The sequence below is a fragment of the Geodermatophilus sp. SYSU D00079 genome, assembly GCF_054050635.1.
Window position 1 is genome coordinate 171,003 of the sequence record NZ_JBJGZS010000005.1, and the last position, 56,928, is coordinate 227,930.

Annotated in this window: 51 protein-coding genes (2 of these 51 running past the window's edge); 24 read left to right on the forward strand and 27 right to left on the reverse strand. The window is 74.7% G+C overall.

Annotation, left to right across the window (positions count from 1 at the left end):
* The 3 genes in view from ACI79E_RS07095 to ACI79E_RS07105 are tightly spaced (at most 25 nt apart) and all read left to right on the forward strand, a layout consistent with a single transcriptional unit that may run on beyond the window.
* Positions 1–530 carry the 3' portion of a hypothetical protein gene (locus ACI79E_RS07095; RefSeq protein ID WP_456931821.1) on the forward strand. Its footprint begins 811 nt before the window's first position, so only the last 530 of its 1,341 coding nucleotides appear in the window; its start codon lies beyond the left edge, outside the window; its stop codon occupies positions 528–530.
* A gap of 13 nt (positions 531–543) precedes the next feature.
* Positions 544–1,428, forward strand: coding sequence for an alpha/beta fold hydrolase (locus ACI79E_RS07100; protein ID WP_456931822.1), 885 nt, complete (start codon positions 544–546; stop codon positions 1,426–1,428).
* A gap of 25 nt (positions 1,429–1,453) precedes the next feature.
* Complete coding sequence (locus ACI79E_RS07105; RefSeq protein WP_456931823.1) at positions 1,454–2,344, forward strand: alpha/beta fold hydrolase; 891 nt, start codon at positions 1,454–1,456, stop codon at positions 2,342–2,344.
* Positions 2,345–2,349: 5 nt separating this feature from the next.
* On the opposite strand, the gene ACI79E_RS07110 is transcribed toward ACI79E_RS07105, so the two are convergent.
* The 7 genes from ACI79E_RS07110 to ACI79E_RS07140 all read right to left on the reverse strand — a co-directional run bounded on the left by ACI79E_RS07110 (position 2,350) and on the right by ACI79E_RS07140 (position 10,936).
* A complete protein-coding gene (locus ACI79E_RS07110) occupies positions 2,350–2,760 on the reverse strand; it encodes a universal stress protein (protein ID WP_456931824.1) in 411 nt (136 codons plus the stop codon).
* Positions 2,761–4,326, reverse strand: coding sequence for a tripartite tricarboxylate transporter permease (locus tag ACI79E_RS07115; RefSeq protein WP_456931825.1), 1,566 nt, complete (start codon positions 4,324–4,326; stop codon positions 2,761–2,763). It lies immediately after the preceding gene.
* The gene (locus ACI79E_RS07120; protein WP_456931826.1) at positions 4,327–4,896 is read right to left on the reverse strand and encodes a tripartite tricarboxylate transporter TctB family protein; all 570 of its coding nucleotides are present in this window, start codon (positions 4,894–4,896) and stop codon (positions 4,327–4,329) included.
* Positions 4,893–5,915: a Bug family tripartite tricarboxylate transporter substrate binding protein gene (locus tag ACI79E_RS07125; RefSeq protein WP_456931827.1), complete on the reverse strand. Its 1,023-nt coding sequence runs from the start codon at positions 5,913–5,915 to the stop codon at positions 4,893–4,895. The genes ACI79E_RS07120 and ACI79E_RS07125 overlap by 4 nt, the downstream gene beginning before the upstream one ends.
* Before the next feature lie 79 nt (positions 5,916–5,994).
* Entirely contained in the window at positions 5,995–6,285 is a 291-nt protein-coding gene (locus ACI79E_RS07130) for a hypothetical protein (RefSeq protein WP_456931828.1), read from the reverse strand.
* Between the two features lie 157 nt (positions 6,286–6,442).
* Positions 6,443–9,334, reverse strand: coding sequence for an excinuclease ABC subunit UvrA (gene uvrA, locus ACI79E_RS07135; protein ID WP_456931829.1), 2,892 nt, complete (start codon positions 9,332–9,334; stop codon positions 6,443–6,445).
* Positions 9,335–9,499: 165 nt separating this feature from the next.
* Positions 9,500–10,936 (reverse strand): amidase, encoded by a 1,437-nt coding sequence (locus ACI79E_RS07140; protein ID WP_456931830.1) that lies wholly within the window; start codon positions 10,934–10,936, stop codon positions 9,500–9,502.
* A gap of 49 nt (positions 10,937–10,985) precedes the next feature.
* Here ACI79E_RS07140 and ACI79E_RS07145 point away from each other — a divergent pair, with 49 nt between their 5' ends.
* Positions 10,986–11,654, forward strand: coding sequence for an MBL fold metallo-hydrolase (locus tag ACI79E_RS07145; RefSeq protein WP_456931831.1), 669 nt, complete (start codon positions 10,986–10,988; stop codon positions 11,652–11,654).
* A 21-nt stretch (positions 11,655–11,675) separates the two neighbouring features.
* Here the strand turns inward: ACI79E_RS07145 and ACI79E_RS07150 are convergent, their stop codons facing one another.
* The 5 genes from ACI79E_RS07150 to ACI79E_RS07170 form a co-directional block, all read right to left on the reverse strand.
* The gene (locus tag ACI79E_RS07150) at positions 11,676–12,104 is read right to left on the reverse strand and encodes an ester cyclase (RefSeq protein ID WP_456931832.1); all 429 of its coding nucleotides are present in this window, start codon (positions 12,102–12,104) and stop codon (positions 11,676–11,678) included.
* A 144-nt stretch (positions 12,105–12,248) separates the two neighbouring features.
* A complete protein-coding gene (locus ACI79E_RS07155; RefSeq protein WP_456931833.1) occupies positions 12,249–12,536 on the reverse strand; it encodes a hypothetical protein in 288 nt (95 codons plus the stop codon).
* 11 nt (positions 12,537–12,547) lie between these two features.
* Positions 12,548–13,309, reverse strand: a complete 762-nt coding sequence (locus tag ACI79E_RS07160; protein WP_456931834.1) for an SDR family NAD(P)-dependent oxidoreductase — start codon at positions 13,307–13,309, stop codon at positions 12,548–12,550.
* A 16-nt stretch (positions 13,310–13,325) separates the two neighbouring features.
* A complete protein-coding gene (locus tag ACI79E_RS07165; RefSeq protein ID WP_456931835.1) occupies positions 13,326–14,327 on the reverse strand; it encodes an acetamidase/formamidase family protein in 1,002 nt (333 codons plus the stop codon).
* A 23-nt stretch (positions 14,328–14,350) separates the two neighbouring features.
* Positions 14,351–15,580 (reverse strand): alpha-hydroxy acid oxidase, encoded by a 1,230-nt coding sequence (locus tag ACI79E_RS07170; protein ID WP_456931836.1) that lies wholly within the window; start codon positions 15,578–15,580, stop codon positions 14,351–14,353.
* A gap of 174 nt (positions 15,581–15,754) precedes the next feature.
* Here ACI79E_RS07170 and ACI79E_RS07175 point away from each other — a divergent pair, with 174 nt between their 5' ends.
* Positions 15,755–16,993 (forward strand): polyhydroxyalkanoate depolymerase, encoded by a 1,239-nt coding sequence (locus tag ACI79E_RS07175; protein WP_456931837.1) that lies wholly within the window; start codon positions 15,755–15,757, stop codon positions 16,991–16,993.
* A 65-nt stretch (positions 16,994–17,058) separates the two neighbouring features.
* Here ACI79E_RS07175 and ACI79E_RS07180 read toward each other — a convergent pair whose 3' ends face one another.
* The 5 genes from ACI79E_RS07180 to uvrB all read right to left on the reverse strand — a co-directional run bounded on the left by ACI79E_RS07180 (position 17,059) and on the right by uvrB (position 24,212).
* Positions 17,059–19,044 carry a S9 family peptidase gene (locus ACI79E_RS07180; protein ID WP_456931838.1) on the reverse strand — a complete coding sequence of 662 codons (1,986 nt, stop codon included), beginning with the start codon at positions 19,042–19,044 and terminating at the stop codon, positions 17,059–17,061.
* Positions 19,045–19,149: 105 nt separating this feature from the next.
* On the reverse strand, positions 19,150–20,250 hold the full coding sequence (locus tag ACI79E_RS07185) for a TerC family protein (RefSeq protein ID WP_456931839.1): 1,101 nt from the start codon (positions 20,248–20,250) through the stop codon (positions 19,150–19,152).
* A 91-nt stretch (positions 20,251–20,341) separates the two neighbouring features.
* The gene (locus ACI79E_RS07190) at positions 20,342–21,478 is read right to left on the reverse strand and encodes a TerC family protein (RefSeq protein ID WP_456931840.1); all 1,137 of its coding nucleotides are present in this window, start codon (positions 21,476–21,478) and stop codon (positions 20,342–20,344) included.
* Between the two features lie 244 nt (positions 21,479–21,722).
* The gene (locus tag ACI79E_RS07195; RefSeq protein ID WP_456931841.1) at positions 21,723–22,079 is read right to left on the reverse strand and encodes an MmcQ/YjbR family DNA-binding protein; all 357 of its coding nucleotides are present in this window, start codon (positions 22,077–22,079) and stop codon (positions 21,723–21,725) included.
* Positions 22,080–22,088: 9 nt separating this feature from the next.
* A complete protein-coding gene (gene uvrB, locus ACI79E_RS07200; RefSeq protein WP_456931842.1) occupies positions 22,089–24,212 on the reverse strand; it encodes an excinuclease ABC subunit UvrB in 2,124 nt (707 codons plus the stop codon).
* 438 nt (positions 24,213–24,650) lie between these two features.
* Here uvrB and glgX point away from each other — a divergent pair, with 438 nt between their 5' ends.
* The 3 genes from glgX to ACI79E_RS07215 all read left to right on the forward strand — a co-directional run bounded on the left by glgX (position 24,651) and on the right by ACI79E_RS07215 (position 30,067).
* Positions 24,651–26,762 (forward strand): glycogen debranching protein GlgX, encoded by a 2,112-nt coding sequence (gene glgX, locus ACI79E_RS07205; protein ID WP_456931843.1) that lies wholly within the window; start codon positions 24,651–24,653, stop codon positions 26,760–26,762.
* Complete coding sequence (treY, locus tag ACI79E_RS07210; RefSeq protein WP_456931844.1) at positions 26,759–29,098, forward strand: malto-oligosyltrehalose synthase; 2,340 nt, start codon at positions 26,759–26,761, stop codon at positions 29,096–29,098. Before glgX ends, treY begins: the two co-directional genes overlap by 4 nt.
* Before the next feature lie 384 nt (positions 29,099–29,482).
* Positions 29,483–30,067: a LysM peptidoglycan-binding domain-containing protein gene (locus ACI79E_RS07215; RefSeq protein WP_456931845.1), complete on the forward strand. Its 585-nt coding sequence runs from the start codon at positions 29,483–29,485 to the stop codon at positions 30,065–30,067.
* Here ACI79E_RS07215 and ACI79E_RS07220 read toward each other — a convergent pair.
* Positions 30,036–32,546, reverse strand: coding sequence for a hypothetical protein (locus ACI79E_RS07220; protein ID WP_456931846.1), 2,511 nt, complete (start codon positions 32,544–32,546; stop codon positions 30,036–30,038). The genes ACI79E_RS07215 and ACI79E_RS07220 overlap by 32 nt on opposite strands.
* Before the next feature lie 118 nt (positions 32,547–32,664).
* On the opposite strand from ACI79E_RS07220, the gene treZ reads away from it, so the two are divergent.
* Genes treZ through ACI79E_RS07235 form a run of 3 tightly spaced genes read left to right on the forward strand, consistent with a single transcriptional unit; the run spans position 32,665 to position 37,514 of the window.
* Entirely contained in the window at positions 32,665–34,419 is a 1,755-nt protein-coding gene (gene treZ, locus ACI79E_RS07225) for a malto-oligosyltrehalose trehalohydrolase (protein ID WP_456931847.1), read from the forward strand.
* Position 34,420: 1 nt separating this feature from the next.
* Positions 34,421–35,173, forward strand: coding sequence for a dihydrofolate reductase family protein (locus ACI79E_RS07230; protein WP_456931848.1), 753 nt, complete (start codon positions 34,421–34,423; stop codon positions 35,171–35,173).
* 22 nt (positions 35,174–35,195) lie between these two features.
* Positions 35,196–37,514 (forward strand): ATP-binding protein, encoded by a 2,319-nt coding sequence (locus ACI79E_RS07235; RefSeq protein ID WP_456931849.1) that lies wholly within the window; start codon positions 35,196–35,198, stop codon positions 37,512–37,514.
* On the opposite strand, the gene ACI79E_RS07240 is transcribed toward ACI79E_RS07235, so the two are convergent.
* Entirely contained in the window at positions 37,489–38,154 is a 666-nt protein-coding gene (locus ACI79E_RS07240) for a hemerythrin domain-containing protein (protein ID WP_456931850.1), read from the reverse strand. The two genes, ACI79E_RS07235 and ACI79E_RS07240, sit on opposite strands and share 26 nt — an antisense overlap.
* Positions 38,155–38,289: 135 nt before the next feature.
* On the opposite strand from ACI79E_RS07240, the gene ACI79E_RS07245 reads away from it, so the two are divergent.
* The 5 genes from ACI79E_RS07245 to ACI79E_RS07265 all read left to right on the forward strand — a co-directional run bounded on the left by ACI79E_RS07245 (position 38,290) and on the right by ACI79E_RS07265 (position 44,434).
* Positions 38,290–39,363 carry an ATP-dependent DNA ligase gene (locus tag ACI79E_RS07245; protein WP_456931851.1) on the forward strand — a complete coding sequence of 358 codons (1,074 nt, stop codon included), beginning with the start codon at positions 38,290–38,292 and terminating at the stop codon, positions 39,361–39,363.
* Positions 39,364–39,481: 118 nt separating this feature from the next.
* On the forward strand, positions 39,482–41,038 hold the full coding sequence (locus ACI79E_RS07250; RefSeq protein WP_456931852.1) for an alpha/beta hydrolase: 1,557 nt from the start codon (positions 39,482–39,484) through the stop codon (positions 41,036–41,038).
* Positions 41,039–41,093: 55 nt separating this feature from the next.
* Positions 41,094–42,161, forward strand: a complete 1,068-nt coding sequence (ligD, locus tag ACI79E_RS07255; protein WP_456931853.1) for a non-homologous end-joining DNA ligase — start codon at positions 41,094–41,096, stop codon at positions 42,159–42,161.
* Positions 42,162–42,845: 684 nt separating this feature from the next.
* Positions 42,846–43,838, forward strand: a complete 993-nt coding sequence (locus ACI79E_RS07260) for an ABC transporter substrate-binding protein (RefSeq protein ID WP_456931854.1) — start codon at positions 42,846–42,848, stop codon at positions 43,836–43,838.
* 257 nt (positions 43,839–44,095) lie between these two features.
* Entirely contained in the window at positions 44,096–44,434 is a 339-nt protein-coding gene (locus ACI79E_RS07265; protein WP_456931855.1) for a hypothetical protein, read from the forward strand.
* Between the two features lie 79 nt (positions 44,435–44,513).
* On the opposite strand, the gene ACI79E_RS07270 is transcribed toward ACI79E_RS07265, so the two are convergent.
* Complete coding sequence (locus ACI79E_RS07270; RefSeq protein WP_456931856.1) at positions 44,514–44,912, reverse strand: acyl-CoA thioesterase; 399 nt, start codon at positions 44,910–44,912, stop codon at positions 44,514–44,516.
* A gap of 478 nt (positions 44,913–45,390) precedes the next feature.
* On the opposite strand from ACI79E_RS07270, the gene ACI79E_RS07275 reads away from it, so the two are divergent.
* The gene (locus ACI79E_RS07275) at positions 45,391–46,077 is read left to right on the forward strand and encodes an NRDE family protein (RefSeq protein WP_456931857.1); all 687 of its coding nucleotides are present in this window, start codon (positions 45,391–45,393) and stop codon (positions 46,075–46,077) included.
* Between the two features lie 61 nt (positions 46,078–46,138).
* Here ACI79E_RS07275 and ACI79E_RS07280 read toward each other — a convergent pair whose 3' ends face one another.
* Entirely contained in the window at positions 46,139–46,636 is a 498-nt protein-coding gene (locus ACI79E_RS07280; protein WP_456931858.1) for a DinB family protein, read from the reverse strand.
* Positions 46,637–46,749: 113 nt separating this feature from the next.
* Between ACI79E_RS07280 and ACI79E_RS07285 the strand changes: the two genes are divergently transcribed.
* From ACI79E_RS07285 to ACI79E_RS07295, 3 genes are all read left to right on the forward strand, one after another.
* A complete protein-coding gene (locus ACI79E_RS07285) occupies positions 46,750–47,184 on the forward strand; it encodes a PucR family transcriptional regulator (RefSeq protein ID WP_456931859.1) in 435 nt (144 codons plus the stop codon).
* A gap of 224 nt (positions 47,185–47,408) precedes the next feature.
* On the forward strand, positions 47,409–48,293 hold the full coding sequence (locus ACI79E_RS07290) for a slipin family protein (protein WP_456931860.1): 885 nt from the start codon (positions 47,409–47,411) through the stop codon (positions 48,291–48,293).
* Complete coding sequence (locus ACI79E_RS07295; protein ID WP_456931861.1) at positions 48,290–49,282, forward strand: universal stress protein; 993 nt, start codon at positions 48,290–48,292, stop codon at positions 49,280–49,282. Before ACI79E_RS07290 ends, ACI79E_RS07295 begins: the two co-directional genes overlap by 4 nt.
* 48 nt (positions 49,283–49,330) lie before the next feature.
* On the opposite strand, the gene ACI79E_RS07300 is transcribed toward ACI79E_RS07295, so the two are convergent.
* The 3 genes from ACI79E_RS07300 to ACI79E_RS07310 all read right to left on the reverse strand — a co-directional run bounded on the left by ACI79E_RS07300 (position 49,331) and on the right by ACI79E_RS07310 (position 53,576).
* Positions 49,331–49,786 (reverse strand): MarR family winged helix-turn-helix transcriptional regulator, encoded by a 456-nt coding sequence (locus ACI79E_RS07300; protein ID WP_456931862.1) that lies wholly within the window; start codon positions 49,784–49,786, stop codon positions 49,331–49,333.
* Positions 49,787–50,040: 254 nt separating this feature from the next.
* Positions 50,041–51,138 carry an acetate/propionate family kinase gene (locus ACI79E_RS07305; protein WP_456931863.1) on the reverse strand — a complete coding sequence of 366 codons (1,098 nt, stop codon included), beginning with the start codon at positions 51,136–51,138 and terminating at the stop codon, positions 50,041–50,043.
* Positions 51,135–53,576: a phosphoketolase family protein gene (locus ACI79E_RS07310; protein WP_456931864.1), complete on the reverse strand. Its 2,442-nt coding sequence runs from the start codon at positions 53,574–53,576 to the stop codon at positions 51,135–51,137. The genes ACI79E_RS07305 and ACI79E_RS07310 overlap by 4 nt, the downstream gene beginning before the upstream one ends.
* Before the next feature lie 128 nt (positions 53,577–53,704).
* On the opposite strand from ACI79E_RS07310, the gene ACI79E_RS07315 reads away from it, so the two are divergent.
* Both ACI79E_RS07315 and ACI79E_RS07320 read left to right on the forward strand, forming a co-directional pair.
* Positions 53,705–53,977, forward strand: a complete 273-nt coding sequence (locus ACI79E_RS07315; protein WP_456931865.1) for a YciI family protein — start codon at positions 53,705–53,707, stop codon at positions 53,975–53,977.
* A gap of 96 nt (positions 53,978–54,073) precedes the next feature.
* Positions 54,074–54,466, forward strand: a complete 393-nt coding sequence (locus ACI79E_RS07320) for a hypothetical protein (RefSeq protein WP_456931866.1) — start codon at positions 54,074–54,076, stop codon at positions 54,464–54,466.
* Positions 54,467–54,487: 21 nt separating this feature from the next.
* Here ACI79E_RS07320 and ACI79E_RS07325 read toward each other — a convergent pair whose 3' ends face one another.
* Positions 54,488–54,787: a hypothetical protein gene (locus ACI79E_RS07325; protein ID WP_456931867.1), complete on the reverse strand. Its 300-nt coding sequence runs from the start codon at positions 54,785–54,787 to the stop codon at positions 54,488–54,490.
* Between the two features lie 247 nt (positions 54,788–55,034).
* On the opposite strand from ACI79E_RS07325, the gene ACI79E_RS07330 reads away from it, so the two are divergent.
* On the forward strand, positions 55,035–55,238 hold the full coding sequence (locus ACI79E_RS07330; protein WP_012948038.1) for a cold-shock protein: 204 nt from the start codon (positions 55,035–55,037) through the stop codon (positions 55,236–55,238).
* Between the two features lie 80 nt (positions 55,239–55,318).
* Here ACI79E_RS07330 and ACI79E_RS07335 read toward each other — a convergent pair whose 3' ends face one another.
* The gene (locus ACI79E_RS07335) at positions 55,319–55,780 is read right to left on the reverse strand and encodes a hypothetical protein (protein ID WP_456931868.1); all 462 of its coding nucleotides are present in this window, start codon (positions 55,778–55,780) and stop codon (positions 55,319–55,321) included.
* Between the two features lie 75 nt (positions 55,781–55,855).
* Positions 55,856–56,500, reverse strand: a complete 645-nt coding sequence (locus ACI79E_RS07340; protein ID WP_456931869.1) for a hypothetical protein — start codon at positions 56,498–56,500, stop codon at positions 55,856–55,858.
* 299 nt (positions 56,501–56,799) lie between these two features.
* On the opposite strand from ACI79E_RS07340, the gene ACI79E_RS07345 reads away from it, so the two are divergent.
* Positions 56,800–56,928: the 5' portion of a histidine kinase gene (locus tag ACI79E_RS07345; RefSeq protein WP_456931870.1), read on the forward strand. The gene runs 1,890 nt beyond the window's last position; only the first 129 of its 2,019 coding nucleotides appear in the window; the start codon lies at positions 56,800–56,802; its stop codon lies off the right edge, out of view.

Consider the following 56,928-nt stretch of genomic DNA (forward strand, 5'->3'; position numbering starts at 1 on the left):
ACGCGGGCGTGCTCGTGCTCCAGGCGATGGGGCTGGGCGGGTGGATGTTCGACGGGATCGACCGGTTCTCGATGCTGGGGGCCTCGGGGAACCCCGACGTCCCGGGACTGGGGTTCCGCTACGACCAGGACGAGCGCTGGGCCGTGCCCAACCCGACCGGCCTGCCCGGCGTCTTCGAGGCGTTCTGCCCGCCCCACCACGCGGACATGGCCGCGGCGGTGGAGGCCTTCGCCGAGCGCAAGTTCGGCGAGGGCGGCCCGTTCAACCCGCGCACGCCGGGCCCGTGGTCGGACAGCCCCGGCTTCCGCGGCAGCGCGCAGGTGCACGACGCGGAGTTCAAGGCGTGCGTGGCGCTGCAGGCGCAGTACGTGCTCGACACCTTCGGCAAGTTCCCCGGCACCGTGCCGACCGTGTTCGTCCTCAACTACGTCCAGGCGCACCACCTGGACCTGGAGTTCTACGACCGGTTCTTCCGGCCCGGCGCCTACCTGCGGACCCACGCCGAGCACATGCAGCGGTGGCACCCCTGAGAGGAGAACGTCGATGGGCAGGCACGTCCGCGTGGGGGACCTCGACGTCTGGACCGAGCAGGTGGGGCACGGGCCGGACGTCCTGCTGATCGGCGGCCTGGGCGACACGGTGGAGTCGTGGTCGTTCCAGCTCGACGGGCTGGCCGACCGCTACCGGCTGATCGCCTTCGACAACCGCGGCGCCGGCCGGACGGCGATGCCGGAGGAGGGCGCCACCGTGGCCGCGATGGCCGACGACGCAGCCGGCGTCCTGGCCGCGCTCGGCGTCCGGTCGGCGCACGTCGCGGGCTTCTCCGGCGGCAGCCTCATCGGCCAGGAGCTGGCGCTGCGGCACCCCGACGTGGTCCGCAGCCTGGTGCTGCAGAGCACCTGGGCGGCCATGGACCCCTACTTCCGTGCGTGGCTGCGCTTCGTCGAGTGGCTGGTCGACAACGCCACGGACGAGCGGACGTTCCTGGAGTGCTTCTTCCTGGACATCTACACGCCCCGGGCGCACAACGACGGCACCGTCGCCGCGTTCATCGACGAGGTGGTCGCCTTCCCCCACAAGCAGTCGGCCGAGGACGTGCACCGCTTCCTCGCCGACATCTGGCACTTCGACAGCACCGAGCGGCTGCCCCGCGTCGCCGCTCCGACGCTGGTGCTGGCCGGCGGCGTCGACACCACCGCCCGACCGCACCTCGGCCGGGCGGTCGCCGAGGCGATCCCCGACGCGCGGTTCGAGGTGTGGGAGACCGAGTGCCACCAGCCGTTCCAGGAGGTGCCCGACCGCTGGAACGCCCGGGTCGACGCCTTCTGGCAGGACGTCGAGGCGCGCCTCACCCCCCGACCCCGGGAGGCCCCGGACCGCGACCGGCCCGCCCGCGACCGTCCGCCGGAGACCGCCGGGCACGGGTGACGAGGTCCGCGGGGAAGGAGCCGACATGGGACACCACATCCGCTCGGGCGAGGTGGAGGTCTGGACCGAGCAGGTGGGGTCGGGCCCCGACGTCCTGCTGATCGGCGGGCTGGGCGACACCGTGGAGTCGTGGTCCCTCCAGCTGGACGGGCTGGCCGACCGCCACCGGCTGACCGCGTTCGACAACCGGGGCGCCGGGCGGACGGCGCTGCCGGACGGGCCGGTGAGCGTCGCGGACATGGCCGACGACGCCGCCGCGGTGCTGGACGCCCACGGCATCGCGTCGGCGCACGTGGCGGGCTTCTCGGGCGGGGCCAAGACCGCGCAGGAGCTGGCGCTGCGCCGGCCCGACCTCGTGCGGAGCCTGGTCCTGCAGAGCACGTGGGCGGCGATGGACACCTACCTGCGGTCGTGGGCGCACTTCATCCGCTGGCTGGTCGAGGTCGCGCCCAGCGAGCGCGCCTTCCTGGAGGCCTTCTCCCTCGTCATCTACACGCCCCGGGCGCACAACGACGGCACGGTGGCCGCGATCATCGACGAGGCCCTCGCCTTCCCCTACAAGCAGCCGCCGGAGGTGGTCCAGCGGCACCTGGACGCGTGGGCGGCCCACGACACCACCGACCGGCTGCCCCAGATCACCGCCCCCACCCTGGTGCTCGCCGGCGGGCTGGACGCCACCGCGCGGCCCGAGCTCGGCCGCGCCGTCGCCGAGGCGATCCCGGGTGCGCGGTTCGAGGTGTGGGAGACCGAGTCGCACCAGCCGTTCCAGGAGGTGCCCGACCGCTGGAACGCCCGGGTCGACGCCTTCTGGCAGGACGTCGAGGCCGGCGTCGGCGCCCCGCTCCCCCGGTCGGCCGAGCACGACGCCGGGATGTCCCCGGACCGCCCGCCGACCGGGTCCGTGCGGCCCGGCTGACCCGCTCAGCCGGCGTCGCGCGGCGGGGACTTCACCGCCAGGACGGGGCAGTCGACGTCGAGCAGGATGCGCTGGGCGGCGCTGCCCATGAGCAGCTTGCCGACCGCCGACCGGCGGCGCAGGCCGATGACCAGCAGCTCCGCGTCGGTCTCCGCGACGGCGGCGGCGAGCTCCTCGGCGACGTCCCGGCCCACCGGCTGGCGCAGTTCGAAGGGCACCCCGGACACCGTCAGGTCGGCCTGCAGCTGCCGCAGCCGGTCGCCGAACAGGTACTCCTCGTCGACCAGCGCGTCGCCGCGCGAGCTGTTGACCACGACCAGCCGCGCGCCCCGCCGGTGCGCCTCGGCGACCGCGTGCTCCAGCGCCGCCTGGCCCCGGGGGTTGGGGACGACGCCGACGACCACGACCCCGCTCACCTACCCCTCCCCTCCCTCTCGGTTGGCCGCCGCGGACTCGCGGTGGCGCAGCTCACCGGTCTCCTGCACCTCCTCCGGCGTCGCCCGGCGGCCGCGGACCACGCGCAGCACGATCGGCACGACGAGGGCCAGCAGGGACAAGAGCAGGACCACCCGGCTGAACCAGGTGTCGAGCAGGACGCCGAGGTCACCGCCGCTGATGGCCAGCGCCCGGCGGAGGTTGGTCTCGGCGATCGGCCCGAGGATCAGCCCGATGACCGCCGGCGCCACCGGCCACCCGTAGCGGCGCATGAGGAACCCGAGGCCGCCCAGGACGAGCAGCAGCACCAGGTCCAGCGGGTCGGCGTTGACCGCGTAGGACCCCAGCGAGGCGAACAGCAGGATGCCCGCGTACAGGTAGGGCCGCGGGATGCGCAGCAGCTTCACCCACACGCCGGCCAGCGGCAGGTTGAGCACCAGCAGCATCGTGTTGCCGATGAACAGGGCGGCGATGAGGGTCCAGACCAGCGTGGACTCGGTGGTCAACAGGGTCGGGCCGGGCTGGATGCCGTAGCCCTGGAAGGCGGCCAGCAGGATCGCCGCGGTGGCCGACGTCGGCAGGCCGAGGGTCAGCAGCGGCACCAGCACGCCGGCGGCGGCGGCGTTGTTGGCCGCCTCGGGGCCGGCCACGCCCTCGATGGCGCCCTTCCCGAACTCCTCGGGGTGCTTGGTCAGCCGCCGCTCGGTGGCGTAGGAGAGGAACGTCGGGATCTCCGCGCCCCCGGCCGGCAGCGCGCCGAACGGGAAGCCGAACGCGGTGCCCCGCAGCCAGGGCTTCCAGGAGCGGCGGAGGTCCTCCCCGGTCATGTAGCGGCCGCTGGCCGCCATCACCTCCACCGGACCGCGCCGCAGCCGGGAGGCGACGTACAGCGCCTCCCCCACCGCGAACAGGGCCACCGCCACCACGACGACGTCGATGCCGTCGGACAGCTGCGGGATGCCGAGGGTGAACCGCTCCTGGCCGGTGAGGACGTCGGTGCCGACCAGCCCGAGGTAGAGCCCGACGCCGAGGGACGCCAGGCCGCGCAACGGGGAGGCGCCCAGCACCGTGGACACCGCGACGAAGGCGAACACGGCCAGCGCGAAGTAGTCCGCCGCGGTGATCCCGATCGCCAGGTCGACGACCGTGGGCGCGACCAGGGCGAGCAGGAACGTGGCGATCGTCCCGGCCACGAAGGAGCCGATCGCCGCGGTGGCCAGGGCCGCCGCCCCGCGGCCGGCCTTGGCCATCCGGTTGCCCTCCAGCGCGGTCATGATCGAGCTGGCCTCGCCGGGGGTGTTGAGCAGGATCGACGTCGTCGACCCGCCGTACATGCCGCCGTAGTAGATGCCGGCGAACATGATGAACGCGCTGACCGGCTCCAGGACGTAGGTGACCGGCAGCAGCAGCGCCACCGTCATCGCCGGGCCGATGCCGGGGAGGACGCCGACCGCCGTCCCCAGCAGCACCCCGATGAAGGCGAACAGCAGGTTGACCGGGGTGAGGGCGTCGGCGAAGCCGGCGGCCAGGTCGGTGAGGGCGTCCATCTAGAACCAGCTCGTCGCCAGCTCGAGGAGCGTCCCCCCGGGCAGCGCCACGTTGAGCGCCTTGACGAAGACGATCCACACGACGACCGAGGTGATGCCCCCGGCGATCAGCGGCCGGACGATGCCGCGCGCGCCGAGGGCCCAGGCGACGGTGCCGAACATGAGGGTCACCGCGAGCGGCCAGCCGACGACGTTGATCAGCAGGGCGTGGGCGAGGAAGGCGACGGCGATGACGCCGACGGCCCGCCAGGAGGTGCCGGCCGTCGGGTCGACGTCCTCGCTCTCGTCGGCCGGGCCGCGGTCGCCGCGCCACACCCGGTAGGTGAGGCCGAGGGAGGTCGCGATGACCAGACCGCCGACCAGGTACGGGAAGAACCGCGGCCCCACGTTGCTCGCCGACCCGGGGACGGCGATGTTCCCGGCGTCCAGGACCAGGTACACGCCCAGCGCGCCGAGCAGGACGGCCATCACCAGCTCGCCGGTGCTGCGGCCGAGCTCCTCGGGCGCCGCCGCGGCCGTGTCCGCAGGGGTGGTGGCCGGCGCGGCCGGTGGGGGCTCGGGGGCGGTCACTGCACCAGGCCGATCTGCACCAGGATCTCCCGCACCCGCGCCTCCTCCGCGGCGAGGAACTCCGCGTAGTCGTCCCCGGTGAGCAGGAGGTCGTCCCACCCGTTGTTCTCCAGCGCCTCGGCCCACTCGTCGCTGTCGTGGGTGTCGACGACCAGCTGGATGAGGTCCTCCCGCGCGCCGGCGGTCATGCCGGGGCGGGCCATGACCCCGCGCCAGTTGGACACCTCGACGTCGAAGCCGGACTCGACCAGGGTCGGGACGTCCGGCACCTGGTCGCTGCGCTCGGCCGTGGACACCGCCAGGCCCTTGAGGTCCCCGGAGGCGACCTGCGGCCCGTAGTCGGCGGTGCCGGAGATGCCGGCGCTGACCTGGCCGCCGAGCAGCGCCGACAGCGACTCCCCGCCGCCGGAGTAGGGGATGTAGTTGATCTGCCCGGGGTCGATGCCGGCGGCCTGGGCGAGCAGGCCGGCGAGGATCTGGTCGGTGCCCCCGGCCGAGCCGCCGGCGATGGGCGTGTTGGCGGGGTCGGCCGCCCACACCTCGACGAAGCCCGCGATGTCGTCGAAGGGCGCGTCGGGCGGGGCGACGATGAGCTCCGTCTCGCCGATGAGCCGGGCGATGGGCGTGACGTCGGTGAGCCGGGTGGAGGAGTCGTTGGTGTCGACGGCGCCCACCATGACCAGGCCCATCATCATCAGCAGGGCGTCGTCGTCCTCACGGCTGAGCTGGCCGAGACCGATCACCCCGCCGGCGCCCTCGACGTTGAACACCTGCACGTTGCGGGCCAGCCCGCTCTGCTGGATGACCCGCTGCATCACCCGTGCCGTGGTGTCCCAGCCGCCGCCGGGGCTGGCCGGCGCCATGATCCGCAGCCGGGAGAGGTCACCGGGCTGGACCACCGTGCCGGCGCAGCCGGCCAGCGCGCCCAGGACGGGCGCGGCGACGACCCCGGCGAGGAACGACCTGCGGCTCAGCACGACGACCACCTCCGGGGCGAGGGCGACGGTGGCCTGCTGCACCAGGGACCACGCGTCGTCGAGCTGTGGGTCTGCGCCGGGGACGGCCGCGGGGGGCGGCTCGGCCGGGTGGCGCCCCAGGTCACCCCACGGGACGCGACCGGCGCGCCGGTGACACCCACGCGCCGGACGCGACGGCGGGCGCGAGGCGGCGGACCAGGCGCACCGCGCGCCCGACCAGCACCAGAGCCGACAGCACCCCGGCCCCGCCGGCCAGGAAGGCGAGGACCCCAGGCACCGCCGCACCGGTGGCGACGGGCACGGAGACGACCAGGACCGCGAGCAGGACGACGGTGGACCCGATCCCCGGGCTCCCCACCGGCGAACCGCAGTTCGACAGGTCCGGGTCGCAGTCGGGCGTGAGCGCGCTCATCGCGGGCCAGCGGTCTGGTGCAGGACAGCGCCCATGCGCGTCTCCTCCGTCGGGGACCCCACCACGCCGCGACGTCGGCGTGATGTCCGTCACAGGGACGGTACGACGACGGCCACTCCTCGCTCAAGACGTGGAGTGGCCGTCGTCGCAGGTGGCCTCAGCTGGCCTTCTTGCGCGCCCGCTTCTTCGGAGCCGACGCGGCGGCCACCGACTCGGGGTCGAGGATCCGCGCGAGGTACCGGCCGGTGTGGCTCTCGGGCACCCCGGCCACGAACTCCGGCGGCCCCTCGGCGACGACCGTGCCGCCGCGGAACCCGCCCTCCGGCCCCATGTCGATGAGCCAGTCCGCGCTCTTGATGACGTCCAGGTTGTGCTCGATGACGACCACCGAGTTGCCCTTGTCGACCAGGCCCTGGAGCACCAGCAGCAGCTTGCGGATGTCCTCGAAGTGCAGCCCGGTGGTCGGCTCGTCGAGGACGTAGATGCTGCGGCCGTTGGACCGCTTCTGCAGCTCGCTGGCCAGCTTGACCCGCTGCGCCTCACCACCGGACAGGGTGGTGGCCGGCTGGCCGAGCCGGACGTAGCCGAGCCCGACCTCGGTGAGCGTGCGCAGGTACCGGGCGATCGCCGGGATGGCGGCGAAGAAGTCCGCGGCCTCCTCGATCGGCATGTCGAGGACCTCGGCCACGGTCTTGCCCTTGTAGTGCACCTCGAGGGTCTCCCGGTTGAACCGGGCGCCCTTGCACACCTCGCAGGGGACGTAGACGTCGGGCAGGAAGTTCATCTCGATCTTCAGCGTGCCGTCGCCGGAGCACGCCTCGCAGCGGCCGCCCTTGACGTTGAAGCTGAACCGGCCCGGCAGGTAGCCGCGCACCTTCGCCTCGGAGGTGCTGGCGAACAGCTTGCGGACGTGGTCCCAGACCCCGGTGTAGGTGGCCGGGTTGGACCGGGGGGTGCGGCCGATCGGCGACTGGTCGACGTGCACCACCTTGTCCAGGTGCTCCAGACCGGTGACGGTCCGGTGCCGGCCGGGCACCATCCGCGCCCGGTTCAGCTGGTTGGCCAGCGTCGTGTACAGGATGTCGTTGACCAGGCTGGACTTGCCGGAGCCGGAGACACCGGTGACGGCGACCAGGCAGCCGAGCGGGAAGGTGACGTCGACGCCGCGCAGGTTGTGCTCGCGGGCGCCCTTGACCACCAGCTCGCGGCCCGGCGTCGGCTCCCGGCGCTTCTCCGGGACGGCGATCTCCTTGCGGCCGGACAGGTACTGCCCGGTCAGCGACCGCTCGCTGGCGAGCAGCTCGTCGACCGTGCCGCTCACGACGACCTCACCGCCGTGCTCACCGGCGCCCGGGCCGATGTCGACCACCCAGTCGGCGACCTTGATGGTGTCCTCGTCGTGCTCGACGACGATGAGCGTGTTGCCCATGTCGCGCAGCCGGATCAGCGTCTCGATGAGCCGGGTGTTGTCCCGCTGGTGCAGGCCGATGGAGGGCTCGTCGAGCACGTAGAGCACGCCGACCAGCCCGGAGCCGATCTGGGTGGCCAGCCGGATGCGCTGCGCCTCCCCACCGGCGAGGGTGGCCGCCGGCCGGTCGAGGGACAGGTAGTCCAGGCCGACGTCGACCAGGAACGACAGCCGCGCCTGGATCTCCTTGAGCACGCGGTCGGCGATCGCCCGCTCCCGCTCGCCCAGCTCCAGCGCGCCCAGCCAGTCCGAGGCCTCACCGATCGACAGCCCGGTGACCTCGGCGATGGACCGGTCGTTGAGCTTGACGGCGAGGATCTCCGGCTTCAGGCGGGTGCCGCGGCAGACGGGGCAGGGCACGTCGCGCATGTAGCCCTCGTACTTGTCCCGCATGTAGTCGCTGTCGGTGTCCTCGTGCCGCCGCTCGAGGAAGGGCAGCACGCCCTCGAACGCCGCGTAGTAGCTGCGCTCCCGGCCGTAGCGGTTCTTGTAGCGGACGTGCACCTGGTCCGGCGAGCCGTGCAGCACGGCCTTCTGCACCTTGGCCGGCAGCCGCTCCCACGGGTCGTCCATGGAGAAGCCCAGCTGCTGGGACAGGCCGGTGAGCAGCCGGGTGAAGTACTCGTTGCTCATCGACGTCGACCACGGCGCGATGGCGCCCTGCGCCAGGCTCTTCTCCGGGTCGGGCACGACGAGGTCGGGGTCGACCTCCTTGCGGGTGCCGATGCCGGTGCACTCCGGGCAGGCCCCGAACGGCGAGTTGAACGAGAACGACCGCGGCTCCAGCGCCTCGAAGGACAGGCCGTCGTCGACGCAGGCCAGGTGCTCGGAGAAGGTGCGCTCGCGCTGCGGGTCGTCCTCCGCCAGGTCGACGAAGTCGAGGACGACCAGGCCGCCGGCCAGACCGAGCGCGGTCTCCACCGAGTCGGTGAGCCGGCGCTTGGCGCTCTCCTTGACGGTGAGCCGGTCGACGATCACCTCGATCGTGTGCTTCTCCTGCTTCTTCAGCGTCGGCGGCTCGGTCAGCTGGTGGACCACGCCGTCGACGCGGACCCGGGAGAAGCCCTGGGTCTGCAGCGAGCTGAACAGGTCGACGTACTCGCCCTTGCGGGCGCGGACGACGGGGGCGAGCACCTGGAATCGGGTGCCCTCCTCCATGCCCAGGACCTGGTCGACGATCTGCTGCGGCGTCTGCCGCGAGATCGGCTTCCCGCAGTTCGGGCAGTGCGGCTGACCGGCGCGGGCGTACAGCAGCCGGAGGTAGTCGTAGACCTCGGTGATCGTGCCGACGGTCGACCGCGGGTTGCGGTTGGTCGACTTCTGGTCGATCGAGACGGCCGGGCTCAGGCCCTCGATGAAGTCGACGTCGGGCTTGTCCATCTGCCCGAGGAACTGCCGGGCGTAGGCCGACAGCGACTCGACGTACCGGCGCTGGCCCTCGGCGAAGATCGTGTCGAAGGCGAGGCTCGACTTGCCCGAGCCGGACAGGCCCGTGAACACGATGAGCGCGTCGCGGGGCAGGTCGAGGTGGACGTCCTTGAGGTTGTGCTCGCGGGCGCCGCGGACGACGAGGCGGTCCATGTGTTCCCTGTCGGTCGCTGGAGCGTGGATTGCGGGTGCGCGGCGCCGTCGGTACCCGGCGCGGATGTCCCTACGGAGACAAGCCGTCGCGCTGCGTGCCTGTTCCCCCCACCGGGCCGCGACCTGCGTGATGCCGGTCAACCGCCCGTACCGGGACGGGGCGGGTCAGCCGGGTGCCGCGACCGCGGGCTCGGTGGGGTCGAAGACCGGCGCGTACCGGCGCCACGGCTGCCGCCGTTCCAGCTCTCCGGCGAGCCAGAGTAGTCGCGTCTCGGCGCCCGGGGGGCCGGCGAGCTGGACCGCCAGGGGGTGGCCCTCGGGCCGCACGCCGGCCGGGAGCACCAGCGCGGGCAGGCCGGCCAGGTTCCACGCCGCCGTCCACGGCGCCCAGCGGGCGTTGGCCGTGACGTTGGCCAGGAAGCCGCGCTCGTGCCACGGGCGGGCCGGCAGCGGTGGACCCGTCGTGACCGGGGTGAGCAGCACGTCGAGGTCGTCGAAGAAGGCGGTCGTCCGCTCGCGGAACCGCTCGGCGGTGGCCGGCCGGACCAGCCCGGCCCGGCGGACCAGCCGGCCGATCCGCGCGTGGGTGCGGCTGCGCGGCTGGAGGTCGGCCGTCGCGATGCCGAGGTGCTCGGCGTCGTCGGCGGCCCCGGCCATCCAGCGCGCGATCGCACCGACCGCCGCGCTGGGGGGCACGGGCGGGTCGCGCCGGACCACGGTGTGCCCGGCGGCGGTGAGCGCCGCGACGGTCCGCTCCACCGCCGCCCGGGCCGGCGCGTCGGCCCGCACACCGGGCAGCGGCGACCGGGTGGAGACGGCGACGCGCAGCGGCCGGCCGGGCGCCGCCGGCGGTGCCGGCGGCTCCCCCGCCAGCACCGCGTGCGCGAGGGCGAGGTCGGCCACCGTCGTCGCCAGCGCCCCGTTGACGGCCATGCCCGACCAGTCGTCGGCGCCGATCCCGCCGGGCACCACGCCGCGCCCGGACTTGAGCGTGACCAGCCCGCAGGCCGCCGCGGGCAGGCGCAGCGACCCCATGCCGTCGTTCCCGTGGGCCAGCGGCACCGAGCCGGAGGCCACCGCCGCGGCGCTGCCGCCGGAGCTGCCGGCCGGGGAGCGCGCGGTGTCCCACGGGTTGCGGCTGACCGCGCCGGGCCCGTCGGTGGAGGCGTACAGGCACAGCTCCGGTGCCCGGGTGATGCCGACGACGACGGCGCCGGCGGCGCGCAGGCGGGCGACGACGGGGTGGTCCTCCGTCGCGCGGCGGCTCGGGCAGGCCGGCGACCCGTCGGTGCAGACCTCGCCGGCCACGGCGACGTTGTCCTTGACCGCGATCGGCACCCCCGCCAGCGGCAGCGCGCCCCGGCCGGGATCGGCGTCGACCGCGGCCGCCTCGGCCAGCGCCGCCTCCCGGCGGACCACGCGAAACGCCCCCACCCGGGCCTCGACCGCGTCGAGGTGGGTCAGGTGCGCGCGCACCACCTCCACGGCGGTCAGCTCCCCCGCCCGCACGCGCGCGGCCAGCTCGGTGGCCGGGAGGCCCACGACCGTGCCGGACCCGCCCTCGACCCGGGCCCCGACCGGCAGACCTCCGCTAGCGTCCATGCCAGGACCGTAACCGCGGCCACCGACACTTCTCGAACGGAGTCCAGGCATGAGCTCGGGGACCTACACCGGCGACGTCGAGGTGGGCGGGCCCGCCGACGTCCGGGAGCTGCCGGGGCTGACGATCAGCAAGATCGCGGTCAGCGAGATGGCCAACAACGCCTACCTGCTGCGCTGCACCGCGACCGGTGAGGCACTGCTCGTCGACGCCGCCGCGGAGCCGGAGACGCTGCGCACGTTCATCGGCGACGCCCCGCTGCGCACCGTCGTCACCACGCACGGGCACTGGGACCACCACCGCGCCCTCCCGCAGGTCGTCGAGGCCACCGGGGCGGTCACCGTCGCCCACCCGGCCGACGCCGGCGACCTGCCGGTGCCGGTGCAGCGGCCGGTCGAGCACGGCGACACGGTGACCGTCGGCGAGCAGGTGCTGGAGGTGGTGCACCTGCGCGGGCACACGCCGGGCAGCATCGCGCTGGTCTGGCGCGGCCCTGAGGGCGCGGGCACGCACGTCTTCACCGGCGACAGCCTCTTCCCCGGCGGGGTGGGCAACACGCAGAAGGACCCGGCGCGCTTCGCCAGCCTCGTCGACGACGTCGAGCAGCGGCTGTTCGGCGCCCTGCCCGACGACGCGTGGGTGTACCCGGGCCACGGCAAGGACACCACCATCGGCACCGAGCGCCCGCACCTCGGGGAGTGGCGCGCCCGCGGCTGGTGAGGCCGCGACCCGGTCGCGGCGTCAGCCGGCGGGCAGGTGACCCAGCTGGGTCAGCACGGTCAGGTTGTCCCAGGTCACCCACCACTCGGCGATCCGGCCGTCGGCGACGCGGAGGACACCGGCGAAGTCGAACCTCGCCCGCTTCCCCGACGGCGGGAACGGCCCCAGCTGCCCCGTCTGCGTCCCCTCGTAGGTGGCCCAGACGGCGGCCCAGTCGCCGTCCACCAGGACGTGGGTGAACGTCTGGGTGTTGTCGGGGAAGGCCGCGGCGTCCAGCTGGAGGAACTCCCGGAACTGGTCCCGGTCCGCGACGGGCAGCTGCGGGGTCGCCTCGCTGTGGCGGACGAAGTCGGGGGCGAGCAGCTGGTCGAGCAGGTCCAGCCGGCGGGAGTTCATCGCCTCCTCCAGCCGGCGCACCAGGGTCCGGATCTCCTCGGGGCTGCCGGCCATCGTCGCGTCCTCCCGTCGGCACCGCGGCTGGGGTGGCGGCCTGCCTGACGCGTGCGGGGACCGGCCGCCAGGCAGCGGTGCGCCGGCGGCCGGCCCACCGCCCCCGGCCCGGCGCGCCCTCACCCGACCGGTGCCACCCGGTGGCTACTCCTCGCCGTCCTCGAACAGGGCGACCAGCTCGTCGGCCGTGCAGGCGACGTGCAGCGGGACGATCGACACCGTCCACCCCGGGCGCCGCTCGTCGATGTCGAGCGCGAGGTCCCACGCCGCGCGGGCGCTGAGCGGGCCGAAGCAGGCGTCGTCCCCGTCCTCGGCGACGGCCACCTCGACCAGCCAGGTGTCGGACAGGTCGGCCGCCAGTTCGTCGAAGTCCGGGTCGGTGCCGTCCTCGGGCTCGGGGGAGTCGGCCGCGACGGGGTAGATGAGCGCCATACCGCAGCCTCTCAGAGCTGGATGCCGCGGGTGAGGGCGCCGTCGACCACCAGGTTGGTGCCGGTGGTGAAGCTCGACACCGGGCTGGACAGGAAGACCACGGCCTTCGCCATCTCCTCCGGCGTCCCCATCCGGCCGGTCGGGTTGAGCGCGAAGGAGTCGGCGAACAGCTCCGGCTGGCCCTGCTCGACGGCCTGCCAGAAGCCCCCCTCGAAGTACGTGTTGCCCGGGGAGACGACGTTGGCCCGCACCCCGCGGCCGGCCAGCTGGAAGGCCAGCCCGCTGATGTAGCCGACGATCGCGGTCTTCATCGTCCCGTACGGGCCCGAGGCGAAGTCCGACTCACGACCGGAGACGCTCGAGATCGCCACGATGGAGCCGCGCCCGCTGGCCTCCAGGTGCGGCAGCGCGGCGGTGACCAGCCGCACCGTGTGCATGAGGTCGACTTCGAAGGATGCGTACCAGTTCTCCTCCCCCGGCCCGGCCGCCAGCGCGCTGACGTTGGCCACGACGGCGTCCAGGCCGCCCAGCCGGCCGGCGGCCGCCTCCACCCAGGCGGTCAGCGCCGCGCCGTCGCGGACGTCCAGCTGCACGCCGGAGGCCCGCCCGCCGCGCTCGGCGACCGCCTTCTCGGTCGCCTCGATCTCCGCGGTCTCGCGGGCGCAGAACTCCACGACGGCGCCCTCGTCGACGAAGGTGTCGACGATGGCGCGGCCGATGCCGCGCGTCCCGCCGGTGACGAGCACGCGGGCTCCGGTGAGCTGCAGGTCCACGGGTGTCCTCCCAGGGTCAGAGCAGGGTCGCCGCGCGGCGGCGGAGGTCGTCGTGCAGCCCGCCGTAGGCCGAGGCCCGCGGCAGGAGGGACTTGCGGGCCTTCACCACGGCGCTGTAGTTCGCGTCGACGACGTTGGCGATCGGCACCTCGGAGATCTGCGACAGGAGCTGGTAGGCGTCCATCGGGTGCAGGCCGTAGAGCTCGCCGAACCAGCGCACCAGCTCCACCTGGCCGATCCGCCAGGCGTCCTCCAGCGGGCGGCTGGACCCGACGGTCATCCAGTGCGTGTCGTCCTCGATCCGCGGCCACAGCGGCGCCCCGCCCTTGACCAGCTCGACGATCAGCGTGGTGGTCATCGCGCCCTCGACGGCGGTGCCACAGGCCTCGCCCTCGCCCTGCCGGTAGTGCCCGTCGCCGATCGAGAACAACGCCCCCTCCACGTTGACGCCGAGGAAGCAGGTGGCGCCCGGGCGCATCTGCGGGGTGTCCATGTTGCCGCCGAAGCGCTCGGGCACCAGCGAGCTGCGCACCTCACCGCCGGGCGGCGCGACCCCGACGGTGCCGAGCATCGGCGCCACCGGGAGGGCGACCTGCAGGTCGGTGTGCTGCGCGGCGAAGGTGACCGTGTTCGCCGCCCGGTCCAGCTCGTAGATCCAGGTGGTGTCGGGCAGCGGCTCCTGCAGCGTCGCGGTCCGGTCGGTGCTGGTGAGCCCGCCGAAGAACGGGATCGCCGCCGACGCGCCCCAGTCACGGGCCGGCTCCATGGCCACGAAGTGCAGGGCGAGGGTGTCGCCGGGCTCGGCGCCCTCGACGAAGAACGGCCCGGTCTGCGGGTTCACGAAGCGCAGGTCGACCTTCTCGCTGGACAGGTCGGTGGTCTTCTGCAGCGCGCCGCAGAAGGCGTCGTCGGACCAGACGCGCAGCGCCGTCCCCGGGGCGACCCGGCGCAGCGGGGCGACGCCACCGAAGGTGAACGCGTACTGCTCGAACGTGGGCACGACCTCGACGACGTCCATGCCGCACCCTAGGAAGCCGCAGCTCAGTCCGGCAACGCCGCGTGCCGCAGCCGCACCCGGTCCGGCGTCAGCTCCGCCACCGACGGGACGCCGAGCAGCTGCAGGGTGCGGGCGATCTCGCCGGCCAGGATGTCGGCGGCGCGCTGCACCCCGCGCTCACCGCCGGCCATGAGCCCGTAGAGGTAGGCCCGGCCGACCAGGCACGCCCGCGCGCCGAGGGCCACCGCCGCGACGACGTCCGCCCCGTCGAGGATCCCGCCGTCAAGGTACACCTCTGCACGGTCCCCGACCGCCGCGACGACCGCGGGCAGCTCGGCCAGCGGGGTCGGCGCGCGGTCCAGCTGGCGGCCGCCGTGGTTGGAGACGACGACCGCGTCGGCGCCGGCGTCCACGACCGCCCGGGCGTCGTCCGCCGTCTGCACGCCCTTGACGACCAGCGCGCCGGACCACCGGGACCGCAGGTCCTCGACGTCGGCCAGCGTCGCGGCCGGCTCGAACACGCGGTCGGCGAGCTCGGCGACCGTGCCGCCCCACGATCGCAGCGAGGCGAACTCCAGCGGCTCGGTGGTGAGCAGGTCGACCCACCAGCGCGGGTGGACCGCGGCGTTGGCCATCGTCCGCAGGGTCAGGGCCGGCGGGATGGTGAAGCCGTTGCGCACGTCGCGCAGCCGCGGGCCGGCGACGGGCGTGTCGACGGTCAGGACCAGCGCCTCGTAGCCCGCCGCGGCCGCCCTGGCCACCAGGGCCTCGCTGGCCTCGCGGTCGCGCCAGAGGTAGAGCTGGAACCACTTGCGCGCCCCGGGGGCGGCGGCGGCCAGCGCCTCGATCGTCGTCGTCCCCATGGTCGACAGCGCGTGCGGGATGCCGACCCGCTGCGCCACCCGGCCGACGGCCGCCTCGCCCTCGGTGTGCATCAGCCGGGTGAAGCCGGTCGGGGCGAAGACCAGCGGCAGCGCCGAGGGCCGGCCGAGGACCGTCGTCGACGGGTCGACCACGGAGACGTCGCGCAGCACGCTCGGGCGGAACTCCAGCTGCTGGAACGCCTCCCGCGACCGGCGCAGGCTCGTCTCGGCGCCGGCAGCCCCGTCGGTGTAGTCGAAGACGGCGCGCGGTGCCCGCCGCCGGGCGATCTCGCGCAGGTCGCCGACCGTGGCGGCCGCGGCCAGCCGACGGGCGGTCGCGTCGCCCGGCGACCGGCGCGGCCGGACCAGCTCGCGCAGCTCGGACCAGCGGGGCACCCGGCGATCGACCACGTGGTCCTCCTCCGTCTCGGCGTCGGGCCCACCCTGCCAGGACGGCGGTGCCGGTGGGACGGGTGGGGCGTCGTCCACCGTGTCACCGCGCGCCGTACGCGAACGGCGGTTAACGTGCGGGCACAGTGACGTGCGTCACCGTCGATGCCGCACCAGAGGAACAGGACTGGCCCGATGCTCTACACCGCCTACGAGATCAACCGCCGGGCGGGCGCGCCCGTCGTGGCCGCGTCCGGGCTCACCGCCCGGGCGCTGTCCTCGCTCCCGCCCCGGCTCGGCGGCGCGGCGGGGGTGCGGCACCTGCGGGCGGCGTGCGACATCGTCGCGAAGGCGCGGCCCACGCACGACCGGCCCGAGTACGGCATCGACGCGGTGGTGTCCGGCGGGCGCCGGACGGCGGTCTCCGAGCACCCCGTGGGCTGCACGGCGTTCGCCACCCTGCTGCACTTCCGCAAGGCGGGGGTGACCGGACAGCCCCCCGTGCTCGTCGTCGGGCCGATGTCGGGGCACTTCACCACGCTGATCCGGCCGACGATCCGCACGCTGCTCGCCGACCACGACGTGTACGTGCTGGACTGGCACAACGCCCGCGACATCCCGGCCGCGGAGGGCCCGTTCGGGCTCGACGAGTACATCGAGCACGTCATGGACGCGCTGCGGCAGCTCGGGCCGGGGGCGCACGTCGTCGCCGTCTGCCAGCCCGCCGTCCCCGTGCTCGCGGCCGTCGCGCTGCTGGCCGAGGCCGACGACGAGGCCCAGCCCGCCACCCTCACCCTCATGGCCGGCCCGGTCGACACCCGCGTGAACCCCAACCGGATCAACCAGACCGCCGGCAAGCAGCCGCTGTCGGTGTACGAGCGCCGGCTGATCAGCACCGTGCCGCGGCGGTACGCCGGCGCCGGACGGCGGGTGTACCCCGGCGTCGTGCAGCTGACGGCGTTCATGTCGATGAACCCGCGGCGGCACCTGGACGCGCACCTGCGGCTCTACCGCGACCTCGTCACCGGCAACGAGGAGCGGGCGGCGTCGACCCGCGCCTTCTACGACGAGTACGGCGCGGTGATGGACGTACCCGCCGAGTTCTACCTGGAGACGGTGGGACGCATCTTCCAGGAGCACCACATGGCCACCGGCCGGTTCACCTGGCGCGGGCAGCCGGTCGACCCGGCCGCGATCCGCCGGACGGCGCTGCTGACCGTCGAGGGTGCCCGCGACGACATCTGCTCCCCCGGCCAGACCGAAGCCGCGCACGGCCTGTGCACCGGCATCCCCGCGGAGCACAAGCGGCACCACCTGCAGCCCGGGGTCGGCCACTACGGCGTCTTCAGCGGCTCGCGCTGGGAGGCCGAGGTGTACCCCGTGCTGCGCGACTTCGTCGCCGAGCACACCGTGGCGCACGCCGTCGCCGGCTGATCCGGGGGGACGGGGGGCGGCACCCACGTCCCGGGCCGCGGGACGTGGGTGCCGGCCCCACTCGGTCAGTCCAGCCGGGTGGCGCGCACCGTCAGCGGCGTGCGGCCCGCACCGTCGTCGTCCGGGAGCGGCTCGGCGTCCACCACCTCGTCGAGGCCGGGGCCCGGCTCGGGCCCGGTGGGCAGCCAGCGGGCCCACCACCGCAGCAGGTGCTCCATCCGCGCCAGGCGGTGCCGCGGCCGGCCCGACCGGCTCAGCTCGTGCCCCTCCCCGGGGAAGAGCAGCAGCTCCGAGGGCACGCCGCGTCGCTTGAGCTCGACGTAGAGCCGCTGCGCCTGCTCGACCGGGCAGCGCCAGTCCTGCTCGGCGTGCACGACGAGGGTCGGCGTGGTGATGTCCCCGGCCCGGGCCAGCGCGCTCTGTGCGGCCAGCCGCTCGGGGTCGCGCCCGAGGTGGGCGTCGACGACGTACCAGCCGATGTCCGAGGAGCCGACGAAGCTGACCGGGTCGAGGAAGGCCCGTTCGACCACCGCCGCGGCGAACCGCGCCGACCGGGTGGTCAGCACCGCGGCCAGGTACCCGCCGTAGGAGCCCCCCATGACACCGACCCGGTGCGCGTCCAGCGCGGGGTCGGCCAGGGCGGCGTCGAGGAAGGCCAGGACGTCGTCGGCGTCGACGGTGCCCCAGGCGCCGTGCAGTGCCCGGCCGTGGGCCTGCCCGTGGCCGGACGAGCCGCGCGGGTTGCACTGGACGACGGCGTAGCCGGCCGACACGAGGACCTGCGCCTCGTCGAGCAGCGACCAGCCGTACTGCCGGTAGGGCCCGCCGTGCACCAGCAGCACCACCGGGTGCGGCCCCGGGCCGGACGGCGCGGTGACCCAGCCGCGCACCGGGTACCCGTCGGGCGCCTCCGTGGCCAGCTCGCGCATCCGGTGCAGCCGCCCGGTGGCCCCCAGGGCGCGGCCGAAACCGGTCAGCAGCCGCCGCCGTCCGGGGGTGATCGCGATCAGCTCACCGGCTGAGCGGTCGTGCGCCACGGTGGCGACGACGACCCCGCCGCCGACGGCCACCCCGCGCACGGTGAAGGGGCCCTCGACCAGCGCCTCGGCCGGGCCGCCGGCCAGCGGCACCCGCAGCAGCTCCACCGCGCCGCGGCGCTGCACCCCCAGGTACGCCGCTCCCCCGGCCAGCACGGTCGCCGGCGTCTCGTCGCCGCGCTCGGTGTGCTCGGGATCCAGCACCGGCTCCAGCGCACCGCCGGCCGCGGGCACCCGGCACAGGGTGGTGCTGCGGGCGAACTCGTCGAGGCCGTCGGGGCCGAGGTCGGGGCGTGCGGTGAGCCAGATCGTGGTGCCCGCGGCGTCGTAGGCGGGCAGCGAGCAGTCACCCCGCCCGTCGGTGACCCGGCGCAGCGTCCCCCCGGCGGCCGGGACGGCGTACACGTCCCGGACCAGGTCGCGGTCGGCCCGCGGGTGCCGGGCGGACACGAACGCCAGCTCGGCGCCGTCCGGGCGCCACGCGACGTCGGTGTCGTCGTGGGGGCCGTCGGTGAGCTGCCTCGGCTGCGGCAGCGGCGTCCCGTCGTCCGCCCCGCCGGGCGGCAGATCCAGGACGAACACGTGGCTGTGCTGGTCGGCGAGGAAGCCGACGCCGTCCAGCCGGTACCTCAGCGTGGTGATCAGCCGGGGCGGCTCGGCCTCGGGGGCGACGTCGGGGTCGGTGCCGAGGCGGCCGGGCGCGGGCACGCGGGCGACGTAGGCCAGCCGGCGGGAGTCCGGCGCCCACACCGGCGCGCCCGCCCCCAGTGGGTGGTCGGTGAGCCGCCGGGGCGCCCCGCCGGCGGTCGGCAGGACGTGGACCTGCGGCCGGCCGCCGGGCTCGGCGCCGAGGTAGGCCAGCCAGCGACCGTCCGGGGAGAACGCCGGCGCGGTGTCCCGGGAGCCGCTGGTCAGCGCCCGGGCCGGTGCCGACCCGTCGGTCGGCACCGCCCAGAGCTGGCTGCGGTACGCGTCCCCGGCGAGGTCCAGCCGGGTGACGGCCACGACGGCCATGCGTCCGTCCGGGGAGACCGTGGGGACGCCGGGCGTGCGGAGGAGCTCCAGGTCGGTCGGGCGCATGGGAGGGCCGGGCCGACCCGGCGGACGGGGTCCGCCGGGTCAGCCGCGGTGGCGGTCCGCGTCGGCGTCGCGCGCCTCGGCCGTGGTGGCGCGCCGCTCGGCGTCGGCCAGCGCCTCGGGGCCGGCCGACCGCACCGACCCGGCGACCTCCGGCTCGGCGGGCGAGGGCTCGGGCGCCTGGCCGCGGGTCTTGATCAGGCTGGCGACGGTGGCGATCACCAGGACCCCGAGGATGATCGACAGCGACAGCCAGATCGGGATCGTCGGGACGGCGTCGATGTGCTCGCCGCCGTTGATGAACGGCAGCGTGTTCTCGTGCAGTGCCTCCATCACCAGCTTCACGCCGATGAAGGCCAGGATCACCGCCAGGCCCAGCGACAGGTACACCAGGCGCTTGAGCAGCCCACCGAGCAGGAAGTAGAGCTGGCGCAGCCCCATGAGCGCGAAGACGTTCGCGGTGAAGACGATGAACGGCTCACGCGTCAGGCCGAAGATGGCCGGGATGCTGTCGAGCGCGAAGATGAGGTCCGTCGTCCCCAGCGCCAGGAAGACCACGACCATCGGCGTCCAGTACTTCTTGCCGTCCTGCACGACGCGGATCTTGCTGCCGTGGAAGTCCTGGGTGATCGGCAGCACCCGGCGCATCCGCCGGATGAAGGCGTTCTCCTCGTAGTCCTCGTCCTCCCCGCGGTGCCTCACCAGGTTGATCGCGGTGTACACGAGGAACGCGCCGAAGATGTAGAAGACCCACGTGAACCGCTCGATCACCGCGGCACCCAGCAGGATGAACACCCCGCGCAGGATCAGCGCGATGATGATGCCCACCATCAGCGCTTCCTGCTGCAGCTTCCGCGGCACCTGGAAGCGGGCCATGATGATCACGAAGACGAACAGGTTGTCCACCGACAGGCTGTACTCGGTCAGCCAGCCCGCGTAGAACTCCGTCGCGAACTGGCCGTTCGTGAACGCCAGCAGCAGGACGCCGAAGATCAGCGCCAGGCCGACGTAGAAGCTCACCCACAGGCTGGCCTCCTTCATGGAGGGCTCGTGCGGGCGGCGGGCGACGATGGCGAGGTCGGCGAGCAGCAGGACGGTGAGCCCCACGAACGTCGCGACCTCGAACCAGACGGGGAGGTCCACGGGCCACGACTCTACGGGGCCCTCCGGCGGCCCGCCCCCCGCCGCCCGGGACGCGGCGCGCCCCGGGCGGCGGAGGACTGACGGGGCCCGGTCAGCCCTGCGCGGGACCTCCGGCGCGGCCTGCGGTCTCGCTCACCGGCACCGACGGCCCACCGGACGACCGGCCGTCCGGCGCGGCGAGCTCGTCGCGGTCGGCGCCGCCGTCCAGCCGCGGGCCGGCGCCGTCCGGGGATCCGGTGGAGCGGGACCGGCCCCGCGCCCGGTCGCGCCGGTCCCTGGCCAGGCTCGCGACGGTCGTGACCAGCAGCGTGAGCAGGATGACGGCCAGCGACAGCCAGGTCGGGATCTCCGGCACCGCGGTCACGTGCTCACCGCCGTTGATGAACGGCAGCTCGTTCTCGTGCAGCGCGTGGATGACCAGCTTGACCCCGATGAACGCGAGGATGACGGCCAGGCCGTAGGAGAGGTAGACCAGCCGGTCCAGCAGGCCGTCGAGCAGGAAGAACAGCTGGCGCAGCCCCAGCAGGGCGAAGGCGTTGGCGGTGAAGACCAGGTAGGTCTCCTGGGTGAGGCCGAAGATCGCCGGGATCGAGTCGACGGCGAACAGGATGTCGGCGCTGCCGATGGCGACCAGCGCGATCGCGAGCGGGGTGATGTACCGCTTGCCGCGGATCTTCGTCGTCAGCCGGTCCGAGTGGTACTCCTCGGTGGTGGGCAGCAGCCGCCGGGTGAGCCGGAGGACGCCGTTCTCCTTGAACTCCTCGTCGTGGCTGTGGCCGCCCTTGGCCTGCAGCCAGGCGGTGTAGATCAGGAACGCGCCGAACACGTAGAAGATCCAGCTGATGTTCTGGATCGCCGCGGCGCCGACGAAGATCAGCGCCGTCCGCAGGACGAGGGCGAAGGCGATGCCGAACAGCAGCACCTTCTGCTGCAGCTCCCGGGGCACGGCGAAGCTGCTCATGATCAGGACGAAGACGAAGAGGTTGTCGACCGACAGGCTCTTCTCGGTGACGAAGCCGGCGAAGTACTCGCCGCCGTACTGGGGGCCTGCGAACCACAGGACCAGCAGTCCGAAGACGATCGCGATGCCGACGTAGACCGCCGACCAGATGGCCGACTCGCGCAGAGTCGGGGCGTGGGGGGTGCGGACGTGGCCGACGAAGTCGAAGACGAGCATCCCGACGATCGCGGCGACGGTGATCGCCCACACCCAGAAGGGGACGTCCATGCGGTGGTTCCTCCGGTTGACAGACAGGTGTCAGTACCGGAGGTCTCTCCCACCGCCCGGGCTCGGGCGGCCGACGGCGCCGGAGGTCACGGGACCTCGTGTTGACGGCGCTGCCGCGCGGGGATACTCCCCTCCACGTGCGGACCCGGCGGCGGGCAGGCGTCATCGACAGCAGACACCGTGGATCCATCTCGCGCAACGAACGACGGCCCGGCGGTGTTCCCGGCCGCCGCGATTCGCCGTCTCAGCCCGGTGCCGGTGGTCGCCTGCTCCTCGGCAGCGCCGCGACGACGGCGTCGTAGGAGGCGTCGACCAACTCCCGGACCTCGTCGTCGGGCACCGGGCCGGTCCAGTCCACCGCGTTCCAGCCGTACCGGCCGATGTAGGCACTCGCCGTGATCGCACCCGGGTACCGGTCCCGCCACTCCGCGGCCTCGGCGGCATCGCGGCCGCACTTCACGCCGACCGTCCCGCCGTCCAGGCCGATGAAGGCGAACGCCTTGCCGCCGACCTTCGCGACCAGCTCCGCCTCACCCCAGGGGTGGGTCTCCTCGGCCCCCGGCTTGCCCAGGCAGTGGGCCACCAGCTCGTCGCGCTCCACGACTCTCCTTCAGGCGTGTGCCGCGTCGAACTGGCGCAGTTCCTTCTTCAGCTCGGCCAGCTCGTCGCGCAGCCGCGCCGCGACCTCGAACTGCAGCTCCCGCGCGGCGGCGAGCATCTGCTCGTTCATCTGCGTGATGAGGTCGGCGAGCTCGTTGCGCGGCAGGCCCTGGACGTCGATCGAGCCGGCCTTGCCCTTGCCGCCGGCCTTCTTCGACGACAGCCCGGGCACCGGCGCCTTGCCGCGGGACTGCTGGCGGCCCGACCCGCCGATGAGCTCCGCGGACTCGGAGTCCTCCGCCTCGCGGTAGATGCCGTCGAGGATGTCGACGATCTTCTTCCGCAGGGGCTGCGGGTCGATGCCGCGCTCGGTGTTGTAGGCGATCTGCTTCTCGCGCCGCCGGTTGGTCTCCTCGATCGCCTGCGCCATCGAGGGGGTGATCTTGTCGGCGTACATGTGCACCTGACCGGAGACGTTGCGCGCCGCCCGGCCGATCGTCTGGATCAGGGAGGTGCCCGACCGGAGGAAGCCCTCCTTGTCGGCGTCGAGGATGGCCACCAGGGACACCTCGGGCAGGTCGAGGCCCTCGCGCAGCAGGTTGATGCCGACCAGGACGTCGTACTCGCCCTGGCGCAGCTCACGCAGCAGCTCCACCCGGCGCAGCGTGTCGACCTCCGAGTGCAGGTAGCGCACCTTGATGCCGAGCTCGAGCAGGTAGTCGGTGAGGTCCTCGGCCATCTTCTTGGTCAGCGTGGTGACCAGGATGCGCTCGTCCTTCTCGGTGCGGAGGCGGATCTCGTGCACCAGGTCGTCGATCTGGCCCTTGGTCGGCTTGACCACGACCTCCGGGTCGACCAGGCCGGTCGGGCGGATGACCTGCTCGACGACGTCCCCCTGCACCCGGCCCAGCTCGTAGGGCCCGGGCGTGGCCGACAGGTAGACCGTCTGCCCGATCCGGTCGGTGAACTCCTCCCACCGCAGCGGGCGGTTGTCCATCGCCGAGGGCAGCCGGAAGCCGTGCTCGACCAGCGTGCGCTTGCGGCTCATGTCGCCCTCGTACATGCCGCCGATCTGCGGCACCGTCACGTGCGACTCGTCGATGACCAGGAGGAAGTCGTCGGGGAAGTAGTCGATGAGGCAGGCGCCGGCGCTGCCGGGGGCGCGGCCGTCGATGTGCCGCGAGTAGTTCTCGATGCCGGAGCAGAAGCCGACCTGCCGCATCATCTCGATGTCGTAGGTGGTGCGCATGCGCAGCCGCTGCGCCTCCAGCAGCTTGCCCTGCCGCTCCAGCTCGGCCAGCCGCTGCTCCAGCTCCGCCTCGATGGAGGCGATGGCGCGCTCCATGCGCTCGGGGCCGGCGACGTAGTGGGTGGCCGGGAAGACGAACAGCTCGTCGACCTCGCGCACCACCTCACCGGTCAGCGGGTGCAGGTAGTACAGCCGCTCGACCTCGTCGCCGAACATCTCGATGCGGCAGGCGAGCTCCTCGTACACCGGGAAGACCTCGATGGTGTCGCCCCGGACCCGGAAGGTGCCGCGGGTGAAGGAGAGGTCGTTGCGGGTGTACTGCTCGGTGACCAGGGTGCGCAGCAGCTCGTCGCGGTCGCGCTCCTCCCCCACCTTGATCTTCAGCGCCCGGTCGACGTACTCCTCCGGGGTGCCCAGGCCGTAGATGCAGGAGACGGTGGAGACCACGACGACGTCGCGCCGGGTGAGCAGGCTGTTGGTCGCCGAGTGCCGCAGCCGCTCGACCTCCTCGTTGATCGAGGAGTCCTTCTCGATGTAGGTGTCGGTCTGCGGGACGTAGGCCTCGGGCTGGTAGTAGTCGTAGTACGAGACGAAGTACTCGACCGCCGCGTCGGGCAGCAGCTCGCGGAACTCGTTGGCCAGCTGGGCGGCCAGGGTCTTGTTCGGCGCCATGACCAGCGTCGGGCGCTGCACCTGCTCGATGAGCCAGGCCGTCGTGGCCGACTTGCCGGTGCCGGTGGCGCCGAGGAGGACGGTGTCCTTCTCCCCCGAGTTGACCCGCTCGGCGAGCGCCTTGATCGCGGCGGGCTGGTCGCCGGAGGGCTCGAACTCGCTGACGACGCGGAAACGCCCTCGGGTGGGCCGGAGATCGGTGGTCGAGCGCACGAGGACGACGGTACGACGGGGGTGTGACAGGACGGTGCTCGTGCGACGTCGGTGCCCCCAGGGGCGCACGGGACCGGTCGACTGGCCCCCGGTGCTTGCCCCGGGGTACAGGGCCCCCTAGCGTCCCCGTTCGCAGGAGTGGTCACCGCCGAGGACCAGCGCCACCCGGGCAGCGCCCGGGCGAGGTCGGACCCCGGCGCCGCTGCCCGGCCGGACCTGCGCACGACGACCCCCGCGGGAGGCCCGCGGGGGTCGTCGTCGTCCGGGGGTGAGCGAGATCTCCGCGGGGATGCCGACCCGAGGTGTGCGCGGCGCCCGGAGGGGGCAACGGGGGCACGGGGCGCCACGTGCGCCCCGACCTCCTCACCGACGCCCCGCGGCGGGGAGGCCACCGGCCCCCGGCGTCCCGGGGGCGCCAGCGCAGGAGGACCCCGCACGATGACCCAGGTCTGGCCCGGCAGCGCCTATCCGCTCGGTGCCACGTACGACGGCACCGGCACGAACTTCGCGATCTTCAGCGAGGTCGCCGAGAAGGTCGAACTGTGCCTCTTCGACGAGGACGGCAACGAGGAGCGCATCCGGCTCCCGGAGATGGACGGCTACGTCTGGCACGCCTTCCTCCCCGGCATCCACCCCGGCCAGAAGTACGGCTTCCGGGTGCACGGCCCCTACGACCCGGCCCAGGGTCTGCGCTGCAACCCCAACAAGCTGCTGCTCGACCCGTACGCCAAGGCCGTCGACGGCCAGATCGACTGGGACCAGTCGGTCTTCGGCTACGACTTCGAGACCAAGGAGCGCAACGACGAGGACTCCGCGGCGCACATGCCGAAGTCCGTCGTCGTCAACCCGTACTTCGACTGGGGCGTGGACCGCCCGCCGAGGACGCCCTACAACAAGACGGTCATCTACGAGGCCCACGTCAAGGGCCTGACCATGACCAACCCGCGGATCCCCGAGGAGCTGCGCGGCACCTACGCCGGCATCGCCCACCCGGCGACCATCGAGCACCTCACCGACCTCGGCGTCACCGCGATCGAGCTGCTCCCGGTGCACCAGTTCGTGCAGGACGACACCCTCCAGCAGAAGGGGCTGCGCAACTACTGGGGCTACAACACGATCGGCTTCTTCGCACCGCACAACGAGTACGCCAGCGCCACCACGGCCGGGCAGCAGGTGCAGGAGTTCAAGGGCATGGTCCGGGCCCTGCACGAGGCCGGCATCGAGGTCATCCTCGACGTCGTCTACAACCACACCGCCGAGGGCAACCACCTGGGCCCGACGCTGTCGTTCCGGGGCATCGACAACCGGACGTACTACAAGCTCGTCGAGGGCGACGAGCAGTACTACATGGACTACACGGGCACCGGGAACACCCTCAACGTCCGGACGCCGCAGTCGCTGCAGCTGATCATGGACTCGCTGCGCTACTGGGTCACCGAGATGCACGTCGACGGCTTCCGCTTCGACCTCGCCTCGGCGCTGGCCCGCGAGCTGCACGCCGTCGACCGGCTGGCCACCTTCTTCGACCTGGTGCACCAGGACCCGGTCGTCAGCCGGGTGAAGCTGATCGCCGAGCCGTGGGACGTCGGCGAGGGCGGCTACCAGGTCGGCAACTTCCCGGCCCTGTGGACCGAGTGGAACGGCAAGTACCGCGACACCGTGCGCGACTTCTGGCGCGGCGAGGACGCCACCGTCGGGGAGTTCGCCAGCCGGATCACGGGCTCGGCCGACCTCTACCAGCACTCCGGACGGCGCCCGGTGGCCAGCATCAACTTCGTCACCGCGCACGACGGCTTCACCCTCAACGACCTGGTCTCCTACAACGAGAAGCACAACGAGGCCAACGGCGAGGGCAACAACGACGGCGAGAGCCACAACCGCAGCTGGAACTGCGGCGTCGAGGGCCCGACCGACGACCCGGAGGTCCTGCAGCTGCGCGCCCAGCAGCGGCGCAACTTCATCGCCACGATGATGCTCAGCCAGGGCGTGCCGATGCTGCTGCACGGCGACGAGCTGGGCCGCAGCCAGGGTGGCAACAACAACGGCTACTGCCAGGACTCCGAGCTGACCTGGATCGACTGGGGGAACGTCGACGAGGGGCTGCTGGAGTTCACCAAGGCGGTCACCAAGCTGCGCTGCGACCACCCGACCTTCCGCCGGCGTCGGTTCTTCCACGGCCGCCCGGTGCGCCGCGGGCAGGGCGAGCCGGTGGCCGACATCGACTGGCTGACCCCTGACGGCGAGCAGATGGCCGACGAGGACTGGGACGTGGGCTACGCCAAGTCGCTGGCGGTCTACCTCAACGGCCTCGGCATCCGGGAGATGGACGAGCGCGGGGAGTACGTCAAGGACGACCACTTCTACCTGGCGTTCAACGCCTCCCACGAGCCGATCGACTTCACCCTGCCCAGCGAGGACTACGCCCAGGGCTGGACGACGGTGCTCGACACCGCGGAGATGGGTGAGGTCGAGCCGGTGGAGCTCAAGCCGGGTGAGACGGTGACGGTGCAGGGGCGCTCGATCGTGGTCCTCACCGGTCCGGCGCTGTGAGCGCGCCGGACGGCGAGCGGCGGCGCGGGGTCCCCTCGGCGACCTACCGGCTGCAGGTGACCTCGGAGTTCACCCTCGACGACGCCGCGTCGGTGGCCGGCTACCTGGCCGACCTCGGGGTCAGCCACGCCTACTCCTCGCCGCTGCTGCGGTCGGCGTCGGGCAGCACGCACGGCTACGACACGGTCGACCACGAGCACGTCGACGAGTCCCGCGGCGGGCGGGAGGGGTTCGACCGGCTGGTCGCCGCCCTCCACGAGCACGGGCTCGGCCTGGTGCTGGACCTGGTGCCCAACCACATGGGCGTCGCCGACCCGGCGGAGGCGCCGTGGTGGTGGGACGTCCTGCAGCACGGCCGGGACAGCGCGCACGCGGCGGCGTTCGACATCGACTGGGACTTCGGCGGCGGCAGGGTGCGCCTGCCGGTCCTGGGCTCGGCCGACGACCTGGAGAAGCTGGAGCTGGTCGACGGGGAGCTGCGCTACTACGACAACCGCTTCCCGATCGCCCCGGGCACGGGCGGGGGCACCCCGCAGGAGGTGCACGACCGGCAGCACTACGAGCTGGTCGACTGGCGGCGCGCGGACGCCGACCTGAACTACCGGCGCTTCTTCGCCATCAACACCCTCGCCGGCCTGTGCGCGGAGGACCCGGGGGTGTTCGCCGCGACGCACCGGCTGGTGCTGGAGCTGGTCGAGGCCGGCGCGGTCGACGGGCTGCGGATCGACCACCCCGACGGCCTGGCCGACCCCAAGGGCTACCTCGACCGGCTGGCGGAGGCCTCCGGGGGGCGCTGGACCGTCGTGGAGAAGATCCTCGAGCCCGGTGAGGAGCTGCCGGAGAGCTGGGCGGCCGCCGGGACGACGGGCTACGACGCGCTCGCGGAGGTCGACGACGTGCTCGTCGACCCGGCCGGCGAGGCGGCGCTGACCGCGCTGGACACCGAGCTGGCGGGCCGCGCGGTGGACTACGCCGAGCTGGTGCACGGCTGCAAGCGGGAGGTGACCGACGGGATCCTCGGGTCGGAGGTGGCCCGGCTGGTGCGGGTCATCGGCGAGCTGCCCGGCGTCGACACCGCCACGCAGACCGAGGCGCTGGCCGAGCTGCTGGCCAGCTTCCCCGTCTACCGCACCTACCTGCCCGACGGCGCCGAGCACCTGACCGCGACGGTGGCCGCGGTGCGCGAGCGTCGTCCGGACCTGCGCGACGCGGTCGACGCCCTGCACCCGGTGCTGGCCCAGGCCGGCACGGAGGCCGCGACCCGCTTCGAGCAGACCAGCGGCCCGGTGATGGCCAAGGGCGTCGAGGACAGCGCCTACTACCGCTGGGCGCGGTTCGTGGCGCTCAACGAGGTGGGGGGCGACCCGGCCCGGTTCGGCAGCACGGTCGCCGAGTTCCACGAGGCGCAGGTCCGCCGCGCCGAGGGCCGACCGCAGTCGATGACCACGCTGTCCACGCACGACACCAAGCGCAGCGAGGACGTCCGCGCCCGGCTGGCGGTGCTGGCCGAGCAGCCGGCCGAGTGGGCGCAACTGGTGCGCCGGCTGCTGGACCGGCACCCGCTGGCCGACCGCCCCATGGCGCACCTGGTGTGGCAGAACCTGGTCGGCGCGTGGCCGCTCTCGCGGGAGCGGGCGCACGCCTACGCGGAGAAGGCGGCCCGCGAGGCGGGGACGTCGACGACGTGGACCGACCCGGACGAGCAGTTCGAGGGGCGGCTGCACGCGCTCGTGGACGCCGCGTTCGACGACGAGCGGACCGCCGCCGAGATCGAGGCGTTCGTCGCCCGCATCGCGCCGTCCGGCCGGTCCAACTCGCTGGCACAGAAGCTGCTGCAGCTGACGATGCCCGGCGTCCCGGACGTCTACCAGGGCACCGAGCTGTGGGACCTCTCCCTCGTCGACCCGGACAACCGCCGTCCGGTGGACTACGAGCTGCGCCGCCGCCTGCTGGCGTCACTGGACGCCGGGGAGGTGCCGGCGGTCGACGAGACCGGCGCGGCCAAGCTGCTGGTCGTGTCGCGCACGCTGCGCGCCCGGCGCGACCACCCGGAGTGGTTCGCGGGGTACGCGCCCGTCGAGGCCACCGGGGCCGCCGCGGAGCACGTGGTCGCCTTCGACCGGGGGGCCGGGGAGCAGGGCGGCGCGGTGACCGTCGCGACCCGGCTGCCGGTCGGGCTGGCCGCGGCGGGCGGCTGGCGGGACACCGCCCTGCAGCTGCCCAACGGCTCGTGGCGGGACCTGCTCACCGGGGGCCGGTTCGTCTCCGACGCCGCGGGGATGCCCGTGGGCGCGGTGCTCGAGCGGTTGCCCGTGGCGCTCCTGGTCCGCGACTGAGACGGAGGTCACGTCGCCGCGTGGGACGTACTCCCGCGGCGACGTGACCAGCCGTTCCGCGCTCCCCGGGGAACGGGGTCCGGCGCGGGGCCGGTGTTCCCCACGGGACGGGGGGTGCCATGCCGTGACCTGACCGTTACCTTGTTGCGGCACCCGCTCGACCGAAACCGGGTGTCGGAGCCGATCCGCCGAACCCCGTCCGTCGGCATCCGTTCCTCCTGCACCGCCAGGACGGGGGTGGGGGACCCATTCCGGCGTCCTGCGTCCTCCGGCCCCCGGGCCGGGCGCCAGGGCGTCTCGGGGTGAAGCCGTGCACGCACGGCCGGGGCACCGATCGCTCCGAACCCGACAGCTCACCTCTCAGGCGGCGGATCGGGAGTCCCCATGCGTACACGCACGTCCTCGTTCGCCCGCAAGTCCCTCCTCACCGCCGGCATCGCCGCCGCCTCGCTCGGCGTGCTGGCCGGTCCCGCCTCGGCCGCCGGTCCCAACGACTGGGACGCCGTCGCCGCCTGCGAGTCCAGCGGCAACTGGAGCATCAACACCGGCAACGGCTACTACGGCGGCCTGCAGTTCAGCCAGAGCACCTGGGCCGCCTACGGCGGGACCGAGTTCGCCCCCCGCGCCGACCTGGCCACCAAGGAGCAGCAGATCGCGGTGGCCGAGCGCACGCTCGACCGTCAGGGCCCGGGCGCCTGGCCCACCTGCGGCCGCGGCCTGGACCCGGCCGCCCCCACCGCCGGCGCGGCCCCCGCGGCGGCCCCGGCCCCGGCGCCGGCTCCCGAGCGGGCGTCCCGCGACGACCGCCCGGCCCCGGCGGCGTCCGGGCAGTACGTCGTCCGGTCCGGCGACACCCTCGCCGAGATCGCGGCGGCGCACGGCACCACCTGGCAGGCGCTGTTCGAGCTGAACCGGGCCACGGTCAGCAACCCGAACGTCATCTCCGTGGGTCAGGTGCTGGCGGTCTGACCGCCCGCTCCCCCGGAGTCGCGGGCGGCCGGTCCCGCCCGCGACTCCGGGGACGCCCGTCCCCGGCGGCCACCCAGGACCGCCGGCCGTCGGGCAGCCGGCCGCAGGCCACCTCGAGGGCCAGCGACCAGTCGGGATCGGTCCAGTAGCCGCTGTGCCCGCCGATCCCGGTGACCGCCCGGGTCTGCAGGGCGAGGTCGCCGGGCACCGGGTCCAGCAGCCGCCACTCGTTGCCGCACACCCGGCGGCCGGTGCGCGGGTCGACCCAGTCCGGTTGCCGCGTCGCCGGGTCGTCGAGACGCCGGGAGGACAGCGGCCCGCCGTCGCGCGTGTGGTCCCAGCTGGTGACCGGGCCGGCGACGGGGTCGGTGTCGCGGTACAGGTTCACCCACCGGAACACCCCCGCCATCCCGCGCAGCAGCTCCGGCGCCACGTAGTGCGGGAAGCCGCGGGCGAACTGCTGGCGCAGCTGCGAGCCGAAGGTCACCCACCGCACCCGGTCGCGGACCTCCTCGGGCAGCCACAGCAGGGCCACCAGCGAGATCAGGCTGCCCTGGCTGTGTGCGGCCACGACCACCTCGCGCACCGGCGCCGGGTTGACCGCCGGCCGTGATCCGGCCGGCCCGGCGTCCCCGTCGTCCTCCAGCGGGTCGGGCACGCCCAGGTGCCAGCAGATCCGGCGGACCAGGGCCGGCACGACCTCCGAGGAGTACGGCGGCGGCACGAACGGGTGCGCCGTCCGCGGCCAGAACGCCACCACGTCCCACACCACGTTCAGCCCGCGCCGGGCGCCCTCCGAGCGCAGCGCGCCGCGGGCCAGCAGCACCGTGCCCAGCCCGATGCCGAGCAGGGTCACCTGGCCGATGCCGATCACCACGTCGTCCCCGGTGACGACGCCGCCGGGCGGGGAGGACACCCCGGTGAGCAGGCTGACCGGGAACGCCGGGTCCTCCCCGGCCCCCCGCGCCGACCACGACGCCGCCCCGATGGCCGCGGCCAGCACCAGGCCCAGCGCCGTCCACAGCCCCAGCACCAGGGGGACGGAGTTCTTCACCCGCGCCCGCTGCATCGCCGCCCCCGCCGCGCGCACCCACGGCTGCGGCAGGTGCAGCGCCGGCGGGTCCCCGAAGGTCATCGCCGCCTGCGCCCGGGCCCGGAACGCCTGCCGCCGGCGACCGGCCCGCACCCTCGCCGCGACCGCGAGCGCGGCGAAGACCAGCGCGGTCAGCCCCCACGCGTAGGAGAACCGCTGCAGGAGCTCGGGCACGTCGACGTCGGTGCCGGTCAGCCCGTCGAGGAGCTCCTCGACGCCGAGGGTGAGGCCGGCGCTGGCGCCCACCGCCAGGTAGCTGCCGACCGCCGTCGCCAGTGCCGCGGACATGCCGCCGGCGAACCGGCGGAAGGGCCGCGGCGTGCGCCGGGCGGCGGTCCGCGTCCCGGCGGCGAGGGCGGCGACGGCCAGCACGAGCAGGGTCACCGTCGCGGTGCCGGCCAGGATCAGCAGCGCGACGGCCGGTTCGGTCCCCGGCAGCCGCCCGGCGCCGGAGACGTCGGTGAGCGCGACGGCGACCAGCGCCAGCAGCAGCGCGCCCCCGGTGAGCAGCTGGACGGCGCCCGCCGCGGCCGCCGTCCACCGCCCCGACCGGATGCGGTGGGGGGCACCGGCCCCGCCCACCGTCGCCCGCCGCTCGGGGTCCCCGGCCAGCAGCACGACCAGCGTCACCAGCCCGAGCACGGCGACCGCGTACCAGCGCCCGACCGCCGCCCAGCCGGTGCCGCCCTCGGCGGCCACCGAGAGCCCGAGCCAGGCGACGACCAGCAGCCCGGCGGCGTGGTGCAGCCGGCGCAGCGACGGGCTGTCGGGGTCGCCGTCGAAGAACGCGGCGTCCCCGAGACCGGGCAGCCCGTCGGCGCCGTGGCCGAGGTCGCGGGGGCCGGCGTGGGCGAACCGGTACCGGCGGCCGGTGTCGACCGCGCCGATCCGCGACAGGCCGGTGACGAGGGCGGCCGCCAGGAGCAGGCCGGCCACGACGACGACCCGGTCGGGCAGCGGCAGGCCCCGGGCGGTCAGCCACTGCCAGGCGAGCAGGTCGACCAGCACGAGGCAGTCGGCGAGCGCGAACAGGCCGGTGAGCACCAGGCCGACGGTGCGCAGCAGCGCCCCGCACAGCGCGTGCAGGCGACGCTGGGCCCCCGTCTCCGGCGGCGGCAGCATGAACTGGGCGGCGTTGACGATCCCGAAGGGGATGAGCAGCAGCCACAGCCCCTGGGCCCACGAGCCCGACGTCCAGCGGCCCCAGTGGAACGCCTCGAGCACGTGCCCGTCGGGGGCCGGCACCTCCCGCTGCTGGGCGTCGGCGGGGCGGAAGCAGCGGCTGCGGTCGTCCCCCGCGACCTGCACGGTGTGCGCGCTGCCCAGCATGTAGTCCGGCGGGGTCCCGCTGACCCCGTGGACCCGCAGCTCGACCCAGTCGGCCATCCGCCCTCCTCCCCCGGCCGACCGCTGCGCACGTCACGGTTGACCGTCGGGTGTGCGGGCATGATCTGCCCCGTTCCCCGGCCCCGGCCAGACCCCACCCCGCCTGGAGGCGTCCCGCATGTCCGCACCCGCCGAGTTCTCCGTCTGGGCACCGCTGCCGAAGCGGGTCCGGCTCCAGGTCGACGGCGAGGTGCACGACATGCGCCGGGACGACGGGGGCTGGTGGCGGGCCGAGGTGGCGGCCGCGCCGGAGGCGGACTACGGGTTCCTGCTCGACGAGGACGAGACCCCGCGGCCGGACCCGCGCTCGCGCCGCCAGCCGCAGGGCGTGCACGGGCTGTCCCGGCGCTTCGACCCGGCGGCGTACGGCTGGGGCGACTCCGCCTGGACCGGCCGCCCGCTGGCCGGTGGCGTGGTCTACGAGATGCACGTCGGCACGTTCACCCCCGAGGGCACCCTCGAGGCGGCGGCCCGGCGGCTGGACCACCTGGTGGAGCTCGGGGTCGACTTCGTCGAGCTGCTGCCCGTGAACGGCTTCAACGGCACCCACAACTGGGGCTACGACGGCGTCCTCTGGTACACGGTGCAGGAGGAGTACGGCGGTCCGGCGGCCTACCAGCGCTTCGTCGACGCCTGCCACGCCCGCGGCCTGGGCGTGGTCCAGGACGTCGTCTACAACCACCTGGGGCCGTCGGGGAACTACCTGCCGCTGTTCTTCCCGATCTTCTCCGAGGGCGGTGCGAACACGTGGGGCAACTCGGTCAACCTGTCGGGGCCGGACTCCGACGAGGTGCGCCGCTACATCATCGACAACGCCCTGATGTGGCTGCGGGACATGCACGTCGACGGGCTGCGGCTGGACGCCGTCCACGCGCTGGTCGACGAGCGGGCCACCCACGTGCTCGAGGAGCTGGCCCAGGAGGTGGACCGGCTGTCGGTCGCCGAGGGCCGGCCGCTGACGCTGATCGCCGAGAGCGACCTCAACGACCCCCGCATGGTCACCCCGCGGGTGGCCGGCGGCACGGGGCTGACCGCGCAGTGGAGCGACGACTTCCACCACGCCCTGCACTCCACGCTCACCGGCGAGGGCCAGGGCTACTACGCCGACTTCGCCGCGGCCGGCGTGGCCGGCCTGGCCAAGACGCTGACCGGGGCGTTCTTCCACGACGGCGCGTGGTCGAGCTTCCGCCGCCGGCACCACGGGCGGCCGGTGGACCGCAACGTGCTGCCCGGCTGGAAGTTCCTGGCCTACCTGCAGGACCACGACCAGATCGGCAACCGCGCCGTGGGCGACCGGATCTCCGCCTCGCTCTCCCCCGACCTGCTCGCCGTCGGCGCGACCATCGTGCTCACCAGCCCCTTCACCCCGATGCTGTTCATGGGTGAGGAGTGGGGCGCCACCACCCCCTGGCAGTTCTTCACCAGCCACCCCGAGCCGGAGCTGGGCCGGGCCACCGCCGAGGGGCGCATCGGCGAGTTCGCCGAGCACGGCTGGGACGCCGAGGTCGTCCCCGACCCGCAGGACCCCGAGACTTTCACCCGCTCGAAGCTGGACTGGGAGGAGCTGGAGCGGGAGCCGCACTCCCGGCTGCTGGGCGTGCACCGGGCGCTGCTGGCGCTGCGCCGGGCGCACCCGGACCTCGTGGACCCCGACCTCACGCGGGTCCACGTCACGTGGGACGACGCCGAGCGCTGGCTGGTCGTGCACCGCGGCTCCCTGCGGGTCGTGGCCAACCTCTCCGGCGAGGCCCGCGAGATCGACCTCGACGTCCCGGCCGGCGAGGTGCTGTTCGCCAGCGGGGAGCTGCCGGCGCTGGACGGGCGCACGGTGACGGTGCCCCGGGAGAGCGCCGTCGTGGTCTCCACCCGCTGAGGTGCGCCGGCTGCTGCCCGGGGCGGTCGGGGACGCCGGGGCCGAGCTGACCGACGCCGACCTCGCCGAGGCCTACCGGCCGGCCCCGGGCCGGTCGCTGCGGGTGGACTTCGTGGCCTCGCTGGACGGCGCCGTCACCGTCGAGGGCCGCAGCGGCGGGCTGGGCTCTCCCGGCGACCGGCGGGTGTTCCGGCTGCTGCGCGCGCTGGCCGACGTGGTGCTCGTGGGCTCCGGCACGGCCACCGCGGAGGGGTACCGGCCGGTCGCCGCCGACCGGGCCGTCGTCGAGCTGCGGCAGTCCCTGGGCCGCCCGGCGACCGCCCCGGTCGCGGTGGTCTCCCGCCGCGCGTCGCTCGCCCCCGGTGACCGGCTGGCGGTCGACTCGACGATCCTGGTCACCACCGCCGCCTCCGACCCCGGACGGCGGGCCGCGCTGGCCGACGCCGGCGTGACGGTGCTGGTCTGCGGGGAGGACGACGTCGACCTGCCGCTCGCCCTGGACCGGCTGGCCGAGCTCGGTCACGAGCAGGTGCTGTGCGAGGGCGGGCCGGCGCTGCTCACCGCCGCCCTCGACGCGGGCGTGGTCGACGAGCTGGACCTCACGATCGCGCCGGCCCTCGTCGGCGCCGGGCAGCCGCACCTGCTCGGGGCGCCGCTGGCGGACCTCGTGCGGCTGGAGCTGCGGCAGGTGCTGGAGGAGGAGGGCGTCCTGTTCACCCGCTACGCCGTGCACCGTCCCGGCTCGACCGGCTGATCCCGCTGCTAGCTTGCCCCCGGTGGGCGACGCGACGACCGGTCCCGGGCCGTTCGCCGAGCTGCTGCGCCGCTTCCGCGACCGCGCCGCGCTCAGCCAGGAGGAGCTGGCCGCCCGCGCCGGCCTGACCGCCAAGGCCGTCGGGGCCCTGGAGCGGGGCGAGCGCCGCCGGCCCTACCCGCACACCGTCCGGGCCCTCGCCGACGCCCTGCACCTGGACGGCGGGGACCGCGCCGCGCTGGCCGCGGCGTCCCACCCGGCCGGGCAGCACGAGGCGGCGGCCCCGGCGCCGCCCGGCGTCCCGCTGCCGCCGACGGCGCTGGTCGGCCGGGACGCCGAGCGCGCCGAGGTGCTCGCGCTGCTGCGCTCCGGCGCCACGCGGCTGATCACCCTGACCGGGCCGGGCGGCGTGGGCAAGACCAGCCTGGCACTCGACGTCGCCCGGGCCCTGGCCGCCGACTTCCCCGACGGGGTCGCCGTCGTGGAGCTGGCACCGGTCCGGGAGGCACGGCTGGTGCTGCCGACGGTCGCCCGCGCGCTGGGCGCCCGACAGCTCACCCCTCCCCTCGGTGACTCGCTGGCCGCCTTCCTCGGGGCCCGGCGGCAGCTCGTCGTCCTCGACAACGTCGAGCACGTGCTCGCCGCGGCAGCCGACGTCGCCGACCTCCTGGCCCGCTGCCCGGGGTTGGTGGTGCTGGCCACCAGCCGGGCCCCCCTGCGGGTGCGGGCCGAGCACGACCGCCCGCTCGGCCCCCTGCCCGTGCCGGCCGCCGCCGACGTCGCCTCGGTCGCCGCCTCCCCCGCGGCACGGGTGTTCCTCGACCGTGCCCGCGCCGCGGGCCGGGCGGTACCGCTCACCGGCACCACGGCCGCCGACGTGGCGGCGATCTGCCGGCGGCTGGACGGGCTGCCGCTGGCCCTCGAGCTGGCCGCCGCCCACGCCCGCCTCCTGGCCCCCGCTGCGCTGCTGGCGCGCCTCGACCAGGCGGTGGGCTCCCCCCGCTCGCGGGACCTGCCCGAGCGGCAGCGCACCGTCCGCGCGACGCTGGACTGGAGCCACGACCTGCTGACCCTCGACGAGCAGGTGCTGTTCCGCCGGCTGGCGGTGTTCTCCGGTGGCTTCTCCCTGGCGGCCGCCGAGGAGGTGGCGGGGGACGGCGGCGACGTCGTCCCCACGCTCGGCGGTCTGGTGGAGCAGTCCCTGGTGGCCCTGCAGGACGACCGCTACCGGATGCTCGAGCCGGTCCGCCAGTACGCCGCCGCACGACTGCAGGAGGCCGGCGAGGCCGACGCGGTCGCCGACCGCGCGGCGGACTCGCTCTGCGCGCTCGCCTCGGACGCCGGAGCCGGTCTGCGCGGTGCGGGGCAGGCCGCGGAGCTGGACCGGCTGCAGCGGGAGCACGGGAACATCGGCGCCGCGTTCGGCCGGCTGGTCGACAGCGGCCGGTGGGGCCCGGCCGCCCGGCTCGGTGCGGACACGTGGCTGTACTGGGCGCTGCGCGGTGACGTCGTCGAGGGCCTCGGCTGGCTGGAGCGCGTGCGGGAGGGCGCCGGGGCGGAGGCACTGCCGGCGGCCGAGCGGGCGGCGCTGCAGCTGGGTCTCGCCGGCCTCCGGTACGCCGCGGGCGACATCGAGGGCATGCGGGCCCCGGCGGCCGAGGCGGTCACGGCCGCCCGCGCGGCCGCGGTGGACGACCTGCTCGCCGAGGCGCTGGTGCTGTCGGGGTCGTCGGCGGTGTTCCTCGACGAGCTCGGCCGGGCCGCCGGGGAGCTCGCCGAGGCGGCGCTGCTGGCCCGGACCGCGGACCTCCCGTGGGCGCTCGCGCACGCGACCCTGGCCGAGGCACAGCGGCTGGCGTTGGCCGGCGACCTCCCCGCCGCGACCGCCGGGCTGGCCGACGCCGAGCGGGCCGCCCGCGGGATCGGCAGCCCCTTCACCCTCGCCACGGTCCTCAACATGCGCGCCACCCTCGCCCTGGGCACCGGGGACGACGACCTGGCGCTGGCCTGCCTGACCGAGGCCGCCGACCTCGCCGCCGCCGTCGGCACCACCTGGACGCTGGCCTACACGCTCCCCGGGCTGGCGGTGCTCGCGGCGCAGCGCGGGTCCCCGGAGGTGGCGGCGGAGCTGTTCGCGGCCGGGTCGGCGACCGCCGAGGCCGCGTCGGTGGCGGTCAGCTTCCCGCCGGACCTGGAGCGGGCCGGGCACTGGCTGGCCGCAGTGCGCGCACAGCTCGGCGAGGAGGCGTTCCGGCGGGCCTGGGAACGCGGTCGCGGTGTCCGGCCGGCCGACGTCCCCGGGCTCGCCGGCCGGCTCAGGCGGCCGACCGCACCCGGCTGACGTAGCGCCGGTACCGCCGCAGGAACACCGTCCGCGCCAGCAGACGGACCGGCAGCGGCAGCTTGGCGAGCATCTCCACGGCCTCCTCCGGGGTGGCCTCCTCGAGGACCGCACCGAACACGAGTGGCAACTGGGAGCGCGACATCGCGGCGATCCCGTGCTGCCCGAGCTGGTCCCACTCCTCGGGGGACACGTGCCGCGCCGCCAGCGGCAGGATCTCCCGCTCCTCCTCGTCGAGGTGCTCGAGCAGGGCGGTGCGCAGCGCGTCGAGCGTGGCGGCCACCTCCTCGGTGACCGCCGGCCGCGCCTCGGCCTCCCAGCGGGTCAGCGCCACGGTCAGCCGCCCGGTGTGGCGCTCCACCTGCTCGTGCTGGGCCTCCATGCGGTGGACCAGCGCGGCGTCGGGCGCGGCGCGCTCGAGCAGCCTGGGCCACAGCAGCTCGTCCTCGGCGGTGTGGTGCAGGTGCAGGGCGGTCAGCACGAGCCGGGTGTGCGCGGCGAGGACGGCGGCGCGGGCGGTGTCCCCGGCGGGGACGCGCCGCACCAGCTCCGGGAGCAACCGGAACTCGCGGCGGAAGCCGCGGTGCACCACGACCATGTCGTGGACGTCGGTGAGGGGGGCGGAGGAGGTCTCGGTCATGGCGATGACCCTGTCCGGGCACGCGGGACGCCGGGACCCACACGACCCCCACACCGCACCCACACTCCACCCGCCCGGGGGGCGGTGGGCCCGCTGAGCTGCCGGTCGCCGGTCGCGGCTGCTTGACTGCCCGGCATGGACCTGCCCGTGCTGCCGCCGGTGAAGCCGATGCTGGCCAAGGCCACCACCAAGCTGCCCACCGCCGAGGGCCTGTACTATGAGCCGAAGTGGGACGGCTTCCGCTGCATCGTGTTCCGCGACGGCGACGAGGTGGAGCTGGGCAGCCGCAACGAGCGCCCCCTCACCCGCTACTTCCCCGAGGTGGTGGCCGCGGTCAAGGCGGCCCTGCCCGAGCGCTGCGTCGTCGACGGCGAGATCGTCGTGCCGCAGGGCGACCGGCTGCACTTCGAGGCGCTGCTGCAGCGCATCCACCCGGCCGAGTCGCGCGTCACCCTGCTGGCCGAGCAGACGCCGGCGTCCTTCGTCGCCTTCGACCTGCTGGCGATCGGCGACGAGTCGCTCATGGAGACGCCGTTCGCCGCGCGCCAGGCCCGGCTGCGGGAGGTCATCGGCGCGGGCACCGACTCGGTGCACGTCACCGCGATCACCCAGGACGCCGGGACGGCGCGGCGCTGGTTCGAGGAGTTCGAGGGCGCCGGGCTCGACGGCGTCGTCGCCAAGCCCGCCGACCTGCCCTACGGCCCCGACCAGCGGCTCATGACCAAGGTCAAGCACGTGCGCACCGCCGACTGCGTGGTCGCCGGCTTCCGGTGGCACAAGTCCGGGCCGATCGTGGGGTCGCTGCTGCTGGGCCTCTACAACGACGCCGGCGACCTCCAGCACATCGGCGTCGCGGCGTCCTTCCCGATGGCCCGCCGCGCCGAGCTGGTCGAGGAGCTGGCGCCCTACCGGGCCCAGGCGCTGGACGGGCACCCGTGGCAGGACTGGGCGAACGCCGAGACCAACGGCGACGGCGAGCACCGGATGCCCGGCGCGCAGAGCCGCTGGAACGCCGGGAAGGACCTCTCGTGGGTGCCGCTGCGCCCGGAGCTCGTCGTCGAGATCAAGTACGACCAGCTGGAGGGGCGCCGCCTGCGCCACACCGGGCAGTTCCTGCGGTGGCGTCCCGACCGGGAGCCGCGCACCTGCACCTACGACCAGCTGGAGGTGCCGGTGCGCTACGACCTCGCGGAGGTCTTCGCCGGCTGACCGCCGCGGGAGCACCGAGCGGGGAGCGGACCGGGGAACGGGAGCCGGCCGGTGTCTTCGCCGGCCGAGGGACGGCGGGCGCCTGCGGTCCCGGCGCCGGGCTCCTAGGCTCGTGATCATGCGCCTGTCCCGCGGCCTCGTCGCCGTCGCCAGCGGCCTGCTCCTGACCGTGTCCGGCTGCACCTCCTCGGACCCGGACGCGGCGGACCCCTCCGCCACGTCGACGACGCCGGCCGAGCCGGAGGCGGAGGAGATCACCTGGACCGACTGCGACGAGCAGATCTCGTCGGTGATCGCCGGCAGCCCCGGCAGCGAACGGGACCTCCTGTTCGAGTGCGGCCGCACCCAGGTGCCGATCACCTACGCCGAGCCCCAGGGCGAGAAGCTGACGATCTTCCTCGTCCGCGCCCGGCTGGCCGGGCAGACCGACCGGCTCGGGTCGCTGGTGGTCAACCCGGGCGGGCCCGGTGGCTCCGGCGCCGACGCGGCCATCCAGCGGGCGCTGACCCTGCCCGAGAACGTGCTGAGCCGCTTCGACCTGGTCGGCTTCGACCCACGCGGGGTGGGGCTGTCCACCCCGGCGGTCGAGTGCGTCCCGGACGAGCTGAAGGACCGCATCGTCGCCGCCGAGCCGCGCCCGGTCAGCGAGGCGCAGCTCGACGAGGCGTTCGCGCTGGCGCAGGAGGTCGGCGACGGCTGCGCGGAGGAGTACGGGGACGCGCTCGGCACGTTCAACACGACCGACACCGCCCGCGACATGGACCTGCTCCGCCAGGGGCTCGGTGACGAGCAGCTGACCTTCCTCGGCTGGTCCTACGGGACCACGCTGGGCTCCACCTACGCCGAGCTCTTCCCCGACCGGGTGCGGGCGATGGTCCTCGACGCCGCCGTCGACCCGGACAACGACCCCCGCGCCGACGCCGAGGCCAGCGCGGCCGGCTTCGAGGCGGGCTTCGACGCCTTCGCCGCGAACTGCACCGGCCTGGTCGCCGGCTGCCCCATCGGGGCGGAGCCGCGCCGGTTCGTCGAGGAGCTGCTCGCCCAGGCCGCGCAGGCGCCCATCGCCAGCGCGCGGGCGGGTGAGACCCGGCAGGCCACCCCCGGTGTGGTCCTGACCGCCATCCGCGCCGGGCTCTACAACACCAGCGCGTGGCCGCAGCTCCAGCAGGGCCTCGCCGCGGCGCGCAACGGCGACGCCCAGGGCCTGTTCTCCCTCGCCGACGCCTTCTACGGCCGCCTGCAGGACGGCACCTACTCCAACCTCATCGACGCCGACCTGGCCATCACCTGCGCCGACCGGGACCCCGCCCAGGAGGTGCCCGAGGCCGACATCCGGGCGCTGGCCGCCGACTGGGGCCAGCGCTACCCGCTGTTCGGCGCCGGCGCGGCGGCCGGCCTGGCCACGTGCTCGGCGTGGGAGGCCGAGCCGACCCCCCTGCCGGCGCGGGACGCCGAGGGCGCCGCGCCGATCCTCGTCGTCGGCAACACCGGCGACCCGGTCACCCCGCTGCCCGGTGCGGAGCAGATGGCCACGGAGCTGACCTCCGGCGTGCTGCTGGTCTGGCAGGGCCTCGGGCACACCTCCTACCCGAAGACCGGCTGCGTCAACGACGTGGTCAACGCCTACCTGGTCGACCTGGTCGTCCCGGCCGACGGTGCGACGTGCCCCTTCTGAGCCGGCGGGGCCCTAGGGTGCGCCCGGTGAACGCGCGATCCGGGTCCGGTCGGTGATGGCTGCTGCCAAGGACGCCGTCGTCCTGCAGGTCGACGGGCACGAGGTGCGGGTCTCCAGTCCGGAGAAGCCGTACTTCGCCGACCGCGGCATCCGCAAGATCGACGTCGTCGAGTACTTCATCAGCGTCGGCGACGGCATCCTGAACGCGCTGCGCGACCGGCCCACGACGCTGGAGCGCTGGCCGGGCGGGGTGTTCGAGGGCGCCCGCCTGTCCACCCGCGTGGACAACACCGGCGACGCCTTCTACCAGAAGCGGGTGCCCAAGAACGCCCCCGACTGGGTGCCGACCGCGCACATCACCTTCCCGAGCGGGCGCACCGCCGACGAGATCGCCCCGGACTCGGTCGCCGTCGTCGCGTGGTGCGCGAACCTGGGCACGCTGACCTTCCACCCGTGGCCGGTGTCGAAGTCCGACGTGGAGCAGCCCGACCAGATCCGCATCGACCTCGACCCCCAGCCCGGCACCGACTTCGCCGACGCGGTGGCCGTCGCCCCGCACGTGCGGGAACTGCTCGCCGAGTTCGGCATGCAGGGCTGGCCGAAGACCTCCGGCGGCCGCGGCGTGCACGTCTACGTGCCCATCCAGCCGCGGTGGACCTTCCCCGAGGTGCGCCGGGCGGTCATCGCCTTCGGCCGCGAGCTGGAACGGCGGCTCCCCGACCGCGTGACGATGTCGTGGTGGAAGGAGGAGCGCGGCGAGAAGATCTTCATCGACTACAACCAGATGGCCCGGGACCGCACGATCGCCTCGGCCTACTCGATCCGCGCGAAGCCGCACGCCCCGGTCTCCGCGCCGGTCGACTGGGACGAGCTGCCCGACGTCTCCCCGTTCGACTTCGACGTCCGCACCATGCCCGCGCGGTTCAAGGAGGTCGGTGACAAGCACGCCGGCCTGGCCGACCACGCGTTCGGCATCGAGCCCCTGCTGGAGCTGGCCGACCGCCAGGCGAAGGACGACGGCCTCGGCGACCTGCCCTATCCGCCGGACTACCCGAAGATGCCGGGCGAGCCGATGCGGGTGCAGCCCAGCCGGGCACGACGGCCCACCAGCGCGGACGACTAGCGGTGCCGTCCGCTCAGGGCGCCGGCTCGCGGTGGACCATCTGGCCACGGACGAGCGCCACGACGGCACCCCGGCCGTCGGTGACCCGGACGCGGGGGCGCCCACGGCCCTGGCCACGGGTTCGACGCTACCGGCCCGGTCGCGCACCTCGACCGACGTCCCGTCGCCGGAGCCCAGGCGCGCCGGGCGTCCCAGCAGCGCGGAGGGATGACCCGGCGCTCGACGCCCCCTCCTGACCGACCGCCGCTTCGGCCGCGAGCCGGTACTCGGCGAGCTGCCCGGCACGCCGTCGCGGCGTGGCTGCCTCGCCCGATGACTGCGGGGGCCTCGTCGCCTCGTGCCGGTCACCCGCCTGATCGGCCCGAGCCCGGCGCCTCCGGCCGGGCTCCTTGACGACAGCTGGTCGGCTGAGCAGGTTGAGGCCATGACGACGCGGTCGCTGGCGGGGGTCGAGGTGCGGGCCGCACCCGCGGCCCGCCGGCGGTGACCGGCTCCCGTCGCCACACCGTCGTCCCCTCGGCGGCGGCCGAGCGTGCCATCGAGCGAGACCTCCCCGAGCCGGTGGCTGTCGCGGTCGCCGACTCCCTGCACGGGCGCCCGCCACCAGGCTCACACCACCGGCCCCATCCGGGCGCCGATCCGTTGCCGCAGGCCGACGACGCCTGCATGTGGGAGGAGGACTCCTTGTCCGTTTCACCTCGGCGCACCTCGAGTGCCGGACGCCGGCTCACCGCCCTGGCTGCCGGCTGCGTGGCCACGCTCACGCTGGCGGCCTGTGGTTCCGACGACGCGGGTGGCACCGGAGGCGGGGGTGGTGGCGAGGACGGCGCGACCGCCGTGACCGTCGGCTACTTCCCCCTGGTCCACACCGCCACGGCGGTCCAGGCCCAGGAGACCGGCGCGTTCGCCGACGCCGGCCTCGACGTCACCCTCGACCAGACCTCCGGCGGCGCGCAGGCCATCCCCTCCCTGGTGGCCGGGGAGTACGACATCACCTACGGCAACTACACCTCGGCCCTCCTGGCCGCCCAGCAGGGGCTGCCCATCCGGGTCGTGGCCGGCAACGACGTCGGCGCCGACGACCACGCGATCATGGTGGCTGCCGACTCGCCGTACCGGTCCGCCGCCGACCTCGCGGGCGCGCGGATCGCGGTGAACAACCTGCAGAACATCGGCACCGTCGCCATCAACGCCGTCCTGGAGGACGCCGGTGTCGACCTCTCGACCATCCAGTTCGTCGAGCTGCCGCTGCCCGACATGGCCCCGGCCCTCGATGCCGGGGACGTCGACGCCATCTGGCAGGTGGAGCCGTTCCAGGCCTCGGCGCTGGCGGCCGGCCACCGGGTGCTGTTCCCGCTGTTCAGTGGCCCGGTCGAGGACATGCCGGTCGCCGGCTGGCTGACCACCGAGCAGTACGCGCAGGAGAACCCGGAGGTCATCGAGGCCTTCCGCCAGGCGATGACCGCGTCGATGGACGAGCTCACCGACAACCGGGAGCGGCTGGTCGAACTCGTGCCCAGCTACACCCAGGTGCCGGCCGAGACCGTGCAGCAGGTCGCCCTGCCCGCCTGGGACGCCCAGGTGGACGTCGCGCAGCTGCAGAAGATGTCGGACCTCATGCTCGAGTACGGGATCATCAGCGAGGAGTTCGACGTCGAGATGATGATCGTCGACTGAGGCGCCTCGTCGCGACGGCCCCGCGGACCGGCCGCGGGGCCGTCGTCCCCCCGGGGCAGGGAGGCCGCCCGGGCACGCACGCCGCTCCGCCCGGGCGCCCTCCCTGCCGGGTCCTGGACAGCCCCTCCGGGTCGCTCCCCCGGCACCGGACGCCGTCGGCTGTCGGGAGCGGGTCGTCGGCCGTAGGTTGGTCCCGCCGTCGCGGACGGCCGTCCCCGGCCCGCGGGACGGGCTCGGTGGAGCTGAGGGAGAACTGGATGGCGACCGACCGGCCCGACCCGGGCGACTTCCTCGAGCTGGCCCAGCGGATGCTGCGGGAGCTGTTCGGCGAGCCGCGCAGCGGGGACGACGCGTGGGCGGAGGCGACGCGTCGTCCTCCCGGGCGCTCCGGAGCCCTGCCGGGCGAGCCGAGCACCGGGCGGCAGCGCGAGGACCGCGCGTTCGCGCTCGCGACCCGTGCCGTCGAGGCGCTCGAGGACCTCGTGCTCAACGTCGCGGCCATCCGTCAGCGCCTCGAGCGCCTCGATCCCCAGGCCCCCGGGGCGCGACCCGAGGACGAGCGGCGCGGCACGGAGGGTGAACCGGGTCCCCGGTGACCGGCTCGTCCGCCGGCTGAGGCGGTCGACGGCCGCGGGCGTGACCGCCGCGTGGGCGGGGAGGACCGGGCGCTCGACGTCAACCGGCGGTGGCGGAGGGTCCGAGCCGGCCCTCCAGCTCCGTCCGCAGCACGTCGGGCACGGGCTCGGGGTGCCCCGAGCCGCCGACGTGCACGACGGTGTGCCCGCCCTCCACGCAGACGACGTCCCCGGTGAGGACGCGCCAGCGGTAGGCGATCGAGCTGGTGCCGACCCGCTCCACCTCCAGCTCCACGACGTACTCGTCACCGGCGCGCAGCGACGACAGGTACGAGGAGGTGACCGCCCGCCGGGGGAAACCCGCCGGGTCGAGGCCGCACGCCCGGTAGGTCTCGTGCTCGGCGTCCTCCGCCCATCGGAGGGCCGACGTGAAGTGGAAGCGCCCGGAGGCGTCGGTCTCGGAGAACCGGACCACGCCACGCGACCGGTACGCGCTCACGCGCGCACCGCGCCCAGGTGCCCCGGTCCCCGCGTCTCGTCCGCCCCGGTCGGGGTGGTGGTCCCGGACCCGAGCCGCCGGACCGGCAGGTCGCCGTCATCGGTCATGGACCAGCACTACCAGGTGTACGGAGGCGGGCACCAGGTGCCGCTGCCGGTGGCGGCCGTGCGGCACCGGGACGGTTGAGCCGATCGCACCGGCTGGGGTACTGGTGCGGCACGCCACTGCCCCAGGGAGGCAGCCATGACCCGACGGCACCGTGCGCTCCGGTCCGCGATCGCGGCAGCCGCGGTCGCCGCGGCCGGCCTGCTCACCAGGTCGATGGTGCGGGGCGTCCGCCGCCCGTGAGCCGGGGACGCGTGGTCGTCCCGAGCGCGACCGGTGACGACGTCGCACCCGCGCCCGGGGCACCCTCCCTGCTCCTGCTCCGCGCCACCGGGACACGGGCGCGGGTCTCCGACCTGGGAGGATCGGCGGGATGTGCACGGTGGTGGTGCGGTGGACCCGCGGCGCGCCGGTGCGCCTGCTCGCGCTCCGGGACGAGCTGACCAGCCGGGAGTTCGACGACCCCGGGCAGTGGTGGCCGGAGCACCCCGGTCTGGTCGGGGGCCGTGACCGTCTCGCGGGCGGCACGTGGTGCGCGACGCGCATCGACACCGGGGTCACCGCCCTGGTGCTCAACAGGCCGCAGAAGCGGGTGGCCGACGCGGGAGCCCCGAGCCGGGGGACGCTGCCGCTGGTCGCCGCCGAGCACGGCGCGGACTGGCTGTCGGCCGTCGACCTCGGCGGCATGGCCAGCTTCCTGCTCGTCCTGGCGGCGCCGGACCGCATGACCACCTGGGACTTCGACGGCGAGCGGCTGGTGACGACCGAGCACCCGGAGGGCACCTGGATGGTGACGTCCGGCGGTCCCGAGGACCGCAAGGCCGACGCCCACCTGCCGCTGTTCACCGAGACCGGCCACCCGGACGGCTGGCGCCGGCTCGTGCAGGCAGCACCGCCGCGGGACGACCCGGCCGCACTGGTGGTCCGCCACGAGCAGGACGGGCTGGTGTTCGCGACGGTCTTCGGAGCGCTCATCGAGGCCCGGCCGGGCCGGCTCCGCATGGAGTACAGCCGCCGGCCCTGGCTGGATCCGTGGTCACCGGTCCTCACCTGGCCCTGAGCCCCGGCAGGAGGCGGTGGTGGGCCTGACCCTCCACCGCGCCGGCCCTCACGGGAGTCGTTCAGCCGGTGACGGCCCGGATGCTCTCGAAGTGCTCCTGGATGTGGTGGATCAGGACGGCTTCGATGACCTGCTCGGCGGTGAGGTCCGCATCAGCCGGCTCGAAGCGCGCCGAGCGCGCCAGCTCCTCGTCGGTCAGCCCCCGCACGAAGAGCGAGGCAGAGGCGCCGAAGGTGCCGAGCCGGTCGAGGATGTCGTCCCGGGTGGCGCGGGCGTTCTTCTCCTGGTCCAGGGTGTTGAAGGTCGCGAAGTCGTCCCAGGTCTCGGTGACGGGTAGGCCCGTGGCGATGCGGTGCACCCAGGGCGGGATGATGAGGTGACCGGTCGCGATGTGCATGGCCGTCGCCGGCACCGTCCACCCTTCCGCGGTGGTCACGCAGTTCCACTGCTCGTCGGTGCAGGTCTGGACGAACCGGACCACTTCCGCGTTGTCGGCGTCGAACCGGTCGGCGAGCTCCTGGGCTCGGGTCTTGCCCGTCACGTCGGTTCCCGTGCTCATGTCGACCCCTGGTGCCTTTCCGGTACGCGGGAGACAGCGGACCGAGCCTAGGGGGGACGTCAGACCCGGGTCAGGGCTCTTCGACCCTGAGCGGCGCGCTCCACGATGGGCGGGTGCGGCAACGCCGGACCGCGCCCGGCGAGCGGTGGCGCGTGGCGGCCAGCCGCGCCTTCCCCGGCGCCCACGGGATCGCGCGCTCGTACGAGGAGGCGCGCGAGGCACTGGGCTCAGCCGACCGGCTGCACCTGGACGCCGAGGTGGTGGACCCCCGCGACCTGCTCGTGTACCGGGTGCTGGGGCGCGACCAGGCGGCCATCGTCGACCTGGTCCGGGACGTCCTCGGGCCGCTCGCCCGGGTCCGCGGCGGTCCCGGGGTACTCCTCCACACGCGGCGGGAGTACGTCGCCGCCGGCGACGTCGCCACCGAGGTCGCCCGGCGGCTGCACGTCTCGGTCCGCACGGTGACCCACCGCCTGGCCCGGGACGGCGCTGCCCGCGGACGGCTGACCGACGCAACGGACGCGGGCAGGGCGCCGACCTCGCGCTGAGACCCGGGTCACACGAGGTGTCTATCGCGTTACGATACTTCCGCAGGTCCTCAGCTGCGCAGCGCCGAGGCGGAGGCTCCCGTCGGGAGGTCGATCGTGCTCAGTGACCACGGACCACGCGTCGTCGCGGGACACCGGTGCCCGCTGACGGGACCGCCCGGAACGCCGCGCCGGACCGGGCGCCACGCCGCCCCGGTCGCCGACTCCCCGCCGAGCGCCGACTGATGGTGCTCTCCGTGCTGGCGGTCGTCGCCGTCCTGGTCGTGCTCCTGCTCGGCACCAGCGTCCGGGTCGTCACGCAGTTCGAGCGCGGCATCGTGTTCCGGTTCGGCCGGGTGCTCCCCGAGCTGCGCGGCCCCGGCCTGACCCTGCTGGTGCCGGTCGCGGACCGGCTCCGCAAGGTGAACATGCAGATCGTCACGATGCCGGTGCCCGCCCAGGAGGGCATCACCCGCGACAACGTCACGGTCAAGGTCGACGCCGTCGTCTACTTCCGGGTGTTCGACCCGGTGCGCGTGGCCGTCGACGTGCAGAACTACGAGGCCGCGATCGGCCAGGTCGCCCAGGCCTCGCTCCGGTCGATCATCGGCAAGAGCGACCTGGACGACCTGCTGTCCAACCGGGAGCGCCTCAACCAGGGCCTCGAGCTGATGCTCGACAACCCTGCCGTCGACTGGGGCGTGCACATCGACCGGGTCGAGATCAAGGACGTCGCACTGCCGGAGTCGATGAAGCGGTCGATGTCCCGCCAGGCCGAGGCCGAGCGGGAACGCCGGTCCCGGGTGATCACCGCCGAGGGCGAACTGCAGGCCTCCCAGAAGCTGGCCCAGGCCGCCCAGGTCATGGCCGCCCAGCCGGCCGCCCTGCAGCTGCGCCTGCTCCAGACGGTCGTCGAGGTCGCCGCGGAGAAGAACTCGACACTGGTCCTGCCCTTCCCCGTCGAGCTGCTCCGCTTCCTGGAACGGGCCACCCCGGCCGAGGCCGCCCCGGCCGACCCCGGCGGGGGCGTCGTCCCACCCGCGCGCCCGGCCGCACCCTCCCCGGCCGCGCCCGCGCCGCGGAGCACGGACGCGAGCGAGCAGGCCACGGACACGGCGGTGACGTCGTGACCGCGGGTGGGGGCCGGCGGCCGGTCGTCGTGGCCGTCGGGGCCGGCGCACCGGACAGCGACGCCCTGGCCTGGGGCGCGGCCGAGGCCGCCGCCCGGGGCGCACCGCTGCACCTCACGCACGTCCTGCCGTCGCGGCTGGCGATCGACCCGTACGGCGTCCTGCCGGCGGTGGAGGACCCGGGGACGGCGGCGGAGGTGGCCACCTCGCTGGTCGAGGCGGCCCTCGACCGTGCCCGCTCCGTGGCGCCCGACGTCCCGCTGACCGGGTCCGTGGTGCCGGGCACCCCGGCCCGGGTGCTGGTGCAGCAGAGCCGGGAGGCCGGGCTGCTCGTGCTCGGTGGCCGGCCCGCCGGCAGCGCGGGCGGGTGGCCGGCCGGCGGGCTGGGCCCGCGGGTGGCGGCCCGGGCCTCCTGTCCCGTGGTCGTGGTCCGCGCGCGCCCGCGCGTGCGCACCCCGCCGTCCCGGCCGCGGGTCGTCGTCGGGGTCGACGCCACCCGGTCCTGCGCCGCGGCCCTCGACCTCGCCTTCCGGGCGGCGGCGCAGCGGGGGCTCCCGGTTGCCGCGGTGCACGCCTGGGGCCCGGACGCCCCTGCCGACCTCGAGGGGGCCAGCGGTTCCCCCGCGGCGATCGAGGCGGAGGCCCGGGAGGTCCTCGACCGGGTGCTCGACCGCTGCTGCTCCCGGTTCCCGGAGGTCCCCGTCGAACGGCTGGTGCGCTGCGGTCTCCCCGCGGCGGTGCTCGTCGCGGAGTCCCTCGGCGCCGCGCTCGTCGTCGTCGGGTGCCGGGGCCGTGGCCCCCTGCGCAGCGCGCTGCTCGGGTCGACCAGCCGGACGGTCGCGCGGCGCGCAGCCGGACCGGTGGCCGTCGTCGGCGCCGGCTGCACCGCCGGTCGGACGACCGTCCCGGAGGACACGGGCCGACGGCGGTCGCGCGAGGCGTCCCCGCGGGGCGGGCCCCCCGGCGACCGCGGGAGCCGGTCGGACTGACCGCCGCTCCGCGCCCCTGACCGGTTCCGGCCGCGGGTCACGCCTCCCTCAGGGGGACTCGTGCCAGGTCGGCACGGCGAGGGCGGAGTCCATCCGGCGCAGCTCGTCGCGGTGCAGCGCGGCCAGCCGCGCCAGGACCTGGTCCCCCTTGGCGGTCAGGCCCACGCGGACGACGCGTCCGTCCTCGGGGTGCACCCCCCGGTGGACGAGGTCCTGCCCCTGCGCGCGGGTGACCAGCTCCACGACGCTGTGGTGCCGCAACTGCAGACGCTCGGCCAGCTCGCCGATCGTGGCCCACTCGCGGCCGGGGAACCCCTTGAGCGCCAGCAGCAGCTGGTACTGCTGCGGGGTGAGGTCGTGCTGCCGGACGGTCTCCTCGCTGAAGCGCAGGTAGCGCCGGATGGCGAAGCGGAAACGCGCCAGCGCCTCGAAGTCCGCCTTGGTGAGGGGCTCGGTCGCGGCGGCGGCCTCGGCGCCCCGGACGCCGGCCGTGGGTTCCGGCACGGGCCGCACGATACCGCCGCTCCGCCGCCGGCCCGGCCGCGACCAGATCCCTCCGACGGGAGGACCCGGCGACGCCCCGGCGTGCCCGCACCCGCTCGCGGGCACGACGCGGTCGGGTCGGGCTCCGGCCGGGCCACCCTGGCCGTCGGCCTCGACCGCGGCCGCGTGGGCCGGCCGGCGTGGGCGTGGGCGTGCGGGTGCTCCTGCCCGGCCTTCCGGACCGAGCTCGCCGGACGGAGGCGGCCCGGGGGCGGTCAGCGCCCGAGGACGGAGGTGACCTGCCGGGCGATCTCCAGGTCCTCCCGCGCGGTGACGACGACGGTGCGGGCCGCCGCGCCGGGGGCGCTCACGTCGCCGTCGCCGGTGGTGCCGCGGTTGCGCTCCTCGTCGACGGCCAGGCCGAGGTGGGCCAGCGCGGCCGCGACGGCCTCCCGCACCTGCCAGGCGTGCTCCCCCACCCCGCCGGTCAGGACCAGCAGGTCCAGCCCGCGGGTGGCCGCGGTCATCGCGGCGACCTCACGGCACAACCGGTGCAGGTAGACGTCGAGGGCCAGCGCGCAGTCCGCGTCGCCGGCCGCGCGGCCGGCCAGCACGTCCCGCAGGTCCCCGGAGGTGCCCGACAGTCCCTTCAGCCCCGCGTGGTGCTCGAGCACGTCGCCCAGCTCGGCGACCGGCACCTCACCGTGCTCGAGCAGCCAGAGCAGCAGCCCCGGGTCGAGCGTGCCCGGCCGGGTGTTCATGACCAGCCCGGCCAGCGGGGTGAACCCCATCGTCGTGTCGACCGGGACGCCGTCCCGGACGGCGGCCAGGGAGGCCCCGGCGCCCAGGTGCGCCGAGACGATCCGCAGCTCCGCCGGGTCCCGGCCCACCAGCTCCGCGCCGCGCCGCACCGCGTGGGCGTGCGAGAGCCCGTGGAACCCGTACCGGCGCAGCTGCCAGCGCTGGTTCCACTCCCGGGGCACCGCGTACGTGGCGGCCGCCGGGGGCAGCGTGGCGTGGAAGGTGGTGTCGAAGCAGGCGACCGCGGGGACGTCGGGCAGCAGCTCCTCCATGGCCCGGATGCCGCCCAGGGCCCGCGGGTTGTGCAGCGGGGCGAGGTGCCGGATCGACCACAGGTAGGCGACCAGCACCGGGTCGACGCGGGCCGGGCCGGTGTGCCGGGCCCCGCCGTGCACCACCCGGTGGCCGACCGCGTCGACCGGGCCGCAGCCGGACAGGAAGTCGGCGAGCGGCTGCAGGTCCCCCTCCCCCCGCCAGCGCTCCACGACGGTCGCCGCGGTCACCGCGCCGCCGTCGTCCAGCCGGGTCAGCTTGAGGCTGCTGGAGCCGGCGTTGACGACGAGGACCGTCACGCCTCCGGCTCCCGCAACGGGTCGGCTCCCGCGGTCACCGGCCCCGCGGCGCCGGACCACGACCAGTCGCGGATCTCGGGCAGGTCCACGCCGTGGGTGCGCACGTACTGGCGGTGCCGGACCAGCTGGTCCTGCAGCGCCTCGCGGGCGTGGGCACCCCTGTCGCGCAGCCGCGGGACCCGGTCGATCGCGCTGATGGCGAGGTTGAACCGGTCGATGCGGTTCATCACGCAGATGTCGAACGGCGTGGTCGTCGTCCCCTCCTCGACGTAGCCGCGGACGTGGAGGTTGCCGTGGTTGGTGCGCCGGTAGGTCAGCCGGTGGATGAGCCAGGGGTAGCCGTGGTAGGCGAACACCACCGGCTTGTCGGTGGTGAACAGCGAGTCGAAGGCGGCGTCGGACAGGCCGTGCGGGTGCTCGCGCTCGTCCTGCAGCCGCATGAGGTCCACGACGTTCACGACCCGGACCCGCAGGTCGGGGAACCAGGCCCGGAGGATCTCCACCGCGGCCAGGGTCTCCATGGTGGGCACGTCGCCGGCGCAGGCCATGACGACGTCCGGCTCGCCGCCGGCGTCGCTGCTGGCCCACTCCCAGAGCCCGATGCCCTTGGTGGCGTGCACGATCGCCGAGGGCATGTCGAGGTACTGCAGCGCCGGCTGCTTGCCCGCGACGACCACGTTGACGTACTGCCGGGTGCGCAGGCAGTGGTCGACCACCGACAGCAGCGTGTTGGCGTCCGGCGGCAGGTACACCCGGATGACGTCGGCCTTCTTGTTGACCACGTGGTCGATGAAGCCCGGGTCCTGGTGCGAGAAGCCGTTGTGGTCCTGCCGCCACACGTGCGAGGTGAGCAGGTAGTTCAACGACGCGATCGGCCGCCGCCACGGGATGCCGTTGGTGGTCTTCAGCCACTTGGCGTGCTGGTTGACCATCGAGTCGACGATGTGGACGAACGCCTCGTAGCAGGAGAAGAAGCCGTGCCGGCCGGTGAGCAGGTAGCCCTCCAGCCAGCCCTGGCAGGTGTGCTCCGAGAGGACCTCCATCACCCGGCCGTCGGGGGCCAGGGAGTCGTCGCCGGGGAGCCGCTCGGCCATCCACGCGCGGTCGGTGACCTCGAGGACGGCGCCGAGGCGGTTGGAGTTGTTCTCGTCCGGCGCGAAGACCCGGAAGGTGTCGCTGTTCTGCCGCACGACCTCGCGCAGGAACGTGCCGAGGACCCGGGTGGCCTCCACCGCCCCGGTGCCCGGCGCGGGGACGTCGACGGCGTGGTCGCGGAAGTCCGGCATCCGCAGGGGCCGCAGCAACCGGCCGCCGTTGGCGTGCGGGTTGGCGCTCATCCGCCGGTCCCCGGCCGGGTGCAGGTCGCGGACGGCGGGCACCGGCGCCCCCGACCCGTCGAACAGCTCCTCGGGTCGGTAGCTGCGCAGCCACTCCTCGAGCACCCGCCGGTGGCCGTCGTCCTCCCGGGCGTTGGCGAACGGCACCTGGTGCGACCGCCAGGAGCCCTCGACCCGGTGCCCGTCGACCTCCACCGGCCCGGTCCACCCCTTCGGTGAGCGCAGCACGACCATCGGCCAGCGCGGCCGGGTCAGGTCGCCGTCCACCCGGGCCCGGCGCTGGATCGCCGCGATCTCGTCGAGGCACCGGTCGAGCGTGGCGGCGAACTGCTGGTGCATGCGCTCCGGCTCGTGCCCCTCCACCAGGTACGGCGTGTACCCGTACCCGCGGAACAGGTCGGTCAGCTCCTCGGCGCTGATCCGGGCCAGCACCGTCGGGTTGGCGATCTTGTAGCCGTTGAGGTGCAGGATCGGCAGGACGGCGCCGTCGCGGGCGGGGTCGAGGAACTTGTTGCCGTGCCAGCTGGTCGCCAGCGGGCCGGTCTCGGCCTCGCCGTCGCCGACGATGCAGGCGACGACCAGGTCGGGGTCGTCGAACACCGCACCCTGCGCGTGCGACAGCGAGTAGCCCAGCTCTCCGCCCTCGTGGATGGACCCGGGCGTCTCCGGGGCGACGTGGCTCGGGATGCCCCCGGGGAAGGAGAACTGGGTGAACAGCCGCCGCATCCCGGCCTCGTCCTGCGAGACGTCCGGGTAGACCTCGCTGTAGGTGCCCTCCAGCCAGGCCGCGGCCACCGGTCCGGGCCCGCCGTGCCCGGGGCCCATCACGTACACCATGTCCAGGTCGCGGGCGGCGATGACCCGGTTGAGGTGGGCGTAGACGAAGTTCAGCCCGGGGGTGGTGCCCCAGTGGCCGAGCAGCCGGGGCTTGACGTGCTCGGGCCGCAGCGGCTCGCGCAGCAGCGGGTTGCCCATCAGGTAGATCTGGCCGACCGACAGGTAGTTCGCCGCCCGCCACCAGGCGTGCACCCGGGCGAGCTCGTCGGCGGACAGCGGCGCCCCGGCCGCCGTCCCCTGCGGTGTCTGCACGGCGACGTCCATGCGGCGTCCTCCCTCTCGGGGGCCGGACCACGGGCCCGCCCGCGATCCCACCGGCCCACCGGGGTCCCCGGCAACCCGCTGCGCCGTGACGGCCCCACGTCGCCCCGCGGGGGCCAGGATGCCGGGCCATGAAGTACGTGATGACCTACCGCGCGGTCGAGGACTTCCTGCCGCTGGCCCGCCGGCACGGCCCGGCGCACGTGGCGCGGCTGCACGAGTTCCGCGACCGGGGGCTGCTGCTCATGGTGGGCACCTTCGACGAACCCCTGAACGGCGACGCGATGGGGGTGTTCACCACGCGGGAGGCCGCCGAGGAGTTCATCGCCGGCGACCCGTTCGTGCAGGGCGGCGTGGTCGCCGAGTGGCGGGTGCGGCCGTGGAACGAGGTCCTCGTGCCCTGACCCTCACCCCGAGGGGTGAGGCGCCGCCGTCCGGACGACGCCCCGGTGCCCGACCTGCCGTTGACCGGTGTGATCGGTCCACGACGGAGGTGCACGGTGCGGGTCTCGTTCTTGGTGTACGGCGTGCTCTACGTCGTCGTCGAGATCGTCGGTGCCCAGCTGGAGTCGATCGGCTGGCCGGAGCTCACGCCGCTGGACGTCGCCACCGCCGTCACCAACGCGTGCCTGACCGTGGCCGTCGGCATCGCCGTCCTCGTGGGGCTCGACCTCGGCGGTCGGCGGTGGCGCCGCTCGGTGCAGGCCTGGCGGGCCGAGCGGGCCCGGGAAGCCGAGGTGTACTGGGAGGAGCAGCCGCCGATCGGCGTCCCCTCCTGGCGGGCCGAGCCGCTGGCGCTGCCCGTGGGCCCCTCGCCGGTCCCGACCCCGGACTACCCCGGCGCGCCCTCGGGCGGCCGGGCCTTCCCCGAGCAGCCGGGGCACCTGCTCTGACCTCCGGCGACCGGCCCGGGGTCAGTCGTCGGCCAGCAGCGCCGCCCGCAGGCCCAGCCCGTGCGCGGCCGCGGCGGCCGCTCCCCCGCGCCGGACGGCCCAGGCCAGCTCGACCGCGTCGGCCGGCCCCGGCCGGGGGCCGCGCCCGGAGATCATCCGGCCCACCTCGTCGCCGGAGACGCCGGCGCCGTCGGCGCGCAGCCACAGCCAGCCGCCGTCCTCCAGCCGCTGGGCCAGGTCGGCGTCCAGGTCGCTGTCGGCGAGGTCCTCGACGTCGCACAGGACGAGCGGGGCGGTCAGGGAGGCGGTGGCGGCGGTCATGTCGGGAGTCCGTTCCTCGGGGTCGGCCGGGTCCGTCCCGGCACCGACGACTCTCCGGCCGCTCCCGCAGGTACCCGACGAGGGAACCGCACGGTTGCCGCAAGACCTGCACGTCCGCGACGCGCCCGGGCGGACGAGGAGAGTCCCCGGCATCCCGCAGGTGGCGCAGGACGTCTAGGGTGGACGCGTCGGGAAGGCCCTGCGCTATGGCAGGACCCCGATGCACCACCTCAGCTAGGAGCGAGCAATGCCCGAAGGAACTGTCAAGTGGTTCAACGCGGAGAAGGGGTTCGGCTTCGCCACCCCTGACGGCGGCGGACCGGATGTGTTCGTCCACTACTCGGCCATCCAGACCAGCGGGTACCGCTCGCTCGACGAAGGCCAGCGGATCTCGTTCGACATCGAGCAGGGCCAGAAGGGCCCGCAGGCGGCGAACGTCAACCCGCTCTGATCCCACGATCAGCCGCCGGTCACTGACCGGCACCAGCGCCCCCGTCCGGTCCTCCGGGCGGGGGCGCTGTCGTTCCCCGGCTACCGCGCCCGCGGCACGTAGCCGCCGATGAGCGCCGACATGAGCAGCGCACCGGCGTCGGGGCCGACGGCGGCCGCGGCGTCGGCGAACGCCCGCCACCGCTCCCGCTCGACGTCGGTCGGGGCGTTCTCCGCCCGCGCGGTCAGCTGCTCGAGCAGCCGCTCCCACTCCCCCTGCGGCGTCGGCCAGAGCCCGGCCAGCCGGCGGGCCTCGGCCGAGATGCCGGTGAACCGCACGATGTCGCCGGCGTAGTTGGTCAGCGCCTCGACGTACCCCGACGACACCAGCGCCCGCGCGGCGGCGACGACCTCGGGCTTGGCCAGCCCGCTGGCCGGCACGACCTGGCCCAGGTACGGGGCGCCGCCGTACCTCGGTTCGTCCACCAGCCGCGCGATGGCCCGCAGCACCGGGAGGTCGCGGGTGAACCAGACGTCGGGCAGCGGGGTGTCCAGCGAGCTCACCGGCCCAGTCTCCGCCGCACACGGCGCCGCCCCGCCACCCGGGGTCACGGGGTGGCGGGGCGGCGGGGTGCTGCCTCAGTCGCGGGCTCCGGTCAGCTCCGGCCGGCGGGCCAGGATCACGCCGAGGAGGGCGTAGCCGACCAGCAGGTGCGCCGCGCCGGCGAAGCCCGCCGCCGCAGGCACGATCACGTTGAGCGGGACGACGACCGGCGCCCAGCTCTCGGCGACCAGCGGCCAGACGCGCGCGGCCCCCCGCCAGCGGCCGGCGATCGCGATCCGGACGCCGATGGCGGCCATGCCGAGCATCGACAGCGGCCAGAAGGCGTCCAGCAGCAGGAACCACGTGGCGTCGTCGTACTGGCGCAGGAAGATCCACGTGAGCGTGGAGACGATGGCCAGGCCGAGGAGCACGTGCTCGGCGTGGAGGAAAGCGCGGGCCAGCCGGCCGGTGCCGGTGGCGCGGGTGCGCAGCTGGAGAGCCACCAGTGCGACCAGGCCGAGCTGGAACAGCAGCGAGGTCAGGTTGTAGACGGCGTCCCCCCAGCCCGGGTCCGGGTTCGGGCCGAAGACGAGCAGTCCGGCCGCCCACGCCGCGGAGCCGGTGGCCACCGCGATCCCGGTGCGGCGGGCGAACCGGGTGGTGGTGACCGGCGGGGTGGCCGACGTGGTGGCCGCACCCAGGTCGGTGCGGGCGGTGGCGGGGGTGGTGCTGAGCGACATCTCGTCTCCCGGGTGGAGGTGGCGGTGCCCTGCGCACCGACTGGGAGAACCGTCTCGGGGCGCCGTCCCGGGCAGCCAGGGCGTGCCGCCCTCGATCCGGTCCCGGTCGCCGTCCCGGGCGACACGGGACACCTGCCTCGTGACGCGCGGGACGGCGGCAGGCCAGGATCGCCCGCGTGCAGGTAGGAGCTCCGGTCGCAGGGCGGCCCCCCACGGCGCCGGCGCCTCCGTCCGCGCCGCGCCCGGCACCCTCCGGGGAGTCCCCAGCGCCCGGGCTGCGGCTGCTCGGCTGGCTGCTGGTGACCGTCACCGTGGCGGCCGCGGTGGCCGCAACGGTGCTCGACGTGGTCACCCCGGCCGCCGCCCGGGAGGCCGCGGAGGCCACGCCCGGCTGGATCATCGGGCTGCCCGGGGTCGGGCTCGCCGTC

Excerpts from the sequence above, each read along its gene's own strand:
- ACI79E_RS07330 (WP_012948038.1), top strand. The coding sequence starts at position 55,035 with ATGCCCGAAGGAACTGTCAAGTGGTTCAACGCGGAGAAGGGGTTCGGC.
- ACI79E_RS07220 (WP_456931846.1), bottom strand. The coding sequence starts at position 32,546 with ATGGCCGACTGGGTCGAGCTGCGGGTCCACGGGGTCAGCGGGACCCCG.
- ACI79E_RS07310 (WP_456931864.1), bottom strand. The coding sequence starts at position 53,576 with ATGGACGTCGCCGTGCAGACACCGCAGGGGACGGCGGCCGGGGCGCCG.
- ACI79E_RS07115 (WP_456931825.1), bottom strand. The coding sequence starts at position 4,326 with ATGGACGCCCTCACCGACCTGGCCGCCGGCTTCGCCGACGCCCTCACC.
- ACI79E_RS07175 (WP_456931837.1), top strand. The coding sequence starts at position 15,755 with ATGCTCTACACCGCCTACGAGATCAACCGCCGGGCGGGCGCGCCCGTC.
- ACI79E_RS07100 (WP_456931822.1), top strand. The coding sequence starts at position 544 with ATGGGCAGGCACGTCCGCGTGGGGGACCTCGACGTCTGGACCGAGCAG.
- ACI79E_RS07105 (WP_456931823.1), top strand. The coding sequence starts at position 1,454 with ATGGGACACCACATCCGCTCGGGCGAGGTGGAGGTCTGGACCGAGCAG.
- ligD (WP_456931853.1), top strand. The coding sequence starts at position 41,094 with ATGGCTGCTGCCAAGGACGCCGTCGTCCTGCAGGTCGACGGGCACGAG.
- ACI79E_RS07245 (WP_456931851.1), top strand. The coding sequence starts at position 38,290 with ATGGACCTGCCCGTGCTGCCGCCGGTGAAGCCGATGCTGGCCAAGGCC.
- uvrA (WP_456931829.1), bottom strand. The coding sequence starts at position 9,334 with ATGGACCGCCTCGTCGTCCGCGGCGCCCGCGAGCACAACCTCAAGGAC.
- ACI79E_RS07155 (WP_456931833.1), bottom strand. The coding sequence starts at position 12,536 with ATGGCGCTCATCTACCCCGTCGCGGCCGACTCCCCCGAGCCCGAGGAC.
- ACI79E_RS07275 (WP_456931857.1), top strand. The coding sequence starts at position 45,391 with ATGTGCACGGTGGTGGTGCGGTGGACCCGCGGCGCGCCGGTGCGCCTG.
- glgX (WP_456931843.1), top strand. The coding sequence starts at position 24,651 with ATGACCCAGGTCTGGCCCGGCAGCGCCTATCCGCTCGGTGCCACGTAC.
- ACI79E_RS07240 (WP_456931850.1), bottom strand. The coding sequence starts at position 38,154 with ATGACCGAGACCTCCTCCGCCCCCCTCACCGACGTCCACGACATGGTC.
- ACI79E_RS07315 (WP_456931865.1), top strand. The coding sequence starts at position 53,705 with ATGAAGTACGTGATGACCTACCGCGCGGTCGAGGACTTCCTGCCGCTG.
- ACI79E_RS07325 (WP_456931867.1), bottom strand. The coding sequence starts at position 54,787 with ATGACCGCCGCCACCGCCTCCCTGACCGCCCCGCTCGTCCTGTGCGAC.
- ACI79E_RS07265 (WP_456931855.1), top strand. The coding sequence starts at position 44,096 with ATGGCGACCGACCGGCCCGACCCGGGCGACTTCCTCGAGCTGGCCCAG.
- ACI79E_RS07215 (WP_456931845.1), top strand. The coding sequence starts at position 29,483 with ATGCGTACACGCACGTCCTCGTTCGCCCGCAAGTCCCTCCTCACCGCC.
- ACI79E_RS07165 (WP_456931835.1), bottom strand. The coding sequence starts at position 14,327 with ATGGACGTCGTCGAGGTCGTGCCCACGTTCGAGCAGTACGCGTTCACC.
- ACI79E_RS07280 (WP_456931858.1), bottom strand. The coding sequence starts at position 46,636 with ATGAGCACGGGAACCGACGTGACGGGCAAGACCCGAGCCCAGGAGCTC.
- ACI79E_RS07180 (WP_456931838.1), bottom strand. The coding sequence starts at position 19,044 with ATGGCCGTCGTGGCCGTCACCCGGCTGGACCTCGCCGGGGACGCGTAC.
- ACI79E_RS07290 (WP_456931860.1), top strand. The coding sequence starts at position 47,409 with ATGGTGCTCTCCGTGCTGGCGGTCGTCGCCGTCCTGGTCGTGCTCCTG.
- ACI79E_RS07140 (WP_456931830.1), bottom strand. The coding sequence starts at position 10,936 with ATGGACGCTAGCGGAGGTCTGCCGGTCGGGGCCCGGGTCGAGGGCGGG.
- treZ (WP_456931847.1), top strand. The coding sequence starts at position 32,665 with ATGTCCGCACCCGCCGAGTTCTCCGTCTGGGCACCGCTGCCGAAGCGG.
- ACI79E_RS07145 (WP_456931831.1), top strand. The coding sequence starts at position 10,986 with ATGAGCTCGGGGACCTACACCGGCGACGTCGAGGTGGGCGGGCCCGCC.
- ACI79E_RS07190 (WP_456931840.1), bottom strand. The coding sequence starts at position 21,478 with ATGGACGTCCCCTTCTGGGTGTGGGCGATCACCGTCGCCGCGATCGTC.
- ACI79E_RS07130 (WP_456931828.1), bottom strand. The coding sequence starts at position 6,285 with ATGAGCGCGCTCACGCCCGACTGCGACCCGGACCTGTCGAACTGCGGT.
- ACI79E_RS07340 (WP_456931869.1), bottom strand. The coding sequence starts at position 56,500 with ATGTCGCTCAGCACCACCCCCGCCACCGCCCGCACCGACCTGGGTGCG.
- ACI79E_RS07250 (WP_456931852.1), top strand. The coding sequence starts at position 39,482 with ATGCGCCTGTCCCGCGGCCTCGTCGCCGTCGCCAGCGGCCTGCTCCTG.
- ACI79E_RS07150 (WP_456931832.1), bottom strand. The coding sequence starts at position 12,104 with ATGGCCGGCAGCCCCGAGGAGATCCGGACCCTGGTGCGCCGGCTGGAG.